Annotated in this window: 49 protein-coding genes and 1 pseudogene (1 of these 50 only partly in view); 13 read left to right on the top strand and 37 right to left on the bottom strand. The window is 58.8% G+C overall.

The features are described 5' to 3' along the window. From rfbB to mtnA, 12 genes and pseudogenes are all read right to left on the bottom strand, one after another. Positions 1 to 354: the 5' portion of a dTDP-glucose 4,6-dehydratase gene (rfbB, locus tag AB4N43_RS25245; protein WP_460154229.1), read on the bottom strand. It extends 723 nt beyond the left edge of the window; the window shows 354 of its 1,077 coding nt (coding positions 1–354); it begins with the start codon at positions 352 to 354; the stop codon falls past the left edge of the window. Positions 355 to 583: 229 nt separating this feature from the next. After that, on the bottom strand, positions 584 to 823 hold the full coding sequence (locus AB4N43_RS25240; protein WP_059182369.1) for a LapA family protein: 240 nt from the start codon (positions 821 to 823) through the stop codon (positions 584 to 586). An 11-nt stretch (positions 824 to 834) separates the two neighbouring features. Beyond that, complete coding sequence (gene ihfB, locus AB4N43_RS25235; protein WP_059182368.1) at positions 835 to 1,143, bottom strand: integration host factor subunit beta; 309 nt, start codon at positions 1,141 to 1,143, stop codon at positions 835 to 837. Positions 1,144 to 1,289: 146 nt separating this feature from the next. Continuing rightward, positions 1,290 to 1,568, bottom strand: a complete 279-nt coding sequence (locus AB4N43_RS25230) for a hypothetical protein (RefSeq protein ID WP_027924114.1) — start codon at positions 1,566 to 1,568, stop codon at positions 1,290 to 1,292. 214 nt (positions 1,569 to 1,782) lie between these two features. Then, positions 1,783 to 3,474, bottom strand: coding sequence for a 30S ribosomal protein S1 (rpsA, locus tag AB4N43_RS25225; protein ID WP_027924113.1), 1,692 nt, complete (start codon positions 3,472 to 3,474; stop codon positions 1,783 to 1,785). 120 nt (positions 3,475 to 3,594) lie between these two features. After that, positions 3,595 to 4,284: a (d)CMP kinase gene (gene cmk / locus AB4N43_RS25220; RefSeq protein ID WP_027924112.1), complete on the bottom strand. Its 690-nt coding sequence runs from the start codon at positions 4,282 to 4,284 to the stop codon at positions 3,595 to 3,597. After that, positions 4,281 to 6,488, bottom strand: coding sequence for a bifunctional prephenate dehydrogenase/3-phosphoshikimate 1-carboxyvinyltransferase (locus AB4N43_RS25215; RefSeq protein WP_059182367.1), 2,208 nt, complete (start codon positions 6,486 to 6,488; stop codon positions 4,281 to 4,283). Before AB4N43_RS25215 ends, cmk begins: the two co-directional genes overlap by 4 nt. 28 nt (positions 6,489 to 6,516) lie before the next feature. Beyond that, on the bottom strand, positions 6,517 to 7,629 hold the full coding sequence (gene hisC, locus AB4N43_RS25210; RefSeq protein WP_027924110.1) for a histidinol-phosphate transaminase: 1,113 nt from the start codon (positions 7,627 to 7,629) through the stop codon (positions 6,517 to 6,519). A 10-nt stretch (positions 7,630 to 7,639) separates the two neighbouring features. After that, positions 7,640 to 8,734, bottom strand: coding sequence for a prephenate dehydratase (gene pheA, locus AB4N43_RS25205; protein ID WP_007899727.1), 1,095 nt, complete (start codon positions 8,732 to 8,734; stop codon positions 7,640 to 7,642). Further along, positions 8,734 to 9,819 (bottom strand): 3-phosphoserine/phosphohydroxythreonine transaminase, encoded by a 1,086-nt coding sequence (gene serC / locus AB4N43_RS25200; protein ID WP_027924109.1) that lies wholly within the window; start codon positions 9,817 to 9,819, stop codon positions 8,734 to 8,736. Before serC ends, pheA begins: the two co-directional genes overlap by 1 nt. A 265-nt stretch (positions 9,820 to 10,084) precedes the next feature. Then, positions 10,085 to 12,740: pseudogene (gyrA, locus tag AB4N43_RS25195) on the bottom strand (DNA gyrase subunit A). A gap of 445 nt (positions 12,741 to 13,185) precedes the next feature. Continuing rightward, positions 13,186 to 14,262, bottom strand: coding sequence for an S-methyl-5-thioribose-1-phosphate isomerase (mtnA, locus tag AB4N43_RS25190; protein WP_027924107.1), 1,077 nt, complete (start codon positions 14,260 to 14,262; stop codon positions 13,186 to 13,188). 108 nt (positions 14,263 to 14,370) lie between these two features. Between mtnA and AB4N43_RS25185 the strand changes: the two genes are divergently transcribed. The 5 genes from AB4N43_RS25185 (at position 14,371) to AB4N43_RS25165 (ending at position 19,369) form a co-directional block, all read left to right on the top strand. Then, positions 14,371 to 15,705, top strand: coding sequence for a TRZ/ATZ family hydrolase (locus AB4N43_RS25185; protein WP_027924106.1), 1,335 nt, complete (start codon positions 14,371 to 14,373; stop codon positions 15,703 to 15,705). A 58-nt stretch (positions 15,706 to 15,763) separates the two neighbouring features. After that, the gene (gene ubiG, locus AB4N43_RS25180; RefSeq protein WP_007945809.1) at positions 15,764 to 16,462 is read left to right on the top strand and encodes a bifunctional 2-polyprenyl-6-hydroxyphenol methylase/3-demethylubiquinol 3-O-methyltransferase UbiG; all 699 of its coding nucleotides are present in this window, start codon (positions 15,764 to 15,766) and stop codon (positions 16,460 to 16,462) included. Positions 16,463 to 16,466: 4 nt separating this feature from the next. After that, entirely contained in the window at positions 16,467 to 17,138 is a 672-nt protein-coding gene (gene mupP / locus AB4N43_RS25175; RefSeq protein WP_027924105.1) for an N-acetylmuramic acid 6-phosphate phosphatase MupP, read from the top strand. Positions 17,139 to 17,329: 191 nt separating this feature from the next. Next, a complete protein-coding gene (locus AB4N43_RS25170) occupies positions 17,330 to 18,070 on the top strand; it encodes a YciK family oxidoreductase (RefSeq protein WP_008031809.1) in 741 nt (246 codons plus the stop codon). 372 nt (positions 18,071 to 18,442) lie between these two features. Then, a complete protein-coding gene (locus AB4N43_RS25165; RefSeq protein WP_059182366.1) occupies positions 18,443 to 19,369 on the top strand; it encodes a GGDEF domain-containing protein in 927 nt (308 codons plus the stop codon). Positions 19,370 to 19,510: 141 nt separating this feature from the next. On the opposite strand, the gene AB4N43_RS25160 is transcribed toward AB4N43_RS25165, so the two are convergent. The 7 genes from AB4N43_RS25160 to AB4N43_RS25130 form a co-directional block, all read right to left on the bottom strand. Further along, a complete protein-coding gene (locus tag AB4N43_RS25160) occupies positions 19,511 to 20,272 on the bottom strand; it encodes a TenA family transcriptional regulator (RefSeq protein ID WP_228758893.1) in 762 nt (253 codons plus the stop codon). 78 nt (positions 20,273 to 20,350) lie between these two features. Further along, a complete protein-coding gene (locus AB4N43_RS25155) occupies positions 20,351 to 22,810 on the bottom strand; it encodes an EAL domain-containing protein (protein ID WP_059182365.1) in 2,460 nt (819 codons plus the stop codon). A gap of 180 nt (positions 22,811 to 22,990) precedes the next feature. After that, positions 22,991 to 24,808, bottom strand: coding sequence for an ABC transporter ATP-binding protein (locus AB4N43_RS25150; RefSeq protein WP_027924101.1), 1,818 nt, complete (start codon positions 24,806 to 24,808; stop codon positions 22,991 to 22,993). Next, positions 24,801 to 25,442 (bottom strand): DsbA family protein, encoded by a 642-nt coding sequence (locus AB4N43_RS25145; protein WP_027924100.1) that lies wholly within the window; start codon positions 25,440 to 25,442, stop codon positions 24,801 to 24,803. The genes AB4N43_RS25150 and AB4N43_RS25145 overlap by 8 nt, the downstream gene beginning before the upstream one ends. 3 nt (positions 25,443 to 25,445) lie before the next feature. Further along, the gene (trhO, locus tag AB4N43_RS25140; RefSeq protein ID WP_027924099.1) at positions 25,446 to 26,387 is read right to left on the bottom strand and encodes an oxygen-dependent tRNA uridine(34) hydroxylase TrhO; all 942 of its coding nucleotides are present in this window, start codon (positions 26,385 to 26,387) and stop codon (positions 25,446 to 25,448) included. A 172-nt stretch (positions 26,388 to 26,559) separates the two neighbouring features. Further along, positions 26,560 to 26,856 carry a BolA family protein gene (locus AB4N43_RS25135; RefSeq protein WP_027924098.1) on the bottom strand — a complete coding sequence of 99 codons (297 nt, stop codon included), beginning with the start codon at positions 26,854 to 26,856 and terminating at the stop codon, positions 26,560 to 26,562. A gap of 12 nt (positions 26,857 to 26,868) precedes the next feature. Further along, positions 26,869 to 27,396: a DUF2059 domain-containing protein gene (locus AB4N43_RS25130; protein WP_027924097.1), complete on the bottom strand. Its 528-nt coding sequence runs from the start codon at positions 27,394 to 27,396 to the stop codon at positions 26,869 to 26,871. A 193-nt stretch (positions 27,397 to 27,589) separates the two neighbouring features. Between AB4N43_RS25130 and AB4N43_RS25125 the strand changes: the two genes are divergently transcribed. Beyond that, positions 27,590 to 28,984, top strand: coding sequence for a class II fumarate hydratase (locus AB4N43_RS25125; RefSeq protein ID WP_027924096.1), 1,395 nt, complete (start codon positions 27,590 to 27,592; stop codon positions 28,982 to 28,984). A gap of 105 nt (positions 28,985 to 29,089) precedes the next feature. Here AB4N43_RS25125 and AB4N43_RS25120 read toward each other — a convergent pair whose 3' ends face one another. Beyond that, entirely contained in the window at positions 29,090 to 30,049 is a 960-nt protein-coding gene (locus AB4N43_RS25120; RefSeq protein ID WP_027924095.1) for a DMT family transporter, read from the bottom strand. A 182-nt stretch (positions 30,050 to 30,231) separates the two neighbouring features. On the opposite strand from AB4N43_RS25120, the gene AB4N43_RS25115 reads away from it, so the two are divergent. Next, on the top strand, positions 30,232 to 30,426 hold the full coding sequence (locus tag AB4N43_RS25115; RefSeq protein ID WP_460152106.1) for a DUF6316 family protein: 195 nt from the start codon (positions 30,232 to 30,234) through the stop codon (positions 30,424 to 30,426). 111 nt (positions 30,427 to 30,537) lie between these two features. On the opposite strand, the gene AB4N43_RS25110 is transcribed toward AB4N43_RS25115, so the two are convergent. Together AB4N43_RS25110 and pap are read right to left on the bottom strand one after the other, a co-directional pair. After that, entirely contained in the window at positions 30,538 to 31,722 is a 1,185-nt protein-coding gene (locus tag AB4N43_RS25110; RefSeq protein ID WP_059182362.1) for a thiolase family protein, read from the bottom strand. Between the two features lie 102 nt (positions 31,723 to 31,824). Further along, positions 31,825 to 33,339: a polyphosphate:AMP phosphotransferase gene (gene pap / locus AB4N43_RS25105; protein ID WP_027924092.1), complete on the bottom strand. Its 1,515-nt coding sequence runs from the start codon at positions 33,337 to 33,339 to the stop codon at positions 31,825 to 31,827. Positions 33,340 to 33,637: 298 nt separating this feature from the next. On the opposite strand from pap, the gene mnmC reads away from it, so the two are divergent. Next, positions 33,638 to 35,617: a bifunctional tRNA (5-methylaminomethyl-2-thiouridine)(34)-methyltransferase MnmD/FAD-dependent 5-carboxymethylaminomethyl-2-thiouridine(34) oxidoreductase MnmC gene (gene mnmC / locus AB4N43_RS25100; protein WP_460152104.1), complete on the top strand. Its 1,980-nt coding sequence runs from the start codon at positions 33,638 to 33,640 to the stop codon at positions 35,615 to 35,617. Between the two features lie 6 nt (positions 35,618 to 35,623). On the opposite strand, the gene AB4N43_RS25095 is transcribed toward mnmC, so the two are convergent. Both AB4N43_RS25095 and AB4N43_RS25090 read right to left on the bottom strand, forming a co-directional pair. After that, on the bottom strand, positions 35,624 to 37,177 hold the full coding sequence (locus AB4N43_RS25095) for an NEL-type E3 ubiquitin ligase domain-containing protein (RefSeq protein ID WP_460152103.1): 1,554 nt from the start codon (positions 37,175 to 37,177) through the stop codon (positions 35,624 to 35,626). Between the two features lie 200 nt (positions 37,178 to 37,377). After that, the gene (locus AB4N43_RS25090) at positions 37,378 to 40,425 is read right to left on the bottom strand and encodes a dermonecrotic toxin domain-containing protein (RefSeq protein ID WP_460152102.1); all 3,048 of its coding nucleotides are present in this window, start codon (positions 40,423 to 40,425) and stop codon (positions 37,378 to 37,380) included. A 296-nt stretch (positions 40,426 to 40,721) separates the two neighbouring features. Between AB4N43_RS25090 and AB4N43_RS25085 the strand changes: the two genes are divergently transcribed. The 4 genes from AB4N43_RS25085 (at position 40,722) to AB4N43_RS25070 (ending at position 45,920) form a co-directional block, all read left to right on the top strand. Beyond that, complete coding sequence (locus tag AB4N43_RS25085; RefSeq protein ID WP_059182359.1) at positions 40,722 to 42,494, top strand: N-acetylglutaminylglutamine amidotransferase; 1,773 nt, start codon at positions 40,722 to 40,724, stop codon at positions 42,492 to 42,494. A gap of 3 nt (positions 42,495 to 42,497) precedes the next feature. Further along, positions 42,498 to 44,243 carry an N-acetylglutaminylglutamine synthetase gene (gene ngg, locus AB4N43_RS25080; protein ID WP_027924088.1) on the top strand — a complete coding sequence of 582 codons (1,746 nt, stop codon included), beginning with the start codon at positions 42,498 to 42,500 and terminating at the stop codon, positions 44,241 to 44,243. A 141-nt stretch (positions 44,244 to 44,384) separates the two neighbouring features. Beyond that, a complete protein-coding gene (locus AB4N43_RS25075) occupies positions 44,385 to 45,575 on the top strand; it encodes an osmoprotectant NAGGN system M42 family peptidase (protein WP_027924087.1) in 1,191 nt (396 codons plus the stop codon). Between the two features lie 117 nt (positions 45,576 to 45,692). Next, positions 45,693 to 45,920: a YheU family protein gene (locus AB4N43_RS25070; RefSeq protein WP_007945785.1), complete on the top strand. Its 228-nt coding sequence runs from the start codon at positions 45,693 to 45,695 to the stop codon at positions 45,918 to 45,920. Between the two features lie 5 nt (positions 45,921 to 45,925). On the opposite strand, the gene csrA is transcribed toward AB4N43_RS25070, so the two are convergent. The 3 genes from csrA to AB4N43_RS25055 all read right to left on the bottom strand — a co-directional run bounded on the left by csrA (position 45,926) and on the right by AB4N43_RS25055 (position 47,477). Beyond that, on the bottom strand, positions 45,926 to 46,111 hold the full coding sequence (gene csrA / locus AB4N43_RS25065; protein WP_027924086.1) for a carbon storage regulator CsrA: 186 nt from the start codon (positions 46,109 to 46,111) through the stop codon (positions 45,926 to 45,928). Positions 46,112 to 46,264: 153 nt separating this feature from the next. After that, positions 46,265 to 46,597 carry a YnfA family protein gene (locus tag AB4N43_RS25060; protein ID WP_059182356.1) on the bottom strand — a complete coding sequence of 111 codons (333 nt, stop codon included), beginning with the start codon at positions 46,595 to 46,597 and terminating at the stop codon, positions 46,265 to 46,267. A 64-nt stretch (positions 46,598 to 46,661) separates the two neighbouring features. Next, the gene (locus tag AB4N43_RS25055; RefSeq protein WP_027924084.1) at positions 46,662 to 47,477 is read right to left on the bottom strand and encodes an SDR family oxidoreductase; all 816 of its coding nucleotides are present in this window, start codon (positions 47,475 to 47,477) and stop codon (positions 46,662 to 46,664) included. 283 nt (positions 47,478 to 47,760) lie between these two features. On the opposite strand from AB4N43_RS25055, the gene AB4N43_RS25050 reads away from it, so the two are divergent. After that, positions 47,761 to 47,919, top strand: coding sequence for a DUF3309 family protein (locus tag AB4N43_RS25050; protein WP_172825980.1), 159 nt, complete (start codon positions 47,761 to 47,763; stop codon positions 47,917 to 47,919). 70 nt (positions 47,920 to 47,989) lie between these two features. On the opposite strand, the gene AB4N43_RS25045 is transcribed toward AB4N43_RS25050, so the two are convergent. The 10 genes from AB4N43_RS25045 to AB4N43_RS25000 all read right to left on the bottom strand — a co-directional run bounded on the left by AB4N43_RS25045 (position 47,990) and on the right by AB4N43_RS25000 (position 57,454). Next, entirely contained in the window at positions 47,990 to 50,083 is a 2,094-nt protein-coding gene (locus AB4N43_RS25045; protein ID WP_059182355.1) for an LTA synthase family protein, read from the bottom strand. 284 nt (positions 50,084 to 50,367) lie between these two features. Continuing rightward, on the bottom strand, positions 50,368 to 50,973 hold the full coding sequence (locus tag AB4N43_RS25040; RefSeq protein ID WP_027924082.1) for an START domain-containing protein: 606 nt from the start codon (positions 50,971 to 50,973) through the stop codon (positions 50,368 to 50,370). A 41-nt stretch (positions 50,974 to 51,014) separates the two neighbouring features. Further along, entirely contained in the window at positions 51,015 to 51,269 is a 255-nt protein-coding gene (locus AB4N43_RS25035) for a YkgJ family cysteine cluster protein (protein WP_027924081.1), read from the bottom strand. A 164-nt stretch (positions 51,270 to 51,433) separates the two neighbouring features. Then, complete coding sequence (locus AB4N43_RS25030) at positions 51,434 to 51,907, bottom strand: hypothetical protein (RefSeq protein WP_027924080.1); 474 nt, start codon at positions 51,905 to 51,907, stop codon at positions 51,434 to 51,436. 89 nt (positions 51,908 to 51,996) lie between these two features. Continuing rightward, positions 51,997 to 53,436, bottom strand: a complete 1,440-nt coding sequence (locus AB4N43_RS25025; RefSeq protein ID WP_027924079.1) for an aminotransferase-like domain-containing protein — start codon at positions 53,434 to 53,436, stop codon at positions 51,997 to 51,999. Between the two features lie 248 nt (positions 53,437 to 53,684). Next, positions 53,685 to 54,497, bottom strand: a complete 813-nt coding sequence (locus AB4N43_RS25020; protein ID WP_059182354.1) for an OmpA family protein — start codon at positions 54,495 to 54,497, stop codon at positions 53,685 to 53,687. Further along, complete coding sequence (locus AB4N43_RS25015) at positions 54,494 to 54,850, bottom strand: DUF4398 domain-containing protein (protein WP_027924077.1); 357 nt, start codon at positions 54,848 to 54,850, stop codon at positions 54,494 to 54,496. The genes AB4N43_RS25020 and AB4N43_RS25015 overlap by 4 nt, the downstream gene beginning before the upstream one ends. 9 nt (positions 54,851 to 54,859) lie before the next feature. Then, complete coding sequence (locus AB4N43_RS25010; RefSeq protein ID WP_027924076.1) at positions 54,860 to 55,693, bottom strand: substrate-binding periplasmic protein; 834 nt, start codon at positions 55,691 to 55,693, stop codon at positions 54,860 to 54,862. Between the two features lie 81 nt (positions 55,694 to 55,774). After that, on the bottom strand, positions 55,775 to 56,704 hold the full coding sequence (locus tag AB4N43_RS25005; RefSeq protein ID WP_027924075.1) for an electron transfer flavoprotein subunit alpha/FixB family protein: 930 nt from the start codon (positions 56,702 to 56,704) through the stop codon (positions 55,775 to 55,777). Beyond that, positions 56,705 to 57,454, bottom strand: a complete 750-nt coding sequence (locus tag AB4N43_RS25000) for an electron transfer flavoprotein subunit beta/FixA family protein (protein ID WP_007945693.1) — start codon at positions 57,452 to 57,454, stop codon at positions 56,705 to 56,707. Between the last annotated feature and the right edge of the window lie 217 nt (positions 57,455 to 57,671).

Genomic DNA, 57,671 nt, shown 5'->3' with positions numbered 1-57,671 from the left:
CAGTGCAACCCAGTAGTGGCGTGCGGCTTCCAGCAGGGTGTAAGTGCCGATGATGTTCGTCTGGATAAATTCCGATGGCCCCGAAATCGAGCGGTCAACGTGCGACTCTGCGGCCAAGTGCATGATGGCATCTGGTTGGTGTTCACGCAGAACGCGGTCGACTTGATCACGATCGCAGATGTCGACGCGCTCGAACACATAGCGTTCGTTCTGGCTAACTTCGGCCAATGACTCGAGGTTACCGGCGTAAGTCAGCTTATCGACGTTAACCACGGAGTCGGCAGTATTGGAGATGATATGACGGATGACTGCCGAGCCGATGAACCCGGCGCCGCCGGTTACTAGAATTTTCACGCGAAAACACACCCTTTGAGTTACTGACAGGGCCGTCAACCGAGCGCTGCCTAATCCATGAATGCAAAAGCCGTCTTCTAAGCTGAGGCTTCTGACAGTGTCAGTCTGTACCGATGCAGGACAGTGCCATTATCGGACAAGCGCAGCATTTTACAGCTTAATGACGCTTTTACTAATGGATATAGACAAGCTGTGAAGCGAATTCTTGATGCGCCTGAGGTTTTCGTGATCAGACAAGACGCTTGCGGGAAGATCTGGACGCCCGCCCCAGAAACCACCCTAGAATAGGCCCAATCAGCATACCAAACAGCAGCGCAAGAACCATGACCAGCGATACTGGCATTTGCGGAACTGACCAGCCGAGGAACAGCAATGAAACCGACTGCTGATTTTCAAGCATGAAAGCCAGAACTGCCAAAATCAGCAACAGGACAACTATTGCGAGTAGTACGCGCTTGAGGTTACGCATGCGCCGATCCTTTATTCATGAAGGCCAAAACCCTCCTCCTCTTCCTCATTGACCCGATCGCGCAACTCCTTCCCCGGCTTGAAATGCGGAACGAACTTACCGTCGAGGCTGACGGACTGGCCGGTTTTTGGATTGCGACCTACGCGTGGTGCACGGTAATGCAGTGAGAAGCTGCCAAACCCACGGATCTCGATACGATCCCCTGTGGCGAGGCATTGGGACATTTGCTCAAGCATGGTCTTGATGGCCAGCTCCACATCCTTGGATGAGAGCAGCCCTTGATGGGTGACAATTCGTTCGATCAACTCCGACTTCGTCATATTTTTCCCTTCTTTTTCAAGCAGCTAGGAAAAGCGCTTCAAAGGTTTTAGCATGCTCGAAAGAATTTGAACAGCCCGAGTTTTCACATATATTTTCAAGCCCCGGGGATGCCATATAAACCCCGGCTCCCCGATATAGCCCTCACTCAGCGACAGATAACCAACATGGTCCGCGTCAGGTAGCCCGCCGGATTGAAACCAAAAGGGAATTCATCCTCGTCCTTGGCGTCATCAGACCTTGCGACGACCTTATACCCTGCCGCCTTACACTCCCTATCCGCACGCTTGCGACACTTTTCCCACCCGGACCCCAGCCCGGAACAGTCAATCTCAATACCACTGACCCCGCGCACGACATGAGTCTTGGCATTAGTGGTACAACCCGCCAATGTCAGTACTGCTATTACGACAATGAGCTTGTTCATTCACTTCCTTATGCCGGGCGGCTTGCCCGACTGTCGTTCACTTCAGGCTAAAGGTTAGCTGCAAACAAACGATTGATCCGATTAAAGAAAGAGACAACTTATCGGGGATATTGGTTTCACAATCCTTGCAGCCAAAAAGCATCGGCGAGACCACCAAATCGCAGGCACAAAAAAGGGCGACCGAAGTCGCCCTTTTTCTATGGTCTGACAGAACTTAGTTCTGTTTTTCCATTTGTGCACGCAACAGGTCGCCCAGAGTGGTAGGACCAGCAGCGACGTCAGCAGCAGGCTTGTCTTTCAAGCTCTGGATTGCTTCTTTCTCTTCAGCATCGTCTTTCGACTTGATGGAGAGCTGGATTACACGGCTCTTGCGGTCAACGCTGATGATCTTGGCTTCTACTTCCTGGCCTTCTTTCAGAACGTTGCGCGCGTCTTCAACGCGGTCACGGCTGATTTCGGAGGCTTTCAGAGTCGCTTCGATATCGTCGGCCAGAGTGATGATGGCGCCTTTAGCGTCAACTTCTTTCACGATGCCTTTAACGATTGCGCCTTTGTCGTTCTCTTGAACGTACTCGGAGAACGGATCGCTTTCCAGTTGCTTGATACCCAGGGAGATACGCTCGCGCTCTGGGTCAACCGACAGGATAACGGTGTCCAGCTCGTCGCCCTTCTTGAAGCGGCGAACGGCTTCTTCGCCCACTTCGTTCCAGGAGATGTCGGACAGGTGAACCAGACCGTCGATGCCACCGTCCAGACCAATGAAGATACCGAAATCGGTGATCGACTTGATGGTGCCGGAGATTTTATCGCCCTTGTTGAACTGGCCAGAGAAATCTTCCCATGGGTTAGATTTGCACTGCTTGATGCCGAGGGAGATACGACGACGCTCTTCGTCGATGTCCAGAACCATAACTTCCACTTCGTCGCCGACTTGTACGACTTTCGAAGGGTGGATGTTCTTGTTGGTCCAGTCCATTTCGGAAACGTGTACCAGGCCTTCAACGCCTTCTTCCAGCTCAGCGAAGCAGCCGTAGTCGGTCAGGTTGGTTACACGAGCGGTAACGCGAGTGCTTTCTGGGTAACGGGCTTTAATAGCAACCCATGGATCTTCGCCCAGTTGCTTCAGGCCCAGGGAAACACGATTGCGTTCGCGATCGTACTTCAGAACCTTGACATCGATCTCGTCGCCAACGTTGACGATTTCGGAAGGATGCTTGATACGCTTCCAAGCCATGTCGGTAATGTGCAGCAGGCCATCGACGCCACCCAGATCGACGAATGCGCCGTAATCGGTGAGGTTTTTGACGATACCTTTGACTTGCTGACCTTCCTGCAGGGATTCCAGCAGAGCTTCACGCTCGGCGGAGTTCTCGGCTTCGAGGACGCTGCGACGGGAAACGACAACGTTGTTGCGTTTCTGGTCGAGTTTGATGACCTTGAATTCCAGCTCTTTGCCTTCCAGGTGCGTAGTATCGCGCACAGGGCGGACGTCAACCAGAGAACCTGGCAGGAACGCACGGATGCCGTTAACGTCGACAGTGAAGCCGCCTTTAACCTTACCGTTGATAACGCCCTTGACCACTTCTTCGGCTGCGAAGGCTGCTTCCAGAACAATCCAGCATTCAGCGCGCTTGGCTTTTTCACGGGACAGCTTGGTTTCACCAAAGCCGTCTTCAACCGAGTCCAGAGCAACGTGAACTTCGTCACCGACGTTGATGTTCAGTTCGCCAGCGTCGTTGTAGAACTGCTCAAGCGGGATGAGTGCTTCAGACTTCAGGCCAGCGTGAACGGTTACCCAGCGAGCTTGGTAATCGATATCAACGATAACACCGGTGATGATGGAGCCTGCCTGAAGGTTCAGGGTTTTTAGGCTTTCTTCAAAGAGTTCCGCAAAGCTTTCGCTCATTTTAATTCCTGTTGATGAGGGCGAAGACTACGCCCATCTCCACACCCCAGACGGTATGGGTTAGTTTCATTTAAAAGAAGCCACCGCAGGACTATGACTGGTCCCCCGCGGCCTTCTTGGTCACCCGGCGATATCGCGAATGGCGATCTCGCTCATGATGCGTTCCAGCACCTGATCAATGGACAATTCCGTGGAATCCAGCTGTATGGCGTCAGCCGCCGGTTTGAGCGGGGCTACCGCTCGCTGGGTGTCACGCTCATCGCGGACACGTATCTCATCTAGCAGACTCGACAGACTAACACCATCGACTTTGCCCTTCAACTGCAAGTATCGACGGCGCGCACGCTCCTCGGCACTGGCAGTGAGGAATATCTTCAAGGGCGCGTCCGGAAAAACCACCGTGCCCATATCCCGGCCATCGGCTACCAGCCCCGGCATTTCCTGGAAAGCACGCTGGCGCTGCAGCAGCGCCTCGCGTACGGCGGGCAATGCCGCAACCTGGGATGCACCGGCGCCGACACTTTCAGTACGAATCACATCACTGACTTCGTCGCCTTCCAGAATGATTCGCTGCAGTTGACCGTCCGTCGCAGCGATGAACTGCACGTCCAGATGTGCCGCGAGCGCCTTCAGCAATTCTTCATTGGTCAGATCAACACCATGATTGTGCGCAGCGAACGCCAGCAAACGGTACAGCGCACCGGAATCCAGCAGATTCCAGCCCAGACGTTTCGCCAGAATCCCGGCGATCGTGCCTTTACCGGAACCGCTCGGGCCATCGATGGTAATGACTGGCGACTTGTTGATCACGACTGAGCCTCTTCAGCAACCCGGATACCGACCTGCGCGCACAGCGTAAGGAAGTTCGGGAACGACGTCGCGACGTTGGCGCAATCGTGGATGCGGATCGGTGCAGTCGCGCGCAGCGATGCCACGCTGAACGCCATGGCAATCCGGTGATCGCCATGACCATGCACTTCGCCACCGCCGATCTGGCCGCCGTCAATGATGATGCCATCCGGGGTCGGCTCGCATTTGACGCCCAGCGCCAGCAAGCCATCGGCCATGACCTGGATCCGGTCCGACTCTTTGACCCGCAGCTCTTCGGCACCACGCAACACCGTGCGCCCTTCGGCACAGGCCGCGGCCACGAACAGCACCGGGAATTCGTCGATGGCCAGTGGAACCAGAGCCTCGGGAATCTCGATACCTTTAAGTTTAGCTGCACGTACGCGCAAGTCCGCGACCGGTTCGCCGCCGACTTCACGCTGGTTTTCCAGGGTGATATCGCCGCCCATCAGGCGCAGGATGTCGATCACGCCGGTACGGGTCGGATTGATGCCGACGTGTTCGAGCACCAGCTCAGAACCTTCAGCGATCGATGCGGCCACCAGGAAGAACGCGGAGGACGAGATGTCGCCCGGCACTTCGATGTGGGTCGCGGTCAGCTTGTGCCCGGACTCGACCGATGCAGTCGCACCGCTGACACTGACCGGATAACCAAAACCTTGCAACATGCGCTCGGTGTGGTCGCGCGTCGGGGCAGGCTCGGTAACGGTGGTCTTGCCTTCAGCGTACAGACCCGCCAGCAGCAGGCAGGATTTAACCTGGGCACTGGCCATTGGCATGGTGTAGGTCAAGCCCTTGAGCGTGTGGCCGCCACGAATGATCATCGGTGGACGACCTTCAGCAGCGGTCTCGATCACGGCGCCCATTTCACGCAGCGGATTGGCCACGCGATTCATCGGGCGTTTGGACAGCGAAGCGTCACCGGTCAGGGTGCTGTCGAAGTTCTGCGCAGCCAACAGGCCAGACAGCAGACGCATCGAAGTACCGGAGTTACCCAGATAGATCGGGCCGGGTGCCGGCTTCAAGCCATGCAGGCCGACACCGTGGATGGTCACACGACCATGATGCGGACCTTCGATCACAACACCCATGTCACGGAAGGCTTGCAGGGTCGCCAGAGCGTCTTCGCCCTCGAGGAAGCCTTCGACTTCGGTGACGCCTTCGGCCAGGGAGCCAAGCATGATCGAACGGTGGGAAATCGATTTATCGCCCGGTACACGAATCCGCCCAGTCAGGCGGCCACCAGGTTGTGCCAGGAAAATCAGGTCGTTGGAGTTCATAGCGTCCACATAGGCCCGGCGGGCCAGGATTTTACTGAAATGCTCGCGGGCAACCCGGGCGCGCGTGAACACGCCCAACAATTGGTGCCCATCCCCTGCATCGACCGCGTCGCGCAAGGCGTCGAGGTCGCTGCGAAATGTATCGAGTGTGCGCAGGACAGCTTCGCGGTTAGCGAGGAAGATGTCGTGCCACATGACCGGATCGCTTCCCGCGATTCTTGTGAAATCGCGGAAACCGCCGGCAGCGTAACGGAAGATCTCAAGGTTTTCATTGCGCTTGGCCAACGAATCGACCAAACCGAACGCCAACAGGTGCGGCAAATGACTGGTCGCCGCCAACACTTCATCGTGGCGCTCGACCTGCATGTGTTCGACATCGGCGCCCAATTCGCGCCACAGACGGTCGACCACTGCCAGCGCGGCCGGATCGGTTTGATCCAGCGGCGTCAGAATCACTTTATGACGACGGAACAGCTCGGCGTTGGAGGCTTCCACCCCGCTCTGCTCGGAACCGGCAATCGGATGCCCCGGCACAAAGCGCGACGGCAGGCCGCCAAACGCTTCGGTTGCCGCACGGACGACATTGCCTTTGGCGCTACCGACGTCGGTCAGAATCGCCGATCCGAGATCCATTGCCGCCAAGCGTGCCAGCATCTTTTCCATGGCCAGGATCGGAATGGCCAGTTGAATCACGTCAGCGCCCTGGCAAGCAGCGGCCAGGTCTTCTTCACAGCGATCCACCACGCCCAACTCGACCGCCAGCTTGCGCGACTGCGGATCCAGGTCAACCCCGACCACTTCGCGGCACAGGCCGCTTTCACGCATGCCCTTGGCGAACGAACCACCGATCAATCCCAGACCGACCACCACCAGGCGACCGATCATAGGTGCAGCAGATTGCAGCGCAGTGACATCAACCACGAGCCAGAACCTTGGTCAGCGCCTCTAGGAAGCGGCTGTTTTCCGCTGGCAAACCGATCGTGACACGCAGGTGGTTCGGCATGCCGTAGTTGGCCACCGGACGCACGATCACGCCTTCGCGCAACAGCCCCTGGAACACCGGTGCAGCCACGCGACCGAGATCGACGCAGATGAAGTTGCCCTTGGACGGGATCCAACTCAGCCCCAACTCACGAAAACCGGCTTCCAGTTGCAGCATGCCGGACTCGTTCAGGCGACGGCTTTGCGCCAGGTAGTCGACGTCTTGCAGCGCAGCGCATGCAGCGGCCAAGGCCAGACTGTTAACGTTGAACGGCTGACGCACACGGTTCAGGACGTCCGCGACCACGGCGGTGGACAAGCCATAGCCGACCCGCAATGCCGCCAGGCCATAGGCCTTGGAGAACGTACGAGAAACCAGCAGGTTCGGATAAGCCGCCAGATAATCCAGGCCATCCGGCAAGTCGCTGCCCTCGGCGTATTCGATGTAGGCCTCGTCCAGCACGACCAGCACATGCGCCGGAACATCCTGCAGGAATTCGTCCAGTGCCTCGGCATCGAACCAGGTTCCGGTCGGGTTGTTCGGGTTGGCAATGAAGACCACGCGAGTGTCGGCATCGATCGCCGCCAGCATGCCCGACAGGTCATGCCCCCAGTCTTTGGCCGGAATCACTTTGGCCTGGGCACCGACGGCCTGGGTCACGATCGGATAGACCGCAAACGCATGCTCACTGAACACGGCATTGAGGCCCGGCGCCAGATAGGCACGCGCGACCAGCTCCAGAATGTCGTTGGAGCCATTGCCCAGCGTCACTTGATTCAGTTCGACGCGGCACTGCTCGGCCAACAGGGTCTTGAGCGCAAAACCATTGCCGTCTGGATAACGGGTCAGCTCGGCCAGCGCATTCTGAATCGCCGTCAGCGCCTTGGGACTCGCGCCCAACGGGTTTTCATTACTGGCCAGTTTGACGATGCTCGCCGGATCAAGGTCCAGCTCGCGCGCCAGTTCGTCCACAGGCTTGCCCGGGACGTACGGCGAAAGTTGTTGCACGCCCGGCTGTGCCAGGGCGAGGAAGTCATCACTCATTTGCTACCCCTTAGAGAACTGCTTTCGGGTAGGAACCCAGCACTTTGAGTGCCACTGCTTCCTGACTGATCTTTTCCAGCACACCTTTGACCAATGGATCGCGATGGTGGCCGACGAAGTCGATGAAGAACACGTAGGTCCATTTACCGCTGCGCGACGGACGCGTCTCGATGCGCGTCAGGTCGATACCGTTGTCGTGGAACGGCACCAGCAACTCGTGAAGCGCGCCCGGTTTGTTGCTCATGGAGACGATGATCGAGGTCTTGTCGTCGCCGGTCGGCGGCACTTCCTGGCTGCCGATCATCAGGAATCGCGTGGAGTTATCCGGGCGATCCTCGATTTTCTCGGCCAGACGGGTCAACCCGTACAGACCAGCGGCCATGTCGCCGGCAATCGCCGCCGAGTTCCACTCACCTTTAACCCGCTTGGCCGCTTCGGCGTTGCTGGACACCGCCACGCGCTCGACATTCGGGTAGTGTGCGTCCAGCCACTTGCGGCACTGGGCCAGCGATTGGGCATGGGAATAGATGCGACTGATGCTGTCGGTCTTGGTGTTTTCACCGACCAACAGGTGGTGGTGAATACGCAGCTCGACTTCGCCACAGATCACCATGTCGTGTTCGAGGAAGCTGTCCAGCGTGTGGTTGACCGCGCCCTCGGTGGAGTTCTCCACCGGGACCACGCCAAAGTTCACCGCACCGGCCGCCACTTCGCGGAACACTTCGTCGATCGCCGCCATCGGCTTGCTGATCACCGCGTGGCCGAAGTGCTTCATGGCTGCGGCTTGGGTGAAGGTGCCTTCAGGGCCGAGGTAAGCCACTTTCAGCGGCTGCTCGAGCGCCAGGCACGAAGACATGATTTCGCGGAACAACCGCGCCATCTCTTCATTGCCCAGTGGCCCCTGGTTACGCTCCATCACGCGTTTGAGCACCTGGGCTTCACGCTCAGGACGATAGAACACCGGCACTTCGCCTTCGGCCAGCGAGGCCATCTTTACTCGCGCAACTTCCTGGGCGCAGCGTGCGCGCTCACTGATCAGCTCCAGGACTTTTTCGTCCAGGGCATCAATGCGCAGGCGCAGTGCCTTGAGTTCTTGCTCAGACATTAGCCGTGTTCCTTCTCGAACTCTGCCATGTACGAAACCAGTGCGTTGACCGCAACGATGTCGACGGCGTTATAGATGGAGGCGCGCATGCCGCCTACGGAACGGTGGCCCTTGAGATTCAACAGGCCACGCTCGTCGGCACCGGCCAGGAACGGCTTGTCCAGACGGTCGTCAGCCAGACGGAACGGTACGTTCATCCACGAGCGATCCGGCTTGTTGATCGGGTTGCTGTACAAGCCGCTGGCGTCGATGAAGTCATACAACGTGCGCTGCTTCACTTCATTGAGCTTGCCGATGGCCTCAACACCACCCTGCTCTTTCAGCCACTCGAACACCAGGCCGGACAAGTACCAGGCCAGGGTTGGCGGGGTGTTGTACATCGAGCCGTTATCGGCCGCGACCTTGTAGTTGAGCATGGTCGGGCACAGGGAACGGGCGTGACCCAGCAGGTCTTCACGAACGATGTTGACCACGATGCCGCTCGGGCCGATGTTTTTCTGGGCGCCGGCGTAGATCATGCCGAAGCGCGAAACATCGACTGGACGCGACAGGATGTCCGAGGACATGTCGGCCACCAGCGGAACATCACCAGTTTGCGGAATCCACTGGAATTCCAGGCCGCCGATGGTTTCGTTCGGCGCGTAGTGAACGTAGGCCGCGTCTTTCGACAGGTTCCATTCGTTCTGACCGGGAATAGCAAAATAGTCGTAAGGCTTGGCAGTCGCGGCGACATTCACATTGCCGTAGCGCGAAGCTTCTTCGATGGCTTTCTGCGACCAGATACCGGTGTCGATATAGTCGGCAGTACCGTTTTCCGGCAACAGGTTCAGAGGAATCTGAGCAAATTGCTGGCTGGCGCCGCCTTGCAGAAACAGCACTTTATAGTTCGAAGGGATATTCAGCAGATCACGCAGATCCTGCTCGGCCTTGGTGGCAATGGACACGAACTCATCACTACGATGGCTCATTTCCATGACCGACAGGCCCTTGCCGTGCCAGTCAAGGAGTTCACCCTGAGCGCGCTGCAGGACAGCTTCGGGAAGTGCCGCAGGACCGGCACAGAAGTTATAGGCTCTCTTGCTCACATCCAATCTCGCTCTGATTTGGTGGTAATCACGCAATAAATCACAACATCAATCGACACAGAGTCCCTGCTGAAGCACAGCTTTTGTAGGAGTGAGCCTGCTCGCGAATGCATCACCGCGATGTGTCAGACATACCGCGGCGCCTGTATCGTCGGAACGCCGCCCGGAGCTGACTCACTCCTACAAGGGACTCCATAGGTGTCGATATTTTCATACGGGACAAACAACAAGGGGGCGAATTCTCATCCGCCCCCTGTTTGTTCGCTTACTCTTGTGGCTCTTCGTCAGCGGCGGCATCGAGTTGCTGATCATCAACAACGTCGTCGATCACGACTTCGCCGATGAACTCTGCACCCTCTTCACCTTCCAGCTCTTCACCTTCGACTTCCGATGGCTCCTGAACCCGCTCCAGACCGACCAGCGTTTCATCGCTGGCCAGCTTGATCAGGGTCACGCCCTGGGTGTTACGACCGAGGCTGGACACTTCGTCGACACGGGTACGAACCAGGGTGCCCTGGTCGGAAATCAGCATGATTTCCTCACCATCGAGCACCTGGACCGCGCCGACCAGTCGGCCGTTACGGTCGTTGCTGACCATGGCGATAACGCCCTGACCGCCACGTTTGTATTCAGGGAACTCAGTGATCGCCGTACGCTTGCCGAAACCACGCGCCGAAGCGGTCAGGATCTGGCTGCCTTCTTCCGGGATCAGCATGGAAATCAGCTTCTGGCCTTCCGGCAGACGCATGCCACGAACACCGCGAGCGGTACGGCCCATGGCGCGAACGTCGGTTTCCTTGAAGCGAGTGACCTTGCCGCCGTCGGAGAACAGCATGACTTCGCGCTCGCCATCGGTGATGGCGGCAGAAATCAGTACGTCACCTTCGTCCAGCTCCAGCGCGATCAGACCCACGCTGCGTTGACGGCTGAAGGATTCCAGCGGGGTCTTCTTCACGGTGCCTTTGGCGGTCGCCATGAAGATGAAGTGACCTTCGGTGTATTCCTCGACCGGCAGCATGGTGGTGATGTATTCATCACTGTCCAGCGGCAGCAGGTTGACCAGCGGACGACCACGAGCAGCGCGGGACGCTTCTGGAATTTCGTAGGTTTTCAGCCAGTACACTTTGCCCTTGCTGGAGAACAGCAGCAGCGTGGTGTGGCTGTTGGCGACCAGCAGGTGAGCGATGTAGTCCTCATCTTTAACGCCGGTCGCCGATTTGCCTTTACCGCCACGACGCTGAGCCTGGTACGCAGCCAATGGCTGGGTCTTGGCATAGCCACCGTGGGAGATGGTCACGACGCGCTCTTCTTCCGGGATCATGTCACCCAGGGTCAGGTCGAGACGGGCATCGAGGATCTCGGTGCGACGCACATCACCGTACTCGGCGCGGATCACTTCCAGTTCTTCGCGGATCACTTCCATCAGGCGCGTGGCGCTGCTGAGGATGCGGATCAGCTCGCCGATCTGGTTGAGGATCTCTTGATACTCGGCCAGCAGTTTTTCGTGTTCCAGACCGGTCAGACGGTGCAGACGCAGCTCCAGAATGGCTTGCGCCTGTTCTGGCGACAGGAAGTACTTGCCGTCGCGCAGACCGTATTGCGGGTCCAGGGTCTCCAGGGCGGCAAGAATCGGCACCAGCGCGTTCAACCATGGCCACTACGGCGGAGGATTCCCAGGCTGTGCTGATCAGCGCTTCCTTGGCTTCCGACGGCGTTGGCGAGGCCTTGATCAGGGCGATGACCGGGTCGATGTTCGACAGGGCAACCGCTTGACCTTCCAGGATGTGACCGCGTTCGCGGGCTTTACGCAGTTCGAACACAGTACGACGGGTAACGACTTCGCGACGGTGACGAACGAAGGCTTCCAGCAGGTCCTTGAGGTTCAGGATCCGTGGGCGGCCGTCGATCAGCGCGACGATGTTGATACCGAACACCGCTTGCAACTGGGTCTGGGCGTAGAGGTTGTTGAGGATCACCTCTGGCACTTCGCCGCGACGCAATTCGATCACAACGCGCATACCGTCCTTGTCGGACTCGTCGCGCAGCTCGGTGATGCCTTCAAGCTTCTTCTCTTTCACCAGCTCGGCGATCTTTTCGATCAGACGGGCTTTGTTGAGCTGGTAAGGGAGTTCGGTAATGACGATCTGCTGACGGCCACCGACCTTGTCGATGTCTTCGATCGTCGAGCGGGCACGCATGTAAATGCGGCCGCGACCGGTGCGGTAGGCTTCGATGATGCCGGCGCGACCGTTGATGATCGCGGCGGTCGGGAAGTCCGGACCGGGGATGTATTGCATCAGCTCATCGATGGTCAACTCAGGGTTGTCGATGAGGGCCAGGCAACCGTCGATGACTTCACCGAGGTTGTGCGGCGGAATGTTGGTCGCCATGCCCACGGCGATACCGCTGGAGCCGTTGACCAGCAGGTTGGGAATACGGGTCGGCATGACCGCCGGGATCATTTCGGTGCCGTCGTAGTTCGGCACCCAGTCCACGGTTTCTTTATGCAGGTCAGCCAGCAGCTCGTGCGCCAGCTTGGTCATGCGCACTTCGGTGTATCGCATGGCCGCGGCGTTGTCGCCGTCCACCGAACCGAAGTTGCCTTGACCGTCTACCAGCAGGTAGCGCAGCGAGAACGGCTGTGCCATGCGGACGATGGTGTCATACACCGCGGTATCACCGTGCGGGTGATACTTACCGATGACGTCACCGACAACACGGGCAGATTTCTTGTACGGCTTGTTGAAGTCGTTGCCCAGCTCGCTCATCGCGAACAGCACACGCCGGTGCACGGGCTTCAAGCCATCGCGCGCATCCGGCAGGGCCCGCCCGACAATTACGCTCATTGCGTAGTCGAGGTAGGACTGCTTCAGCTCGTCTTCGATATTGACCGGGAGGATTTCTTTGGCCAGTTCGCCCATGAGAAGCTCGATTCCTTTTTCTGGTGAAACTTCGTCACATCCATATGGGACGAACGAAGCTCGCCGCTGCAGGCTGAGTGCCATACACCGACTTACGACAAATCAACAAGATTAACCATGGATTTGCGCAGTAAAGACAACCCCGTGGGACTGCCTCGGAAAACGCCGGATGTTATCACAAGAGCCGCCACGCACCTATCCCCCAGACGCGCATGGAGCATAGTAAGTTGACCGGTGACAGGCTTGAGGGAGACGAGAGGGGCTTAGAGCTGCACCGAATCAAAAAATCATGCCTGATTCATGCTGATTCATTGACTTTGATGACCTCTTCGCGGGCAAGCCCGCTCCCACAGGGATCTCTGCATGCCCGAGATCTCCCGAACGATGCAGATCCCTGCGGGAGCAGACTTGCCCGCGAAAGCGATGTTTCAGGCGCTAGACATTATTAATGCAAGCGCTTACGGCACATCAACAGCGCCATCTTCGCCGTATCCGGGCGCTCGACAATGCCCTTTTCGGTAACGATCACGTCGATCAAGTCCGCCGGGGTCACGTCGAACACCGGGTTGAACGCATCGACATCCGCCCCGATCCGCTTGCCCCCGACCTCCAGCAATTCACGACCATCGCGTTCTTCGATAGGAATTTCATCGCCACTGGCCAGGTTCATGTCGATGGTCGAACTCGGCGCCACCACCATGAAGCGCACGCCGTGGTGCATGGCGTTGACCGCCAGCTGATAAGTGCCAATCTTGTTCGCCACATCGCCATTGGCAGTGATGCGGTCGGCGCCGACGATTACCCAGGTCACGCCTTTGGTTTTCATGATGTGCGCGGCGGCGGAGTCGGCATTCAGGGTCACGGGAATGCCTTCATTGGCCAGCTCCCATGCGGTCAGACGCGAACCTTGCAGCCACGGCCGGGTTTCATCGGCGTAAACCCGCTCGACCATACCCTCGATAAAGGCCCCGCGAATCACGCCCAGCGCCGTGCCGAAGCCGCCGGTGGCCAGTGCGCCAGTGTTGCAGTGGGTCAGGATTGCCTGAGCATTACCCTGGTGCTTGCGAATCAAGTCCACACCCAGCTGGGCCATGGTCAGATTGGCTTCGCGATCACTTTCATGAATGGCGAGAGCCTCGGCCTCCAGGGCCGCCAGAGGGTCTGCGTCTTCCTTGAGACGATCCAGGCGGTCGCGCATGCGACTCAGGGCCCAGAACAGATTCACCGCGGTTGGACGGGAATCGGCCAGTACCGCGTAATCCTCTTCCCACGCAGCCTGCCAGTCACCGCCCTCGGCAATCCGGGCGCGGGCCGACAGCACCATGGCATACGCCGCACTGATGCCAATCGCCGGCGCACCGCGCACCACCATCGAACGAATGGCCTCGGCCACACCGGCTGCACTGGTGTAGGCAATCCAGGTTTCTTCGAAGGGCAAAACACGCTGATCCAGCAGGTACAGGGCGCCATCACGCCAATCGATGGCCTTCACTTTCTCCGCAGCCAACAGTCGATCGCGCATCCCACACCCCGCACTCAAGCACAAAAGCCGCCGATTATAGCGATCCCCCCGCGAAGACGCTCGGGTATACTTCGCCATCCTTTACAAAAGCACTGGAACCGACCCTCGATGCCGAACACTGCCGCTGCGCTCGACCTGTTATTGCTGCCGACCTGGCTGGTACCCGTCGAACCCGCTGGCGTTGTCCTCAAAGAGCATGGCCTGGGCATCCGTGACGGACGCATCGTATTTATCGGCCCACGCTCGACTGCGTTGAAGCTTAACGCAACTGAAGTGCGCGAGTTGCCGGACATGCTGCTCAGCCCCGGCCTGATCAATGCCCACGGTCACGCCGCCATGACGCTGTTTCGTGGCCTGGCCGATGACCTGCCGCTGATGACCTGGCTGGAAAACCACATCTGGCCCGCCGAAGCCAAATGGGCCGATGAAGCCTTCGTACGGGATGGCACGGACCTGGCCATCGCCGAGCAGATCAAAGGTGGCATCACCTGCTTCTCTGACATGTATTTCTTCCCGAAGGTTGCCAGCGAGCGCGTGCACAACAGCGGTATACGCGCGCAAATCGCCATTCCGATCCTCGATTTCCCGATCCCGGGCGCCAGCACGGCGGACGAAGCCATTCGTCAGGGCGTGGAATTGTTTGGCGATCTCAAGCACCACGAGCGCATCAAAATCACCTTCGGCCCCCATGCGCCTTACACCGTGAGCGATGAAAACCTGGAGAAAATCCGGGTGATTGCCGAAGAGCTGGACGCCTCGATCCACATGCACGTCCATGAAACCGCCTTCGAAGTGCAGCAATCGGTCGAGCAGCGCGGTGAACGCCCGCTGGCTCGCCTTGGCCGCCTGGGCTTGCTCGGGCCGCGCTTCCAGGCCGTTCACATGACCCAGATCAGCGATGAAGACCTGGTGATGCTGGTAGAAAGCAACACCAACGTGATTCATTGCCCGGAATCCAACCTCAAGCTGGCCAGCGGATTTTGCCCGGTCGAGCGCTTGTGGCAGGCCGGCGTCAATGTGGCCGTCGGCACCGACGGCGCCGCCAGTAACAATGACCTGGACCTGTTGGGCGAAACCCGCACCGCTGCGTTGCTGGCCAAGGCCGTCGCCGGCTCGGCCACCGCGCTGGATGCTCATCGCGCCTTGCGCATGGCCACGCTCAATGGCGCCCGTGCGCTGGGGATCGAGGCTGAAACCGGCTCGCTGGAAATCGGCAAAGCGGCAGACATCGTCGCGTTTGACCTCTCCGGCCTGGCGCAGCAACCGGTCTACGACCCGGTTTCGCAACTGATCTACGCCACCGGCCGGGACTGCGTGAAACACCTGTGGGTCGCGGGCAAGCAGCTGCTTGATGACCGACGCCTGACCCGCCTCGATGAAGAACAGTTATGCGCCACCGCCAAGGCTTGGGGCCAGCGCATCAGTGGCCGCACCGAATCGTAAGATCCCCGGACCAGAAAACCGGGGCAACAGGATTTTTCAAGTTTTAGAGGACTGAACCATGAGCAACGTCGACTACGCCGAAATCGCCAAATTCGAAGCCCTGGCCCATCGCTGGTGGGACCGTGAAAGCGAGTTCAAGCCGCTTCACGACATCAACCCGCTGCGGGTCAACTGGATTGACGAACGCGTCAACCTGGCCGGCAAGAAGGTGCTGGACGTCGGTTGCGGCGGCGGAATCCTGAGCGAGGCCATGGCCCAGCGCGGCGCCACCGTCATGGGCATCGACATGGGCGAAGCACCGCTCGCGGTCGCGCAGTTGCATCAGCTGGAGTCGGGCGTGAACGTCGAGTACCGGCAGATCACCGCCGAAGGCCTCGCCGAGGAAATGCCCGAGCAGTTCGACGTTGTTACCTGCCTGGAAATGCTCGAGCACGTGCCGGATCCGTCGTCGGTCATTCGCGCCTGCTTCCGCATGGTCAAGCCGGGAGGCCAGGTGTTCTTCTCCACCATCAACCGCAACCCGAAAGCGTACCTGTTCGCCATCGTCGGCGCTGAATACATCATGAAGCTGCTGCCGCGCGGCACGCACGATTTCAAGAAGTTCATCCGCCCTTCCGAGCTCGGCGCCTGGAGCCGCATGGCTGGCCTGACCGTCAAGGACATCATCGGCCTGACGTACAACCCGCTGACCAAGCACTACAAACTGGCGGCCGACGTGGACGTCAACTACATGATCCAGACCCTGCGCGAGGAGTAAGCCGATGCGTATCAGAGCAGTCCTTTTTGACATGGACGGCACGCTGCTCGACACCGCGCCGGACTTTATTGCCATCTGCCAGGCAATGCGCGCCGATCGCGGCTTGCCGTCAATGAATGACAAGCACATCCGTGACGAGATTTCCGGCGGCGCCAAGGCGATGGTCGCCGTGACCTTCTCGATGGACCCGGAGTCGCCAGGCTTTGAAGAGCTGCGACTCGAATTCCTCGAGCGCTATCTCGCCGGATGCGCGGTGCATAGCAAGCTCTTCGACGGCATGGGCGAATTGCTGGCCGACATCGAGCAGTCCAGCCTGATCTGGGGCGTGGTGACCAACAAGCCGCTGCGTTTCGCCGAGCCGATCATGCAGCAACTGGGGCTGGCCGAGCGTTCCGCGCTGCTGATCTGCCCGGACCACGTGAAGAACAGCAAGCCAGACCCGGAGCCGCTGATTCTGGCATGCAAGATGCTCGACCTGGACCCGGCCAGCGTGTTGTTTGTCGGCGATGACCTGCGCGATATCGAATCGGGCCGCGATGCCGGCACCAAGACCGCTGCGGTGACCTACGGCTACATTCACCCCGACGACAACCCGCGTCACTGGGGTGCGGACGTGGTGGTTGATCACCCGCTGGAGTTGCGCAAGGTGCTCGATAGCGCTTTATGCAGTTGCTAAGTAGAGCGGCTTTTTGTGGCGAGGGAGCTTGCTCCCGCTGGGGGGCGAAGCGACCCCTCTAGCTATCACCGCACTCTGTCAGGCACACCGCATCTGCAGGTTTCACGACTGCTGCGCAGCCGAGCGGGAGCAAGCTCCCTCGCCACAGGTTCGGTGTTCGCCTTATTGTTGAATTGTGTTGAGGTTTTCTTATGTTTGATTATTCCGCTCGCCCCGAATTGCTCAAGGACCGGGTCATTCTGGTCACCGGTGCCGGCCGCGGCATCGGCGCGGCGGCTGCGAAAACCTACGCAGCCCATGGCGCCACTGTCCTGCTGCTGGGCAAGACCGAAGCCAACCTGACTCAGGTGTATGACGAAATCGAAGCAGCCGGGCATCCACAGCCGGCGGTGATCCCGTTCAACCTGGAGACCGCCCTGCCCCACCAGTACGATGAACTGGCGGCGATGATCGAGACCGAATTCGGCCATCTCGACGGCTTGCTGCACAACGCATCGATCATCGGCCCCCGCACGCCGATCGAACAACTGTCCGGCGAAAACTTCATGCGCGTCATGCAAGTCAACGTCAACGCCATGTTCATGCTCACCAGCACCCTGCTGCCACTGCTCAAATTGTCGCAAGACGCCTCGGTGGTATTTACCTCCAGCAGTGTCGGCCGCAAGGGCCGCGCGTACTGGGGCGCTTATGGCGTGTCCAAATTTGCCACCGAAGGCCTGATGCAAACCCTGGCCGACGAAGTGGACACCGTGGCCCCGGTCCGCTCCAACAGCATCAACCCGGGCGCCACGCGCACCAGCATGCGGGCCCAGGCTTACCCTGGGGAAAACCCGCTCAACAACCCGACCCCGGAGGAGATCATGCCGGTCTACCTCTACCTGATGGGACCGGACAGCACTGGCATCAACGGCCAGGCGTTCAACGCCCAGTAACACCGTGCGTCGCTTTTGTGCCGTGCCGATTTTCCGGCGCGGCACTCAAAGTGAGTCGTAACTACCCCCCTCCCAGTCAAACAACCGCCACCCCTTTTCGTTAAAAAAACTCAAAATCAAACTCAACTCTATGTTTTTTATAGCTTTATATTCGAATGAACCGAATGGCACGACTTTCGCTCTAAATTTGCTCAGACACGCAGTGTGAAAGCAGACAGGCGGGCTCCCAAGTCGATAGGTTACTAATCTTCGGCAAAGCAGACTAAACTTGCGCCAACTGTCCCACGGGACTGATGGACCAGTATGACGCGCAGCCTGAAGCCGCTCTCACCCAGCCTGTAAGACAGCTTTACCGCTTAGGGGCTCAGCCATATGAAATCACCTTCCCAGACCAACGCAATTGACTTCGATAGCGCCAAATTGCAACGCCTGGGATTTGGTCAGCAACCTCCTCTTCTGGAACGCCCCGTCAGCCTTGCGCTATTGCGCCAGCAACTGGGTCAGCAGTTGCAAACCAGCCTCGAGCCACAACGCATTCTCGGACTTTTCTTCCGCGAAGTTCAGCGCCTGGTACCACTGGATGCCTTGAACTATCGGCATCAGGCCAGTGACTTGCGCCTGGAGTTCGGTCAGCGCGGCCATCACTCGGTCAGTTACAGCCTCAGCCATGAAGGCGAGCAGTTGGGTGAACTGGTCTTCCGCCGCAATCAGCGATTCAGCGAGCTTGATCAAGGCAATCTGGAGTCGTTGCTGTCGGCACTGCTGTTCCCGATGCGCAATGCCCTGCTTTACCGGGCGGCGACGCAAAGCGCATTGCGTGACCCATTGACCGATACTGGCAACCGCATCGCCATGGATCAGACCCTGGAACGCGAAATCGAGATGTCGCGACGCCACTTGATGCCTCTGTCCCTGCTGATGCTGGACATCGACCACTTCAAAAACGTTAACGACAGTTATGGCCACAACGCCGGCGATGACGTACTCAAGGCCGTCGCCACGGCGATCAAAAACCAGTTGCGCAATGTCGACATGGTATTCCGGTTTGGCGGCGAAGAGTTTCTGATCCTGCTGTCCAACACCACTCGAGAAGCTGCCGCCATGGTCGGCGAACGGCTGCGGGCAGCAGCTCAGGCTCAGGACTATCGGGCGGATGGCAATGCAGTAGAACTGACCGTCAGCCTCGGATGTTCGACCCTGCTGCCGGGTGAGTCTGCCGAGAGCTTGTTGCGACGGGCTGACAGTGCGTTGTATGTCGCCAAGCGCGAGGGGCGCAACCGGTTGACGATGGCGGGTTGAGCTCTAAACAACACTACAAACCAATGTGGGAGCGAGCTTGCTCGCGATAGCTTTCTAACATTCAGCATCTTTATTGAATGTTTAGCAGCCATCGCGAGCAAGCTCGCTCCCACATTTGGTTTGTAGTGTCTTTAAACCCGTTTAGCTTTCCGCCAGCGCCATGCGCTCACGCGCCACCGGTGCTTTTTCCGAATGCTCCAGCTGCATGCAGCGCTCCAGAAACAGGTGCATGTAGTCGTAGCTCTTGCAGATGGCCTGACGCAGTTCCACTTGCAATGACTTGCTCGGGTTCATGCCCGCCAGGGTGCAGATGATTTCCAGTGCCTCCCACGGATGGGCATCGTCGTACTGGGCGTGCATCTTCAACCACTTCATCGCCCGTTTGCGATCCTCTTCCGGAAACGCCGCCGCATAGACACCACTGGAGCAAACCAGCGCCGACCACTCACCGGTTGCGCCTTCAATGGCGTAGTTGGTCGCGGCGATGGCGACGATCAGCGAATCCGCCGAACTGGTGTGCCAGCACCAATGGCTCAAGGCATGAAGTTCAGGGGGCACCTGCTGCGCCTGCAAATCTTCAAGGCTGACGCCGTGCGCCCGACTCCAGTGCACCCAGTAATCGGCATGGTTCAATTCCACGCGAATATTGCGCATCAGCCAGCGACGCGCCATGTCTTCGCCAGGATGGCGGGCAAAGCGGGTCTTGGTCAGGTTTTGTGCCATGTATAACGCGAACTGTTCAACGACCGGCCAGCCACCGATGAGGTACTGACGCATGGTTTTTGCGCTGAGTTTGTTATCTCGCATGCGCTGATACAGTTCGTGTTCGACAACCCGGCGCTTACTCTCGCTGCAATCCTTGATGAGCTGTTGCGCCCAGGCAGGATAACTTGCAGCTTCCATGAGTGGTCCGGTTCGGTTGAATGTGTCGATCACTGTCGGGCTCCTTTTGATTGTGATTGTTCGGATCAGCAAGAGATTTCAACGGAACGTGCCCGGGGCCTTGAACAACAAAGGCTGAGGCCGGGCAGGACGACTTTGCAAACTATCGCAGGTAAACAGATGCGGGCGTTCAATCACATACCCTTGAGCGAAATCGACCCCGATTTCCAGCAATGCCTGCTCGATCTGGGGTGACTCTACAAACTCGGCAATCGTGCGCTTACCCATGACATGGCCGATGTGGTTGATCACTTCGACCATGGCGCGGTTAATCGGGTCGTCCAGCATGTCCTTTACGAAACTCCCGTCGATCTTCAAGAAGTCTACAGGCAAATGTTTCAAGTAAGCGAACGAGGACATTCCGGCGCAAAAGTCATCTAACGAGAAGTGACAACCTAAACCCTTGAGCTCATTGATAAATCTGATTGCACTACCCAAATTGGAAATAGCACTGGTTTCAGTGATTTCAAAACAAATCATTTCAGGCGGAATGGAATAGTTAACAAACTGTTCACGCAGGAAGTCCAGAAACGCCTCATCTCCGATAGTAGTACCTGACAGATTAATCGCACACATGGCTAACGGACCTTTACGCGCCTCCGATATACATTGGGCAATGACCTTGAAGACGTTCTCCACGACCCAGCGATCGAGTGCAGTCATCAAGCCATAACGCTCCGCCGCCGGAATAAAACTGTCCGGCAGGATCATGCGGCCGGCTTCGTCATGCAGGCGCAACAGAATTTCGATATGCCCGCCCCCGCGCTCGGTATGCCCTAGCGGTGCGATTTCCTGGGAGTACAGGCAAAAGCGATCCTCTTCCAGCGCCATATGCAGACGCTGGACCCAGGCCATCTCGCCAAAGCGCAGCGACAGTTCCGAGTCATCGGCGTGATAGACCTGAACTCGATTGCGCCCCTTTTCCTTGGCCATGTAACACGCCATGTCCGCAGCACGCAGCGAGGCTTCAAGGGAAGTTGGCGTTTGCGCCAGATGAACCAGCCCGATGCTCACCGTCGTCACGAAGGGCCGGCCTTTCCAGACAAAGTGCAGGTTCTGGACGGTCTGGCGCAGGTTCTCGGCAATCTTGTCGGCCGCTTCCGGCGCGCAATTTTCCAACAAGATGCCGAATTCGTCGCCACCGAGGCGGGCCAGGGTGTCGCCTTCGCGCAAGCCCGACTGCAACAGCGCGCAGATATGCCGCAGCAACTCGTCGCCCGCCGCATGGCCACAGGTGTCGTTGACCAGTTTGAATTGATCCAGATCGAGAAACATCAGGGCATGACGCCCGGAATGCCGCGTCAGGTTGTGCAGTGCCTGCTCCAGCCGAAACTCGAACTCTCGGCGGTTGGCGAGCCCGGTCAAGGCGTCATGAGTCGCCTGCCAGGACAGATTGGCAATGTATTGGCGCTCCTGCGTCATGTCATGCAACACCAGCACGGTGCCGCTGACCTTGCCCGCATTGCGAATCGGCGAGCCAACCAGCGTCACCGACACCGTGCTGCCATCCAGGCGCTGAATCAGCTTTGAATGTTCGCTGCCCCCGCTGAGCTGACCGCTCAGAATATGTTCGATCAACGTGAAACCATCAGCCTGGGCGTTTTCATCCAGCAAGTTGAACAGTGCCGCCAAAGGCAGACCCGTCGCCTGTTCGGCTTTCCAGTGGGTCAGCGCCTCGGCGGCGGGGTTCATGTAGGCAATAGCGCCTTCGACATCCGTGGTAATGACCCCGTCGCCAATGGATTGCAGGGTGATCTGCGCCCGGTCTTTCTCCAGTTGCAGCGCCTCAGCGAACTCATGGCGCTGCCTGAGCAACTTGTGGGTACGCAGCAACGCCAGCGCGATCAGGCCCAGCGCCGTGGCGAGATTGGTCACCAGCAGCAACCGGAGAATCAGGCGCGAGCCTTCGCCCAACGCATCGCTGAACGCTTTGGCAGCGGGCGTCACTGCATCGTTGATGGCGAATATCCGATCCTTCCAGCGCCAGATATCGGCGGTGGTGGCCTGACCTTCGGTAATGCGCTGGTGCATCTCTTGCGCCACGTCATTGAGTTGCAGCAGGTACGCGTCGCCCACCGTCCAGCGGTCAATGGCTTTTTCAAGGTAGGTGAAATGGCGGAAATTGAGGTAGAGCCAGATCAGGCTTGAAACGTCGTCGGGGTGGTTACCCCCCTTGAGGATAGCCACTCGCGCAGCTTCGATATCGGGCGGCTGGAGATCCAGCGCCACACGCAATTCGTGGCCACCCTGAGGAACGGCAATGGCGTTCTGGTATTTGCGGAAAATCGCCTCGTCGCGATTGTCCGCGTAGAGGTTGAGGTAATAGATGGCGTCCTTTTGGCCCTTTGACCAAAGGCTTTCACCGGCAACGTAGCCGCGAACCGCCGACAGAACGTACAGGCTGACGCCACCCAACAGGGCCTGAAACAGCACGACGGCAATAAATGGCCAGACGATGCCCAACAACCGTGGCGTTCCGAGAGTCCGGGTTTGATTCATGAGGTCCCTTGTTTTAGCACTGCCAGATCATCATCCCAACGTGATCGCTATAGCTAGACTAGGGTGCGTTCTCGATCCCGGCAAGCGAGAAGCCTGCCAGGACGGGCAAGTCCTTGATTATTCGCCGGGATGTTCCCGGCGACGCATGAAGCGCAATAGAAAAGGGACTGTACGTCGACGCTAAAGTTGCTGCAAATGACCATAAAGCTTCGCGTACAAACCACCATCAGCTATCAATTGTTGATGGTCACCATCCTCGGCAATCTGTCCGCCATCGAACACCAGCACCCGATCAGCCTGTTTCACCGCGGACAACCGGTGCGCAATGATCAGCGTGGTGCGGTGGCTCAGAAACCGCGACAAGGCCTGATGCAGGTTGTATTCGGTGGCAGCGTCCAGCGCCGAGGTGGCCTCGTCGAGAATCACCACTTTGGGTTCGGCCAGTATCATCCGCGCAATCGCCAGGCGTTGGCGCTGGCCGCCGGACAAACGCACGCCGGAGCGCCCGACGACGCTGTCCAGGCCATTGGGTAGCTCTCGAACCGTGTGGTGCAGTTGGGCAATTTCCAGTGCCTGCCAGCAGGCATCGTCGCTGCGTACACGGCCCATCGTCAGGTTGGCGCGGATGGTGTCGTTGAACAGCGCCGGATGTTGCAGGACCACGGCGACGTTTTCGCGCACGGTGTCCAGGCCGATCTCCTGCTGGGTCGAACCACCGAAGCGGATGGTCCCGGCCAACGGCGTGTACAACCCCAGCAACAGTTGCACCAGCGTACTTTTGCCACCGCCACTGGCGCCGACAATCGCGACTTTTTCACCGGGGGCGATGGACAGGTCCATCTTGTTCAACACCCACTCATCACCATAACCGAAGCTCAGCCCCTGCACTTCAATACCCACCGTGTCGCGGCCCTGGAACGGGTCGACCCCACCGGGATAATGCGGCTCATCTGCCCTGGCCAACAGCTCGTTGATCCGCGACAGCGCACCGCCGGCGGCGTAATAGGCGTACTGCAAATTCAGCAATTGCTCCACCGGGCCGATCATGAACCACAGGTAGCTGAATACCGCCAACATCTGGCCGATGGACAGGTCGGAGAACAGCACGGTGAGCATCGCCGCCGCGCGAAAAATATCGATACCGAACTGGAAAAGCAGGCCGCTCGCACGGTTCGAGGCATCGGTTTTCCATTGCGAGCTGATCGCGTAATCGCGCACTTCCCGGGCCCGCAGGCCAAGGCGACCGAGGAAGAACCCCTGGCGGTTGCCAGCACGCACTTCCTGAATCGAGTCGAGGGTTTCGGTCAGTGCCTGGGTGAAGCGCGAGGTGCTGTCGTTTTCGAGTTTTTTCAGGTGTTTGACCCGCTTGCCCAACTGCACCGTGGCGTAAATCACCAACGGATTGAACAGCATGATCAGCAGCGCCAGCTTCCAGTGCATCCAGATCAGAATGCTCGCGGTGCCGACCAGCGTCAGCATCGCCACCAGAAACCGGCTGAGGGTTTCGCCGACGAATTTGTCCAGCGTGTCCAGGTCGGTGACCAGGTGCGTGGTCACCGTGCCGCTGCCCAGGCTTTCGTATTCGCCCAGTGAAATGCGCTTGAGCCGCTCGATCAGGCGGGTACGAATGCGATACACAATGTCCTTGGCCAGCGCCGCAAACAATTTCGCCTGGATCACGTTGAACAACAAGGCGCCGCAGCGCAGCAACAAGGTCACGAACAACATCAGGCCGATGTAGCCGGCCGCTTTCTGCCAGCCTTCGGGCAAGGCGTGGTTCATCACCTTCAACGCGGCGTCACCGTGGCCCAGCAACACTTCGTCCACCAGCAACGGCAGCAGTAACGGAATCGGCACGCTGCACAAGGTCGCCAACACGGCGACGCCATTGGCGATCCAAAGGGATTTTTTATGGTGCAAGGCCAGTCGGCGGATTTCGGCCCAGCTCAGCCGATCGACACACGCGGGAGCCGGGACGCCATCAGGACCATCATGCACAGACAGAGTGCTCCAGCCAGCGGCCGAGCAACGGGGACAATTCACTCAGGGGCTGATAGCCATTGGTCAGCAACGCCAATTGACCTTTGCGCTCAGCCAGCAAGGTAGGGAAACCGGCGATGCCCAGGTCCTGGACCCAGGTGAAATCGGCCGCCGTGGCGGCGTGCATATCGGCACTGTCAAACAAGGCGGCGAATTCGATGCGCGGCAGACCGGCCTGCTCGGCCAATTCCACCAGCACACTGGCGTGGGTGACGTCGCGCCCTTCGACGTAGAACGCGTGCTGGATCAGGCCTAACAGTTTCCATGCGCAATCCGGCGCCAGGGCACGTGCGGTCACCAACGCCCGGCAGGCAGGCTCGGTGTCATACACAAAGCCGTCCGGCAACGCGCCTTCTGTCTTGAACGGTTGGCCGGTGGCTTCGGTGACCGCCTGCCAATGTTCAAGAATGTAACGTCGGGTAGTCGGCTCCAGCGCCGCACCACTGCCGGTGCGCAAACCACCGACAATCAGATGCACCTCTACGCCCGCCGCACGCGCCTGTTCGACCAAGGCAGTGGCCACTGGCGCAAAACCCCAGCACCAGGAACACATCGGATCCATCACATAGAGCAGACGGCGGCGCGCAGACATGATTCAAGCCTCGGAAGGGGTTTGCTTGTAGTTGTAGCCGATCGGGTGAGGCAAGTTGCGCGCCTTGGCCAGTTCGATCTGCTTCTGCCGATCAATGGCACTGCGTCGGGTCTTCTCGCTCAGCGTATCCCAGCAATGCGGGCAGCTGATGCCGGCGACGTAATGCTCGGAGGCGCGGTCTTCAACGCTGATCGGCGTACGGCAGGCATGACATTGATCGTAGTCGCCTTCGCTGAGGTCATGCCGCACGGTCACGCGGTTGTCGAACACGAAGCAGTCGCCCTGCCATTTGGTTTCTTCCTGCGGCACCTCTTCGAGGTACTTCAGGATGCCGCCCTTGAGGTGATAGACCTCATCAAAGCCTTCGCTGAGCATATAGCTCGACGCCTTCTCGCAGCGAATGCCACCGGTGCAGAACATCGCCACCTTCTTGTGCACGGCCGGGTCGAAGTTGGCTTTGATGTAGTCAGGAAATTCGCGAAAACTGGTGGTTTTGGGGTCGATGGCGCCTTCGAAGGTACCGATCGAGACTTCGTAATCGTTACGGGTGTCGATCAACAACACTTCCGGATCGCTGATCAGCGCATTCCAGTCCTGTGGATCCACGTAGGTGCCGACCTTTTTGTTCGGATCCACGCCTTCAACGCCGAGGGTGACGATTTCTTTCTTGAGCTTGACCTTGGTGCGGTAGAACGGCTGATCGTCGCAGTACGACTCTTTGTGATCGATGTCGTCCATGCGTGGGTCGTTCTTGAGCCAGGCCATCAGCCCGTCAATGCCTTCGCGGCTGCCGGACACGGTGCCGTTGATGCCTTCTTCGGCAATCAGCAGCGTGCCTTTGATGCCGTTGTCGACCATCGCTTGCAGCAGTGGCTCGCGCAAGGCGACGTAATCTTCCAGGGTGACGAACTTATACAGTGCCGCCACGACAATCTGTTGTGTCATGGGTATTTCTCCAGGTGGCTACCCTCGCAAAGGGTGAACCGGATAAAAAAAACGCGCCGGGTGAGCGGCGCGTTGCAGATTTTAGCAAGAAAGCAGCTTCGAGCGGTAAGCTTCAAGCGGCAAGTTGAAGCAGGTCGCCGTGATCTTGCAGCTTGCAGCTTGAAGCTGCTTTTTACTGCTTTCCTCCAGCACAGGTCGGCGAGGCCGGAGCCGCGCCGATCTGTGCCCATTCCTCAGGCGTGTAGGTATGCAGCGCCAACGCATGAAACTCGCCCATCAGCTCGCCGAGCGTGCCGTAGACTTTTTGATGACGCTTGACCCGGTTCAGCCCTTCGAACTGCTGGCTGACCACCACGGCCTTGAAGTGAGTCTGCAACCCACGACTGTGCATGTGGCTTTCATCCAGCACTTGCAGATGCTGCGGCTGTAACAGGCCCAGCGTTGATTCGATGCGTTGTTGCATGGTCATACCGAACTCCGCTTAAGGCTTTTTCTTGGCTGCTGGAGCCGCGGCGCCTTTCGGGTCCAGCTCGGCAGTCATGTCAGCCAACAGTTTGTTGACCACAGGTACCGCGCTTTCCAGCTTGGCTTGAGTCATCTGGGCCGATTGCTGAGTCAGCTGCGGCATTTTTTCCAGGACTTTCTTGCCCAGCGGCGACTGGTAGAACGCTACCAGGTCTTTGAGTTCGGACTCGGTGAAGTTGGTGGTGTAGAGCTTGACCATGTCCGGCTTCAGCTTGTTCCAGCCAATGGCTTGGTCCAGCGCGGCGTTGGCTTTGGCTTGATACGTTTCCAGCAAGGCTTTTTTCGATTCAGGGGCTTTGGTCTGTTCAAAGCGCTGAGCGAACATTTGCTGTACTTGCATGTACACCGGAGTGCCCAATTTGTCAGCGTGCGCCAGAGTCAGGAAAGCTTCGGCACTGGCGTTGTGGCTGGCGGTATCGGCAAAAACTGGGCCGCTGGCGCAAACCAGTGCAACCGCGGTACAGATGGCACGAAGACGAGTCATCGAGTTTCCTTTTCTAGCAGGCGAGGTAAAACCCCAAGGGCGTCCATTCTGCGCCTAAAAAAGTGTGTCGCTCAACCCCAAGCCTTGTCAGGCCTGAATTAGAGGGGTTGAAGAGGCAAAAAACCTTCAGATGGAACCACGGCCGGCGATCACGGCCTAAACTGCGCTATCAGCCCTACAGGAGTGTGCATTGATGAGCCGTATCGAAACCGACAGCCTTGGCCAGGTGGAAGTCCCGGATGAAGCTTACTGGGGCGCTCAGACGCAACGCTCGCTGATTAACTTCGCCATCGGCAACGAAAAGATGCCGCTGGCGGTGCTGCACGCCTTGGCATTGATCAAGAAAGCGGCGGCGCGGGTCAACGACCGTAACGGTGATGTGCCCGCCGACATCGCCCGGCTGATCGAACAGGCCGCCGACGAAGTGCTCGATGGCAGCCATGACGACCAGTTCCCGCTGGTGGTCTGGCAGACCGGCAGCGGCACTCAAAGCAACATGAACGTCAACGAAGTGATCGCCGGCCGCGCCAACGAACTGGCCGGCAACCCGCGCGGCGGCAAGTCGCCGGTGCACCCCAACGATCACGTCAACCGCTCGCAAAGCTCCAATGACTGCTTCCCCACCGCCATGCACATCGCGGCGGCCCAAGCCGTGCAACAGCATTTGCTACCGGCCATCAGTGAACTGTCGGGCGGGTTGGCCGAGTTGGCGGCGCGCCACATGAAACTGGTCAAGACCGGCCGAACGCACATGATGGACGCCACGCCGATCACTTTCGGCCAGGAAATCTCGGCGTTTATCGCGCAACTGGATTACGCCGAACGGGCGATCCGCAGCGCACTGCCAGCCGTGTGTGAACTGGCCCAGGGCGGCACCGCCGTTGGCACCGGGCTGAACTCGCCCCACGGTTTTGGCGAAGCGATTGCTTCCGAGCTGGCGGCCCTTTCCGGCCTGCCCTTCATCACCGCACCGAACAAATTCGCGGCGCTGGCCGGTCACGAACCGCTGACGACTCTTTCGGGGGCGTTGAAGACCCTGGCGGTGACCCTGATGAAAATCGCCAACGACTTGCGCCTGCTGGGCTCCGGCCCCCGCGCCGGTCTGGCCGAGGTTAAATTGCCGGCCAATGAACCGGGCAGCTCGATCATGCCGGGAAAGGTCAATCCGACGCAGTGCGAAGCGCTGTCGATGCTGGCCTGTCAGGTGTTGGGCAATGACGTCGCCATCGGCTTCGCGGCGAGTCAGGGCCATCTGCAATTGAACGTGTTCAAACCGGTGATCATCCACAACCTGCTGCAATCGATCCGCCTGCTGGGGGATGGCTGCAGCAACTTCCAGCAGCACTGCATCGCCGGGCTTGAGCCGGACGCAGAGAAAATGGCTGAACACCTGGAGCGTGGGTTAATGCTGGTGACAGCACTGAATCCGCACATCGGTTATGACAAATCGGCGGAGATTGCCAAGAAGGCGTATGCCGAAGGGCTGACCTTGCGGGAAGCGGCATTGCAGCTGGGGTATCTGACGGATGAGCAGTTTGAGGCCTGGGTAAGGCCGGAGAATATGCTGGAGGCTGGGGCCAAAGGTTAAGTTTTACAGTGTCAGTTAGATTGCTATCGCGAGCAAGCTCACTCCTACAGAGGGATCGCCATTTCCTGTGGGAGCGTGGCTTGCCCGCGATGAACGATGACGCGGTTAACCTGCTGCCATCCGGACCTTACGAGCCTTGAGCCCCGCCATCAACGAAGGCCCCAACGCCACTAACGCCGACCCCAACACCACCAGCACCGCCCCGCCATACCCCAGACCGTTGATCGTCTCGGCATGCACATAATCGGGCCACAACCACGCGGCCACGGCCACCGCGACAAACGTCACCAACGGCGTGATCGCCAGCGTCGCACTCACTCGTGAAGCTTCCCAATGGGCCAGCGCTTCGGCAAACGCGCCATAGGCAATCAGCGTATTCATGCAGCACGCCAGCAGCAGCCAGCCTTGCAGCGGGCTCAATTGCAGCGCTTCAAGCGGATGCACCCACGGTGTCAGCAACAACGCGCAGAACAGGTAGATCACCATCATCACCTGCAACGAATTCCACACCGTCAGTAATTGCTTCTGCCCCAAGGCATAGAAAGTCCACACCGTGGACGCCAACAACACCAGCAGCACGCCCGTGGTGTATTCGGTCAACGAAGTGAGCAACTCGGCCAGGCGCTGATTGAAGAACAGGGCGAAACCGATCAGCAGCACCAACAGGCCAATCCCCTGCCCCACGCTGAAACGCTCCTTGAACACAAACAGACTGGCGATCAGCAACATGATCGGGCCCATCTGCACCACCAGTTGCGCGGTGCCGGGGCTGAGCAGGTTCAGGCCCATCAGGTACAGCACGTAGTTGCCGACCAGACCGAGCACCGCCATCAACACCAGCCAGCCACCTCGCGGGCCGAGGACTTTGCGCGTTGGCAAACGTTTGGTCGCGGCCAGATACACAAACAGGCAACCACCGGACACAATCAGGCGAAACCAGGTGACAGTCACCGGGTCCATCACCAACAGCACTTGCTTGAGCTTGATCGGCAGGATTCCCCACAACAGCGCAGTCAACAGGGCCAGAAACAGACCGTAAACCCAGCGACCGGATGAAATGTGCATGCGAACCCCAACAGCCTGATGGCGAGAAACACCATTCTAGGCGCAGCGGCGTCTGGCACACAGGGACAGTTGGCGAGTGGACGCGAATGAAACTGTGCAGGTCGCAGCGGCCGTCGATCAGTTGACCGGGCACAGTCGGAGGTTCGTGCATAAGCTCACGGTATTTCCCTCAGGAGATCGCCATGTACGGCATGCGCGCCAAGGACAACGCCCCCGCGACGCACTTTCGCAGTGACCGGTTGTGTCGTGTGAATGGGGAACTGTATTTCAGTACTCGGGAAAATACGCTCGAAGGGCCGTTTGATAATGCCGAGGCGGCGGCGCGGGAGATTCAGGCGTATATCGAGCGGATGCAGATTTTAAGTGCCCGCCGTTAGACCGAGGCGCTGCCTTCGCGAGCAGACTCACTCCTGCAATTGAAATGCGATCAACTGTAGGAGTGAGCCTGCTCGCGATAGCGACTGATCAGGCGACACCGTTTTGCGAATTTAACGCACCGCCTCAAACAACCCCGTCGCGCCCATCCCGCCACCCACGCACATGGTGACGACGCCATAACGCAAATTGCGTCGCTGCAACTCCCGCACAAGATGCCCGACCTGACGCGAACCGGTCATGCCGAACGGATGCCCGATGGAAATCGAGCCGCCATTGACGTTGTACTTCTCGTGATCGATCTCCAGCCGATTACGGCTGTACAGGCACTGCGAAGCAAACGCTTCGTTGAGTTCCCACAGATCAATGTCGGCCAACTGCAAGCCCTTGGCCTTGAGCAACTTCGGCACCGAGAACACCGGACCAATGCCCATTTCATCCGGTTCACACCCGGCAACCGTGAAACCACGGAAGAACGCCTTGGGCTTCAAGCCCAGTTCCAGGGCTTTTTCCAGGCTCATCACCAGCGTCATCGACGCGCCGTCGGACAGTTGCGACGAGTTGCCTGCCGTGACCGAGCCGTCTTCGGCAAACACCGGTTTCAAACCGGCCAGGCTTTCCAGCGTGGTGTCCGGGCGGTTGCAGTCGTCGCGATCGACGATGCCATCGAGGATTTGAATTTGCCCGGTGGCCTTGTCTTCGACCCGGTACTTCACCGCCATTGGCACGATTTCATCATCGAACAGACCGGCGGCCTGAGCCTTTGCCGTGCGCTGCTGACTTTGCAACGCATACAGATCCTGCGCTTCGCGGCTGACGTTGTAGCGACGCGCGACGATTTCGGCGGTCTGGCCCATCGGGAAATAGATGCCAGGCACCTGCTCTTTCAGCAGCGGGTTGATCAGGTTGTCGGTGTTGACGCTTTTCATGGTCAGGCTGATGGACTCGACGCCACCGGCAACGATGATGTCGCTGCAACCCGACGCAATCTGGTTGGCGGCGATGGCAATCGCCTGCAAGCCCGAGGAGCAAAAGCGGTTGAGGGTCATGCCGGCGGTGCCGATGCCCAGACGCGACAACACGGCCACGTTGCGCCCGATGTTGTAGCCCTGCGCGCCTTCGTTGGAGCCCGCACCGACAATGCAATCCTCGACGCTGGCCGGATCGATGCCGGTACGCGCCAACAAGGCATCGACACAATGGGCCGCCATGTCGTCCGGACGGGTCTGGTTGAACTTGCCGCGAAAGGATTTGGCCAGGCCGGTCCGCACGCTGTCGACGATCACCACTTCACGCATGGCATACCTCATTGTTGTTGTCGGTTGAGAGTGGACCGAGCATAAGTCCACCTCATAACCGACCGCGACAATCATTCACCCCGCGTATGCGTAACCATCGCCTCAGTTCTTGTGCTGCCTGGCCTTCTTGTCGGACTTTTCGAACGCGTCCTCCAATGCCCGATTGATCGTGCGCAGGACTTTGACCCGCGCCCAGCGCTTGTCATTGGCTTCCACCAGGGTCCAGAGCGAGATTTCGGTGCTGGTGCGATCGACCATGTCGCCGACGGCGGCGCGGTAAGCGTCCCATTTTTCGCGATTGCGCCAATCGTCTTCGGTGATCTTGAAACGCTTGAAGGGAATTTCTTCCCGCGCCTGAAAACGCTCCAGTTGGGTCTGCTTGTCGATGGCCAACCAGAACTTGACGACGATGATGCCCGAATCGGAAATCTGCTCTTCGAAGTCGTTGATCTCACTGTAGGCCCGCAGCCAGTCTGCTGGCGGACAGAGCTCTTCGATGCGCTCCACCAGCACCCGCCCATACCAGGACCGATCAAATACCGTGAACTTGCCCTTGGCCGGCAGGTGGCGCCAGAACCGCCACAGATAGGGCTGTGCCCGCTCCTCTTCAGTGGGTGCGCCAATTGGCACGATGCTGTACTGACGCGGATCGAGCGCCGCCGCGACTCGCCGGATCGCCCCGCCCTTGCCCGCCGCATCATTGCCTTCGAACACCGCCACCAACGCGTGCTGACGCATGCGTTTATCGCGCATCAGACCGGAGAACCGCGCCTGCTCGGTAATCAGCTGTTCTTCGTAATCTTCCTTGTCCAGCTGCTGGGTCAAGTCGAGGCTGTCGAGCAGGTTGATCTGATCGATATGGATCGGCAGCGGCGCGGCGTTGACCTTGTCGGGATGGACCTTGGGTCGCTTGAGCGCATTTTGCAGGCCTTCGAGCAGGATCTTGCCCACCGCCAGGCTGCGATAGTGGGGGTCCGCCCCTTCAATCACATGCCACGGCGCGTAGTCGCGACTGGTGCGACGCAATACACGCTCGCCGTACTTCACGAATTTGTCGTAGGTCCGGGATTGCTGCCAGTCCAGCGGACTGATGCGCCAGCTGTGCAGCGGATCGTCGGCCAGGGCCTTGAGGCGTGCCTTCATTTGCTTTTTGGAGAGGTGGAACCAGAACTTGACGATCAGCGCACCTTCGTCGCAGAGCATTTTTTCAAAGCGCTCGGACTGGTTGATCGACTGATCGAGCACGGCATCCTTGAACAGGCCATGGACCCGGCCTTGCAGCATCTGGCTGTACCAGTTGCCAAAGAAAACCCCCATGCGGCCCTTGGCCGGCAACATCCGCCAGTAACGCCAGGCCGGTGGCCGCGCCAGCTCTTCGTCGGTCTGCTGGTCGAAGGTGCGGACTTCAATCAGGCGCGGGTCCATCCATTCGTTGAGCAGCTTGACCGTCTCGCCCTTGCCGGCGCCTTCGATGCCATTGATCAGGATGATCACCGGGAAACGTTGCTGCTGCTGAAGATCGAATTGCGCTTCCAGCAAGGCTTCGCGCAGCGCCGGCACCTCGGCGTCATAGGTTTCTTTGTCGATGGCGTGACCGATTTCGGCGGATTCAAACATGGACGGCTCCCTTTCCTGATTGAGCAAGACTAGCGGATTGACCTCCCTTGCGGGGGAGAAATCCCTCACCTCACTGCCGGAACAGTTTCGTGTAGCAGCTGCCGAAGGCTGCGTTCGACTGCGTAGCGGTCGTGAAACCTGAACTCGTTATTTACCTGAAAAAACCCATGGCTCGATTTTGCGACCGCTGCGCGGCCGAACGCAGCCTTCGGCAGCGGCTACAAGTCTCCCGTGCCATAGATCAAGCATCCCCCCGGCGATCGGCTAGAATGGCGGCCTTGCCGTTGCCGAGCCTGCCATGAAACCTGTATTGCCTCACGCCCAACTCGACTGGGACGACCAGGGTCGCCCGTATTCGCGAGTGTTCGATGACGTGTATTTTTCGGACAAATCCGGTCTTGAAGAAACCCGTTACGTGTTCCTCGAACAAAACAATTTGCGTGAGCGATTTGCGGCGTTAGCGGACGGTGGCCGCTTGGTCATTGGCGAGACCGGCTTCGGCACCGGGTTGAATTTTTTGTGTGCCTGGCAATTGTTTGAGCAACACGCGGTGGCGGGTGCGCGACTGCACTTTGTCAGCGTCGAAAAGTACCCGTTGAACGCACCCGATTTGCAACGAGCCCTGGCGTTATGGCCGGAACTCAAACCGTTCGCCGATCAACTGCTCGCGCAATACGTGGCAATCCATCAAGGCTTCCAGCGTCTGGTCCTGGACAACGGCCGGATCACCCTGACGCTGCTGATCGGCGATGCACTGGAGCAGTTGCCGCAACTGGACGCGCAGATTGACGCCTGGTTTCTCGACGGTTTCGCCCCGGCGAAAAATCCCGACATGTGGACCGCCGAACTGTTTGCCGAACTGGCACGGCTCGCAGCGCCAGGCTCGACCATCAGCACATTCACCAGCACCGGTTGGGTGCGCCGTTTGCTGAATGCGGCGGGCTTCAAGATGAAGCGCACGCCTGGCATCGGCCACAAATGGGAAATCCTGCGGGGCGTGTTTCTCGGTTGGCCTGAAGACAGCGCCGCACCCGTTACGGCAAAACCCTGGTTTGCTCGCCCGACACCGCTGGACGGCGAACGTCATGCGCTGGTGATCGGTGCCGGACTGGCCGGCTGCGCCACGGCCGCGAGTCTCGCTGCACGGGGTTGGCAGGTCAGCTTGCTGGAGCGTCACGACGCGCTCGCGCAAGAAGCCTCGGGCAATCCACAAGGCGTTTTGTACCTTAAGCTGTCGGCCCATGGCACGGCTTTGTCACAATTGATTGTCAGCGGTTTTGGCCACACCCGTCGGTTGCTGGAGCATTTGCAGCGCGGTGTCGACTGGGACGATTGCGGTGTACTGCAATTGGCCTTCAGTACCAAGGAAGCGGAACGTCAGGCGCAGTTGGCGGCAGCGTTTCCCGAAGACCTGCTGCACCTGCTTGATCGCGAAACAGCCGAGCGTCGCGCCGGTGTCGCGCTGCAATCGGGCGGCCTGTTTTACCCCGAAGGCGGTTGGGTGCATCCACCCGCCCTGTGCCACTGGCAAGCCGGGCATCCGAACATCCGGATTCTGACCCATCGTGATGTGCTGGAGCTACGCCGTGTCGACGGGCAATGGCAAGCGTGGGATGGCACATCATTGCTGGCCGATGCTCCCGTGGTGGTGCTTGCCGGCGCCGCCGAGATCAAGCGCTTTCCCTACAGCAGCGAGCTGCCGCTCAAACGAATTCGCGGGCAGATCACCCGCCTGCACCAGACACCTGAAAGCCAAAGCCTGAGCACCGTCGTGTGCGCCGAAGGGTATGTCGCTCCGGCACGTTTGGGTGAGCACACCCTCGGCGCGAGTTTCGATTTCAATAACGATGACCTGACCCCCACAGCTGCCGAGCATGCCGGCAATCTGCACATGCTCGAAGAAATCTCGATGGACCTGGTCGCGCGCCTCGGTGCAGACACCTTGCAACCAGAAGCACTTGAAGGGCGCGCAGCGTTTCGCTGCACCAGCCCGGATTACTTGCCGATTGTCGGCCCCTTGGCCGACAGCCAGGCATTTGCCGACGCCTACATCGCCCTGAGCAAGGATGCCCGGCAAACTCCGGACACCCCTTGCCCATGGCTGGACGGTTTGTACGTCAACAGCGGTCACGGTTCACGGGGGCTGATTACTGCGCCGTTGTCGGGCGAGTTGCTGGCAGCGTGGCTGGATGACGAGCCGCTGCCATTACCCAGAGCCGTGGCTGAAGCCTGTCATCCAAACCGCTTTGCCTTGCGGCGTTTGATCCGGGGTCAGTGAAACCGCTCAACCGTCCGCCAGAGAGCAAGTGCCCAGCTCCACCATTTTCATGACGTCCTCGGTCAAGCGCTCGAAAACGGCATTCTCCGCCGTTTCTTTTTCGGTCTTGATCACCGACACCTGACTGAGATAATCGGCCGTCGTCAGGCTCTCGGCCTTATCGAATACCGCTTGCAACTTTGCCGGATACGTCCCGCTGACCGATGCGAATCGTCCAGAGTAATGGCGACTCAGGTAATCCGTCCAAAACGGCTGACGGATCAAAAACCGTTTCAACTGCGGTGACAGCTCTGCGCTTTTAATTTTGCGTTCCGCAATGTCGAGATCGGTCTGCTTCACACCGCTCAAAGACGCATAGCGCATGTGTGTGGGTTGTCCCGGCAAGTCCAGAGTGTTGGCCAACCCGGTTCGATAGGCGAGGCTGACTTCCAGCGGATCAGCCTTGAGGTCCTGCCTGATGTGGCTTTGAGCGAGCTTCTCCAGTTCCTCAAGCCGAAATAGACCTCGCCCAAGCTTCAACAAACCTGCTGCCGTAGAACGCAAACTCCCGACGGGATTGATCGCCTTGTCCACTTCCGTGGCCACTTCCAGATGACTGAAGTTCATTGCCGCCGAATCCGTGCAGTTGATTGGATTGGCAGCCAGTTCGAACACCTGCTCGCGCAGCAACGTATTGGCCTGGGCGGCGTCCAGAACGCTCCAGACTCGTCGGGTCATGTCCTCGCGCACATATTCGGCATCCGCGGTGTCTCCCAGTTCGGCCAGTAATCGAAACAGACCATCAGATGCCGGGACGTCCTTGAATGCCGTCCATGTTGCAGCCCGCGCGGGCGACACCCACTCCTCTGGCAACCAGAGTTCTCGCGCCTGTTGCTCGTTCAAGCGGGCAATGTCGTCTTCGAGATACCCCATGCCGACGCCGACCCGTTCACGAAATCGCCCAAGGCGGGACTGGCTATCGTCCGATAGAGGGTTATGCCGCAAGTTGAGTGTTTCGCTCAACCGCCGGGTGCTGCTGAACAACCAGTCCGGCAGGTCCTTGATCTCATTGTCGCGCAGATCAACTCGCTCCAGATTGGGTAAGCGCGCGAGGTTTTTCGGTAATTCAGTAGCCCGGGTGTCGCGCAGTGACAGGTAACGCAAATCAAACAGCCGGCCAACATCCAGCGTTGCGCCGAGTCGGCGGTTTCCAGTCAGGTTGAGGGTTTCAAGCGTTCGCATACCGTTCAACTTCTTCAAGGTCTGCTCGGTCAATTGCAAATCGTTGTTCGCCAGGCTGAGGTGTTTGAGCGTCGACATCTGCGAAAGAATTTCCGGCAGCAATGTCAGTTTGTTGGCATCCAGCACCAGGGATTCAAGGTTTCTGAACGCCTTGAGGAAGTACGCCACATCGTTATCCAGCTCCATGTCCTTGAGCGACAGGTATTGCACGTGATCAAAGGTGACCTCGGGTGGCAAGATCGGGAGCTTGCCAACGCGCATCTTGTCCAGACTCAAACCCGGTACCGAAGTCGCTTTTTCATTGCGCATGAAAAACAGACGACGCCAGCTGTTTTCCATGATGTCGGACACTTGCAAGCGACTCTGGCGCCACTCGCTGGGGTTCTCGGTCGGTGACCTCGGATCGATCTCCTCTGCGCGCCAGGCGCGGAGCGTACTTCGCAGCTTTTTCAACGCCTGCTGTCGACTTCTGACCTCCTTCGCTCGCACCAAGTGGTCGCTACCCAGTCCCTCAAGCAATGCCCGGGCCTGAGCGTCGGTCAGCAGCGGGTAAAGCTTTCTGACCTTGCGAACCAGCGCTCGAGGGTGAGTCGTTCCGGGCACCGGTTCATCGGCTTGCAGGCACTCGCCGGACGAAGGCGGATCTTCAATTGAGGCACCTGATAACACTCGCTCGGCGATGGCTCTACTCTCAACGCCCTTGCCCAGCAGATCGACACGCAATTGCCGCGCATCGTTGTCCCCGATTCCGGCGACGCCCATGGCCGTGCGTTGCTCCGGGGAAGCGCGCGCAAGATCGCGCTGTAGAGGCTGTTGGCCCCCAAAGCGGCGCCAAGCGATTTCCCATCGCTGCCGAACGCTTCGTGTCCGCTGGCAGTGCTGATGATGACGCGTTTGAGCGCAGCGTTCTCGTTGCCCACGCTGGCCGACAAGGTACCGGTGGTAGAACCCTCTCGGAGTTCAATCCGCACATCTTTGCTCCAGCCACCCAGGCGGGAAAGCAACGGTATGGCCAGCTTCCGCGTGTCGGCCTCCGCAATTTCGGGTAACGAAAACCCGGCCAGCGCCCGGTCCAGACGGATATCGGCCAACACTTGCCGGACGTTTTGCGCCAACCCCATGGGAATCCGCCCTGTTGCTCGCAAGCCAAGGCGTTCGGCACTGCTAGAGGCGGCGATCAACTCCTGCGCCAGACCGGCGGGAAGTTCGGAAAAGACGCTGCGTACTTTTTGCACATCGCTGACGATGCTCTGGTCATGCCGTTGATACAGGTGCTTGAAGACGGATCTGCGATCAGCCTTCACCGCCGCTCCGATTTTCCTCGCAAGCAATCCGCTCTCTGTACCTTTGACGATGGGCTTGCCCAGCAATGCATCGACCTCACTCTGATACAGCCCGGCCACCACCGTATCCAGCAAATCGCCCCTGGCCAACTGCGCCTCGGTCACTACGATACTCAACTCTTCGTCCGGGACCAACGTCGTTGGCGGGTACATCGCGGTGATCTTGCGCTCGTTATCGAGCACTTCAATATAACGGTCTGCTGGCCAACCCGGCAGGGATGGCAAGGTATGCAGTTGCTCCAGGGCATACTCGGCACGTCGTGTATCACCTTTCTCCAGGTCTGCAATGAAATCGGTCAGCCGCTGCTCGAGACGAAAACGCGCGACGCTATCCTTGAACCGCGCAGGCAACCCTCTGTTTTTGTCAGCCAGATGATGCAGTCGAGCGAACGGGGTGTCGGTGATTTTCCGTATATCTTCCAGCCGCCACTCATCGAGTTCGGCCAACCGCGGATCGATGCGTTTCAAGGCATAGACACCGCTGCTCCATGCTTCGGGTTGTTCATGAGCAAAGCGCCAACCGCCCTCACCGATTTGCTCGACAACCGGTGAAAAAGCGCCGCGGCGGGCAGGATGGCTGACTCGCCATGCGTCCAGAACCTGATCGAAGGTAATCTCATAATTCGCATCGTCGATCCTGATGAAACGCTGGGGACCGACGTGATAGATGCCCTCGGCATCAGCGGTGCCCCCCACTGGCGGCGTTCGTCGGTAGGGCGCCCCGTCCGACAACCAGAGCCGGGGTTTGCCTGCCGAATTCTTTACGGCGGTGAACCGACTGAAAAATTCCGGATGCTGCTCGACAGTCCTCCTGACCAGTGAACCGATGGCTTTGGTGCCCGCCGCAAATGCCGCCATCATGGCAATGTTTTCTGCAACGTTGAGCAGGTGGGCCATTGCCCCGGCCTTGTCGCCATGGCGCCAATCTTCAATACCGTCGTAGACCTCGCCCAACAGTTGTCCAACCGCAAGCCCCATCATCAATTGCCCCAGCACCGGAACAAATAACCCGGCGATGTTGGCGATCAGCAGGCCTGCTTCTTCGTATGCTTCCAGACGTTTCTGACGCGAAACGGCGTCAACATCCGCCGTCGGCACAGCCAGGATCAATGCATCACTCTGCATCTTCGTGACATGGCTCTGGTAAAGGAAATTGAACAGCGTCACCAGAATGGGAGACGCCTGCAGGTTCATTGCCTTCTTTTGTGTGACAGAGGTGTAGAAATTGGTTTTGTTGCTTTCATCGATGTAGCTGGCGAAAAAATCCGCGTAGGCACGATCCTTCAGCTGTCGGTACAAATAATACTCGAACAGGGCGAAGGTGCTGTATTCGTATAACGGCCGGGTTGGCTCGTTCGGCATGTACACGACACACCCGTCGATCGGATGATCCGTTAGCGCTCGTTTTGAGAAGATGACCACTCCCCAGACACAGGTTCCGAACAACTCCAGCCCTTGCGTATGAACCGGTAAATCCTCGTAGAGAATGGCCTTCACGCCCGCAGCGTCGCCTGCGCCGCTGTTCAACTCCAGGCTTTGCAACATCTGAAACGCCGAGTCACCAATGTCGCCTTTCAATAGCGCCGTATGAGCGTCCACCTTGAGCGCACTCAATTTCAGCCGGCGGATGTCCAGCCCTACCGCGGCAGGTTTGAAGGTGGTCTCGAAATGAGTCTGGTAGCGCTTCCCCAAATCCAGATCGCGACACACTTTGGCAAATACCATGGGCGTCAACCGGCGCAAACCCTCTGGCGTTGAAACCAGACGTACAATCGCGCCTGGAGGGAAGCCATTCTCAGCCGTTTCGTCCTCGGTGAAGTTATGCATTGCAGCCTGTAACAAGCTGCGTTGGGCGATCACTTGCTGTTTGGCTACATCATCGGTCGCGGTGGAACCGGGGCAACCGCAATCGAATCCCGGTAGCTCGACGGCGTCTTTTTCAACGTCGAACGCCACAGCGAATTGCGTCGTCAGCGCTTCCGTCAATTCAGTGCGACAGAACTCGTACAGCGGCTTGAGCGCATCAAGTGTCGGCTGAACCTTGAGTTGACAGACCTGCAGCTCACGCATGGCGCTGGCAAGCGCGGCGATCTGCTCGGGTGTGGCGTCGGTCAGCCACTTGGGCAAGGTCTTTTGAAGCGTTTCGGCACTGTCCAGATCGCCAGTCATGTCGATCAAAGCCGATAGCTGATCTGAATCCGTGAATGGCTTGACAGCCGGGTTGACGGGGTCCTTGTCTGACATTCGCAATGTTCCTTATTGCAAGCGGGAGAGTCCCTAAAGTAGCCCCTTCAATCGTCAATGAATAACCAGAAAACCTCGTGTATTCAGTTGCTTAAGCAGCAGCATTTTCAATGCGTCGCATCAATATGTACCGCACACCTCCAGCTCTTTTCGGGTAAGGCCGTCCGGTTCACTGCGGCGGCTTATTACTTATCGATCTAAAACTCCCACGGTCCCACCGGGTCAGTTTCTGAGTACCCGCCGTTTTGGCCGGGTATCGATTGACCCTCCCCAACGGAAAAACCGGTAAGGATTTTATGTGCGGATTAGCTGGCGAGTTACGCTTTGATCATCAACCTGCGGACCTCGCGGCCGTTGAACGAATCACCCATCACCTGGCCCCTCGCGGCCCCGATGCGTGGGGTTTCCATGCCCAAGGGCCGATTGCGCTTGGTCATCGTCGGCTGAAAATCATGGACCTGTCGGACGGTTCGGCGCAGCCGATGGTCGACAATCAATTGGGCTTGTCCCTGGCCTTCAACGGCGCGATCTACAACTTTCCGGAATTGCGCACCGAGCTCGAAAGCCTTGGTTATGCCTTCTATTCCGGCGGTGACACCGAAGTACTGCTCAAGGGCTATCACGCCTGGGGCGAAGCCTTGCTCCCCAAGCTCAACGGCATGTTTGCCTTCGCTATCTGGGAGCGCGATGCCCAGCGCCTGTTCATCGCCCGCGACCGTCTCGGCGTCAAGCCGCTGTACCTGTCGCGCACCGGCCAGCGCCTGCGCTTTGCCTCGGCACTGCCGGCGTTGCTCAAGGGTGGCGACATCAGCCCGATACTCGACCCGGTGGCGCTCAATCATTACCTGAACTTCCACGCCGTGGTCCCGGCACCGCGCACCTTGCTGGCCGGCATTGAAAAACTGCCGCCAGCCACCTGGATGCGCATCGAAGCCGATGGCCGCACCGAGCAGAAAACCTGGTGGACCCTGCCCTACGGCCCTCGCGCCGACGAAATGAACCTGACCCTGGAAGACTGGCGCGACCGGGTGCTCGACAGCACCCGAGATGCGGTGGCGATTCGTCAACGGGCGGCGGTCGATGTCGGCGTACTGCTATCGGGCGGCGTCGACTCGAGTTTGCTGGTCGGGCTGTTGCGTGAAGTCGGCGTGGAAAACCTGTCGACCTTCTCCATCGGTTTTCAGGATGCCGGCGGCGAACGCGGCGACGAGTTCCAGTATTCGGACCTGATCGCCAAGCACTACGGCACTCAGCACCATCAATTGCGCATCGACGAAAAAGAGATCATCGAGCAACTGCCTGCTGCGTTCCGCGCCATGAGCGAGCCGATGGTCAGTCATGACTGCATCGCTTTTTATCTGCTGTCCCGCGAAGTGGCCAAACATTGCAAAGTGGTCCAGAGCGGCCAGGGCGCGGACGAGTTGTTCGCCGGGTATCACTGGTATCCGCAAGTCGACGGCGCCGCCGATCCGTACGCCGCCTATCGCGAGGCATTTTTCGACCGCAGCTATGACGATTACGCCGCCACGGTGCAGCCGAAATGGCTGACAGCGAATGACGCCGCCGGTGACTTCGTGAAGGAACATTTCGCACAGCCCGGCGCCGATGCGGCGGTGGACAAAGCCCTGCGTCTGGACAGCACGGTGATGCTGGTGGACGACCCGGTCAAACGCGTCGACAACATGACCATGGCCTGGGGCCTGGAAGCACGCACGCCGTTTCTCGACTATCGACTGGTGGAGTTGTCGGCCCGTGTGCCGGGCAAATTCAAACTGCCGGACGGCGGCAAGCAAGTGCTCAAGGAAGCGGCGCGCCTGGTGATTCCGGGTGAAGTCATCGACCGCAAGAAGGGTTACTTCCCGGTGCCCGGCCTCAAGCATTTGCAGGGCGATACGCTGAACTGGGTGCGCGAACTGCTGCTCGATCCGAGTCAGGATCGCGGTCTGTTCAACCCGGCGATGCTCGACCGTTTGCTGACTGACCCGCAGGGTCAATTGACTCCGCTGCGCGGCTCCAAGCTGTGGCAACTGGCGGCCCTGAACCTGTGGCTCAGCGAGCAAGGAATCTGATCGATGAAACCCCACGCCACGGCTTATAGCCAACGCTTGTTGCGCGGCCAGACACCGTCTTATGAACGCTTGCAGGCGCGTCTCGCCGAAGACGGCAGCGAACTGAGTGCGGAACCGATTGCCGTGCATTGCGGCTGGGGCCGGTTGCTGATCGGGCACACTTTCCCCGATCCTGCCAGCCTCGCCCAGGAGTTGCTCAATGAGCAACCGGGCGAGCGCGACATTGCTTTATACGTTGCCGCGCCGCAGCAGATTCTGGGGCTGGAGCCGGCGCAACTTTTTCTCGACCCGTCCGACACCTTGCGTTTGTGGTTCAGCGATTACCGTCAAGCCACTCGTGTGTTTCGCGGCTTCCGCATTCGCCGGGCACAAAGCGATGCGGATTGGCAGGCGATCAATCAGTTGTATCAGGCGCGCGGCATGTTGCCGATCGATGCAAACCTGCTGACCCCGCGACACTTGGGCGGACCGGTGTATTGGCTGGCCGAGGACGAAGACAGCGGCGCGATCATCGGCAGTGTCATGGGCCTCAATCACCACAAGGCATTCAACGATCCGGAAAACGGCAGCAGCTTGTGGTGCCTGGCGGTCGATCCGCATTGTTCGCGGCCGGGCGTCGGTGAGGTGTTGGTGCGGCATTTGATCGAACACTTCATGAGCCGTGGGCTGAGTTACCTGGACTTATCGGTTCTACATGACAACCGACAAGCAAAAAGCCTTTACGCCAAGCTCGGTTTTCGCAACCTCTCGACCTTTGCGATCAAGCGCAAGAACGGCATCAATCAGCCGCTGTTCCTTGGGCCTGGTCCGGAGGCGGACTTCAATCCGTATGCGCGGATCATTGTCGAGGAAGCCCTTCGCCGCGGCATTGATGTGCAGGTCGATGACGCCGATGCCGGCCTGTTCACCCTCAGCCATGGCGGGCGCCGGGTGCGTTGCCGCGAATCGTTGAGCGATCTGACCAGCGCCATCAGCATGACCTTGTGCCAGGACAAGAGCCTGACCCACAAAGCGCTCAAGGCCGCAGGTTTGAACCTGCCTTCGCAACAACTGGCCGGCAACGCCGATGACAACCTGGCATTTCTCGATGAGCACGCGCGGGTGGTGGTCAAGCCGCTGAATGGCGAACAAGGCCAGGGCGTTGCCGTGGACCTGCGAACCATTGAAGACGTGCAGCAAGCCATCGAAGCCGCCCGCACGTTCGACAGTCGAGTGCTGCTGGAAAGCTTTCACGAAGGCCTGGACCTGCGGATTCTGGTGATCGGGTTTGAGGTGGTGGCGGCGGCGATTCGGCGACCGGCGGAGGTGGTTGGCGACGGTCAGCATTCCATCGGCGCATTGATCGAAGCCCAGAGTCGACGGCGACAGGCAGCCACCTGTGGCGAGAGCAAAATCCCGCTCGATCATGAGACCCAGCGCACGTTGCACGCCGCGGGTTACGACTACAACAGCATTCTGCCGGCGGGTGAGCATTTGTTCGTACGGCGTACAGCGAATCTTCATACGGGCGGGGTGCTGGAGGACGTCACGGCGATTCTGCATCCGACCTTGGTGGATGCGGCGGTGCGGGCGGCGCGGGCGCTGGATATCCCGATGGTCGGGCTCGACTTGATGGTGCCGGCGGCCGATCAGCCGGAGTATGTGTTTATCGAAGCCAATGAGCGCGCCGGTCTGGCCAACCATGAACCGCAGCCCACGGCTGAGCGGTTTGTGGATTTGTTGTTTCCGCATAGTCAGCCGGCGGTCTAGCTCCTTCTTGATCGTTCCCACGCTCTACGTGGGGATGCCTCATCGGACGCTTCGCGTCCGCCCTTGGGACGCAAAGCGTCCCTCGCTGCATTCCCACGCAGAGCATGGGAACGATCAGCTCTTCACTCATCAGGAGTTTCCATGACCACTAAAATCCCTGAACCGGATCTCAACTACCTGCAAAAAGTCCTGCTGGAAATGCTCGCCATTCCCAGCCCCACCGGGTTCACCGACACCATCGTGCGCTATGTCGCCGAGCGCCTTGAAGAATTGGGCATCCCCTTCGAAATGACCCGTCGCGGGACTATCCGCGCCACCCTCAAAGGCAAGAAAAACAGCCCCGACCGTGCGGTGTCCGCGCACCTGGACACCATCGGCGCGGCGGTTCGCGCCGTGAAAGACAACGGACGCCTGACTCTGGCACCGGTCGGTTGCTGGTCCAGTCGTTTTGCCGAAGGCAGCCGGGTCAGCCTGTTTACCGACAACGGTGTGATTCGCGGCAGCGTGTTGCCGCTGATGGCTTCCGGGCACGCCTTCAACACCGCCGTGGACGAAATGCCGATCAGTTGGGATCACGTCGAACTGCGCCTCGATGCCTATTGCGCCACCCGCGCCGACTGCGACTCGCTGGGGATCAGCGTCGGTGACTTCGTGGCCTTCGACCCCTTGCCGGAGTTCACTGAAAGCGGTCACATCAGCGCCCGTCACCTGGACGACAAGGCCGGCGTTGCGGCGTTGCTCGCGGCGCTGAAAGCCATCGTCGACAGTGGCGAGGAGTTGATGATCGACTGCCATCCGCTGTTCACCATCACCGAAGAAACCGGCAGTGGCGCGGCGGCCGCGCTACCGTGGGATGTCAGTGAATTCGTCGGTATCGACATTGCGCCGGTCGCGCCCGGCCAGCATTCCAGCGAACACGCGGTGAGCGTGGCGATGCAGGATTCCGGCGGGCCTTATGACTATCACTTGTCGCGGCATCTACTGCGCCTGGCCAGTGACAACGACTTGCCCGTGCGCCGCGACCTGTTCCGTTATTACTTCAGCGATGCGCATTCGGCGGTGACGGCTGGACACGACATCCGCACCGCCCTGCTCGCCTTTGGTTGCGACGCCACGCACGGTTATGAGCGTACGCACATCGACAGCCTGGCGGCGTTGAGTCGCTTGCTCGGTGCCTACATTCTGAGCCCGCCGGTGTTTGCCAGTGACGCGCAACCAGCGAAGGGGTCGCTGGACCGGTTCAGTCATCAGATCGAACATGAGACGCAGATGGAAAGTGATACGCGGGTGCCTTCGGTGGACAGCCTTGTCGGGCAGCGCTCCGATAACTGATCCCGACATTTGTATTGCCTGCTCGCGAGGGGACAGGCCTGGCAACACATCAGCCCGAGGCTAGCCGCGACCGATCATTCGCCGTAGCATCCCGACATTGTTTTAGCCGAGGTGCCTATGCTGATTCCCTACGACCAACTTGAAGTCGACACCCTCACCCGCCTGATCGAGGATTTCGTGACCCGTGACGGTACGGATAATGGCGATGACACACCGCTGGAGACCCGTGTATTGCGGGTTCGCCAGGCATTGACCAAAGGTCAGGCACTGATCGTGTTCGATCCGGAAAGCGAGCAGTGCCAGTTGATGCTCAAGCACGATGTACCCAAGCACCTGTTCGACTGAACGGCTCAGCGCCCCTTGGTCTTGGCCAGTTTGACCTGGATGCGCTCATAGACCTCGGCGCGATGCACATTGACGTTCTGCGGCGCCTCGACGCCAAAACGCACGCTGTTGCCGCTGACGTTGAGGATACGCACTGAAATGTCATCACCGATGGAAATCATCTCGCCCACAACGCGACTGAGTACAAGCATGGTATTGGTCCTTGAAGATTGCCGGCCCTTGAAGATGCCCGGCGTTTAGCGGGTCTTCAATGCGATGGCGGCAAATCAGTCCAGCCCTACAGCTCTGGAAGAACCCTCCTGACGGAAGCGTCCGACAAATTGCTTTAATGCAGGACCGATCCTTCAGGATGCGGAAAAGCGCGGGCCAAACAGAATGACGCTCGCGCCGATCACGCACAGCGCTACGCCGATCCAGTCCGAGCCCAGCGGTCGAATCCGCTCGACCACGGCCAGCCAACCAATCGAGGCAATGATGTAGATCCCACCGTAGGCCGCATAGGCGCGCCCGGCGTAGGTGGCTTCGACTCGGGTCAGTAGCAGCGCGAACAAGGTCAGGCTGAGCAACGCAGGCAGCACCCACAAGACGCTTTTGCCTTGGCGCAGCCACATCCAGAACGCGAAGCAGCCGGCGATTTCGAAGAGCGCCGCGAGGAAAAACCACAGGTAATTGAGCATGCAGGTGTCTCGTTAGAGTGACCGATGGCGGCCACCCTAACGACGCGGTTGCCTACGGGCAAGATCAGCCTGCGCTTTGTTTGGCCTTGGCGCGCATTTTGTCGGCCATGAGGGTCATTTCGTTGTAGAGCAGTTGCGGGTTTTTCTGCTTGATCGCCCAGGCCATGCGGCCCTGCTCGTGCGGCAGGATCATGAACTCGCCGGCAGCCACCTGGTTGTATATGTAGTCGGCAATGTCGGTGGCGGTAATCGGCGAACTTTCCAGCAGTTTGCCGACCTGGGCTTTCATCGCCGGAGTCGGGCCACGGAAAGAGTCGAGCAGGTTAGTCTGGAAGAACGACGGGCAAACCACATGCACGCCCACTTCCTGTTGCGCCAGTTCGATCAACAGGCTCTCGGACAACGCCACCACGCCGGCCTTGGCCACGTTGTAGTTACTCATGGCCGGGCCTTGCATCAGGGCAGCCATCGACGCGATGTTGATGATCTTGCCTTTGCTTTTCTCCAGCAGCGGCAGGAACGCCTTGCAGCCCTTGACCACCCCCATCAGGTTTATCGCGATCTGCCAGTCCCAGTCTTCCAGCGACAGTTCACTGAAGAAGCCGCCGGACGCGACACCGGCGTTGTTAACGATGACATCGATGCCGCCGAGCTTCTCTTCGCAGGCCTGGGCGAATGCGGTCAGCTGGCTGTAATCGCGTACATCGCAACGCTGGATAAAGCCATCGCCACCGGCGTCGCGAACCAGCTTCAAGGTTTCTTGCAGGCCGGGTTCGCTGACATCCGACAAGGCCAGTTGCCAGCCTTCACGCGCCCAGCGCAGCGCGATTTCGCGACCCAGGCCCGAGCCCGCGCCAGTGATCATCATGCGATTTTGCATAGCAAACAGCCTTGTGGTTCCGGGAAAGATGCGCTGAGTGTAGCGAAGGTCCTTGCCCGACCCACGCTCCATCAGATTGCTGAATGGCCCGAACAAACCGTGGGCGCGTGTGGTTCAACTAATCCTGGAAAAAACGAAATAAACAGGCCTTCGAAAAACATTAAAAAAACATGGAATTTTCCGACTCACGCACCAGTCGGACGTTGTAAGCAGCTTGAATTAATAACCTTCCAGCTGACCGTTAAAAGACAGGTCAATCCAGAACACTTCCAACAAGGAAATAATAGACATGGGCACAATTCTGATCGTTATTCTGATCCTCTTGCTGATCGGTGGTCTGCCGGTTTTCCCACACTCCAGAAGTTGGGGTTATGGCCCGTCGGGTATCATCGGCGTCGTCCTGGTAGTGCTGTTGATTCTGCTCTTGCTTGGCAGGATCTAACGGATATAACGAATTAACGGACAAAAAAAGAGGCCCTTGAAAAAGGGCCTCTTTTTGTTGCGCCGAAAACTTAGTCCGGCTTGCCGTCCACAACACCCGCGGTGTTGTCGAGCAGGCTCTTGGTCGCGGTTTGCAGGAACGACTCAAGCTTGAGCTTCAACTCGGCAGTGCGTGGATCGTTCGGCACGATCTCGGCATGCGGCTTCGCGCCCAGTTCATAGCGGTACATCTTTGGCTCCATTTCCTTCTCTTTCGGCAACACCAGAATCTGGTCAGCCGTGAGAATGGCCGTGGTCTGTTCGCTGCCTGACGGCTTGATCACACCAAAACCGGTGTCGCCTTCCGGCAGGTTGAGCAGGTCGCGCCCCCAGCACTGATGGCGCACTTCGCCACCGATACGCCCCATGATGGTCGGCACGATGTCGATCTGAGTGCCCACGGTGTGGTCACGCTGGCCGAACTTTTCCTGGATACCCGGTGCAATCATCAGCATCGGCACGTTGAAACGACCCAGGTCCATTTCGGTGATTTGCTGCTCGTTACCGAAACCGTGGTCACCCACGATCACAAACAGGGTTTCCTTGAAGTACGGCTCTTTACGCGCTTTCTCGAAGAACTGACCCAACGCCCAGTCGGAGTAACGCATGGCGGTCAGGTGTTCGTTGAGGCTGCCGCGATCGGTCACGCGCTCGACCGGCAATGGCGTCGGCAAGGCGTACGGCGTGTGGTTGGACAGCGTCTGCAGCAGGGCATAGAACGGCTTGCCGTTTTCCCGGGCCTTGAGCTCTACCAGGCCACGGTCGAACATGTCCTGGTCGGACACGCCCCAGGTCGGATCGGAGAACACCGGGTTGACGAAGTCGTTACGACCGATGAAGTTGGTCATGCCCTGGTTGCTGAAGAAGCCCGACTGGTTATCCCAGGCGAAATCACCGTTGTAGACGTACACGTCGTCGTATTTTCGGGCGCTGAGCAACTGTGGCAGGCCGGACAGTTTGTGGCTGCCTTCCGGGGTCTGCATCAGGTATTCGAAACCCGGCAGGTTCGGGAAGCACGCCATGGTGGCGAACATGCCCTGGTGGGTATGGGTGCCGTTGGAGAAGAAGCGGTCGAACAGCAGGCCTTCCTTCGACAGTTTGTCGAGGTACGGCGTGATGTTGCCCGGGCCGCCCAACGCGCCGACCGAGTGACCGGCCATGCTTTCCATCAGGATCACGACCACGTTCTTGATCGGCAGGGTCTTGTCGGCCGGTGGTGTGTAGTCACGACGCACGGCGGCGGTTTCAGCATCCACCAGTTTTTCGTCTTTCATCACCAACATGTCACGCACGGTCTGCTGAGCCAGAGGCTGCGGCAGTGTGGCTTTCCAGATGTTGTCGCGATCTTCGGAGATCCGGCTCTTGGCCGCCGCGATCAGCGACAGCGTGCCGTTGAGGCCCAACTGGTTGGCGAAGTTCGAGTCGGTGGTGTAGACGTCACCCCAACGCAGCGGCGGTCCCTGGCGCAGGGTGCCCCGAGCGGCGACCACGCAGACCAGCAGACAGACCACGAACACGACGCCTCGCGCATACCAGGGGGCGATCTGACGCGTGCCGATGCTGCCGCCACTGAACGGGCCACGAGGCCGGGTCGCACGGTCGGCGCCCTTGAACGCCAGGGTCAGGATCAATGTGCCAAAGGCCCACGCCAGCAGATAGCGAACCACCGGGAAACCGTACCAGAGCATGCTCATCACGGTTTTCGGGTCTTCCTTCACGTACTGGAAGACCAGGCCATTGAGGCGCTGGTGGAACTCGCGGTAGAAGTCCATCTCCATCAGGCCGAGGAACAGCGCAATGCTCGACGCAATGGTCAGCCAGAACCGGAAGAACCCACGAGCAGCCATCGCCCGCGCGCTGAACAGTGCCAGCAACAGCGGAACGCTGAGGTAAACCACCAGGCGCAGGTCGAAACGCAGGCCGTTGGCGAACGCTTCAAGGAAAGTCGAAGCCGGGGTGTCGAGGATCATCGAGCGGTTGTAGACCAGCAGCGCAACACGCAGCAGGCTGAACATGACCATCATGATCAAGGCACATAGCAGCGTGTAGGCCAGATGCGATTTGACGGTCGGTTGCAGCAGGCGACTAGAAGCTCGCTGCTGATTCAGGGCGTCCGGGTTTGCCATGTCGTTTAAGGACCCATTGGAAGTTGAAGTTTCAAAAAATACAGCGGCGCCCTGCCCTCTATTGACCATTGCTTGGCCCCGGGGCTTGCGCGATGCGCAAATGTTGCACCATCACCCGCCTCATTGCCATTGATTACTGTTTGGCTGACAGATGCGGGCGGATTGTCTTGGAGGCTTTGTGAAAATTTTGTGCAACGCATATCCGGAAACACAATAAAGCCGCGCACGGCTGAAAACGCAAACGCCCCGAACCAGTCGGGGCGTTTTGCTGAACGACGCTGTAATTACTTCTCGGCGCGTTCTTTCAGGGCTTTCAGGGTATTGAATGGTGCATCGACCACGAACTTGTTGGCAATCATCGATGGCACGCTGCCGCCTGGCTCGGTGTGCACCTGATAGGTCACTTCGACCTGGTCACCCTTGGGCACGAACTTCCAGAACCCGTCGACTTTGGCGACGCGCACGAAACCTTTTTCTTCCGGAATGTATTTCGGTACACCTTCGAGCTTGCGGGTCATGCTTCCATCGGCGCCTTCAACGGTGGTGATGTGCAGCACCGAATCACGTGCCGTGACGGGCCACGGGGTATTGAATTGGGTATAGGTCCAGCTCTGGTCGCCTTCGTGCTTGAGCGACTTCTGCATTTTGCAGTCGTGAATCCAGGCACAGGCACCGGACGCGTCTTCTTGCAGAGCGCGCAGTTTGGCGACGGTGGTCTTCATCAAAGTGACGCCCTGATAGGCCTTGTAGTCCGAACCCGGTACTTCGGCCAGAGAGATCTTGATGCCGTCTTCGTTCTTGGCGACCTTCCAGTCTTCGGCCTGGGCAGCCGTAGCAGCCAGAACCGCAGTCAATCCACACAACACAGCGATACGATGCAGTGAACCCATGGTTTTATTCCTTATTGTTGAAGTTCCGTTGGTTGAACACATCACGCCGCCGTCATTTGCTCCCACCATCCCAGCAATTTGATCGCCTCGTCACTGCTACTGCCGCAGACTTCGATATCGGCTTCAAAAGCCGAACAGACTGCGGGGCGTTCGGGTTTGCCGAAGATGCTGCACAAGTTATCGACCGAAAGTTGCACGCAACGTTCGCCAGCGGCTTTGCCATGGGGCATACCGGGAATCGGTGAACTGATGGAAGGGGCAATGCAACAGGCGCCACAGCCTTCACGGCATTTCATGACGACGAGCTCCTCACGAGGTGTGATGTGTAAAAGGACAGGGCACAGAGTAACCGCTAAAACAGTTGTTTAAAATTACCCGGACCGGGGTTTTTTCATTCAAATCCGTGTGACTGACCAGTCTCCGACAAAGCGTCTGGCCAGCGGCTCACGGATGGGACGATTTACTGCTTGAACTCGAAATCCAAGGCCGCGCCTTCGACGTCCCGACGCTCTTCATTGCGCAGCTGCAATTGCATTTCGTTACTGAGCAGCCGACCGTTGAGCTGAAACGGGCTACTGCCGGACTTTTCACCAAACATTTGTGGCAGCAGCGCATCGTGACTGGGCAGCGGCACGGTGCCGATCGGTTTCAGTTCCTGGGCCATTTGCGGTGGCAGTCTCAAGTCAAGTTTGACGGGAGGCAGTTGGGTTTTCACCACTTCACTGGGCGCCTTCGACTTGGCGGCAATGGGTGGACGCTTTTTCACCACCGCCGTTGGCTTTTTCACCGTCGTGGCCTTTTTCGCAGGCAGCGGTTTTTTTGCGGTTGCGCTGGCGGCAGGTTTTTCCTGGGCAGCCGCTGCCATGACGCCTTCAGCGTGAACGGTCATCAACAGGCAAAGAAACAGGCAGACGGCAGGAAAAATCGGTTTCATGAACCCAACAGCAGTAACGGCAGAGGGCCATATGCTCGCCTGTTGCGCGCCACATGACAAGCTCCGCCGAGAACCTCCCTCCCGACTGCTCAGAAGCCGCCGGCCGTCTCCTGGCAAAGTTGCGTCGCCAGCATCCCCAACGTCATCAAGGCCCGTTCGGCTTCACGGTTCCAGGGTATGCCGCAGTTCAGCCGGATGCAGTGATTGAACTGTTCGGTGTTACTGAAGATAAGCCCCGGCGCAATACTGATGCCCTGCTGCAACGCCCGTACGTGCAATTCCTGGGTGTTGACCCGCCCCGGCAAACTGACCCACAAGATGAAGCCGCCGGTCGGCCGGGTCATCTGCGTGCCTTCAGGGAAGTATTGCTGAACGGCGAGCTGGAAGGCGCTGAGGTTCTTGCGGTATTCCTGGCGGATGTAGCGCAAATGTCGGTCGTAGCCGCCGTTTTCCAGATACGCCGCAATGCCCATTTGCGTAACACTGCACGCCGAATGGGTACTGAACGTCTGCAGGCGCTGGATTTCCTGCTGGTATTTGCCGGCAATCATCCAGCCGATCCGCACGCCCGGCGACAGGGTTTTGGAGAAGCTTGAACAATAGATGACCCGATCCAGCCGATCATAGGCCTTGAGTGATTTGGTACGCCCCTGCTCGAACATCAGTTCGCCGTAAATATCGTCTTCGACAATCTGGATGTCGAAATCAGACGCCAGGCGCAGCAATTGTTTCTGCCGCTCCTCGGGCATGGTCCCACCCAAGGGATTGCTCAGTCGCGTGGTCAGCACCAGCGCCTTGATCGACCATTGGTTGGCCGCCAGTTGCAGTGCTTCCAGGCTCATACCGGTGGCAGGATCACTCGGGATTTCGATCACTTTGAGGCCGAGCAAGTCGGCCAGTTGCAGCAGACCGTAATACGTCGGCGATTCGGCGGCGATCAGGTCGCCCGGCCGGGTCAATACCCGCAGTGACATCTGCAACGCGTCGACGCAGCCGTGGGTGATGACCACTTCGGAAGGATCGACTACCACGCCGGCATCGCGCATACGGATCGCCACTTGTCGGCGCAACGGTTCAAAACCGGGGCTGAACATGTAGCTGAAGGCTCGCGGGCTATGGAAACGAGTGACTTTGGCCAATTGCTGATGCAGCGCCCGCACCGGCAGGTAATCGACACTGGGCACTGCGGCACCCAACGGAAAAACACCCTCGCGGCGGGATTCGACCAACACTTGTTGAATGATGCTGCTGCGCGTGACCAGGCCAGGACGCTCGACCCGGGCGATGTCCGGCGTCGGCGCAGTCAGGGCCGGCGTCTGGTGAACGTAGTAGCCCGACTGCGGCCGGGCGCGGATCAGCCCTTGATCTTCAAGATTGGCATACGCCTGCAACACCGTCGCATGGCTGACGTTGAGCTGCGAGCTCATCTTGCGCACCGAAGGCACGCGCTCCCCCGGTTGATAGACACCACGGCGGATGTCTTCGGCCAGTTGTTGAGCAATACGTTGGTAGAGCAAGAGATTGGTCATGACGCAGCACTCGATTTCACGGGCATTTTATTCTTGTGTGAAACAATACCGGAACAGTTTAGAAGTGTACTGGGACAGTTGCCACAATAGTCGACCGTACAGTGCAGTGTCAGCAAAATCTGTACTGCTTTTTGCGATCAACCCTGCAAAAAGCAGACGAAAAAAAACCCGGCTCTGTCTGGCAGGCCGGGTTTGCTACAAGATTTCGGGGGTAATTCGCTTTCGCGAACCTACCTTTCCAAAGATGCTTAGCGGGCGGCGCCGAGCTGGCCTTTTTCGTCGGAGAACACAATTTCCACCCGACGGTTCTGCGCACGGCCACGCTCGGAAGCGTTTACGTCCACCGGGTATTCATCGCCGTAGCCTTCAACTTGAATGCGTTTGTCGTCGATGCCCAAATCCATCAGGACGTCAGCCACCGATTGCGCACGGTCACGGGACAGCTTGAGGTTGTCCTGCTTGCCGCCGGTGCTGTCGGTATAGCCTTCGATCCGCACCACGCGTTTCGGATTGAGCTGCAGGAACTGAACAATCTTCAGCACCACACGGTTGGCCGAATTTTTCAGCTCGGCTTCACCGGTATCGAACAGCACATCGCCCAAGGTCATCACCAGGCCACGATCCGTCTGGGTGGTCGCCAGCGCGACAATCTGCTCTTCAAGCCACTTGCCCTGTTGCTGAACGCTGAGCAATTTGGATTCGCGCAGTGCCAGTTGCAGACGCTGACGCTCCAGTTCGAGCTTCGCCGCGCGCTCTTCGTTGAGCACCAGATTGGTGTGCTCCCGGGCAATTTCGCTGTAGCGCTGGCTCAGGTAGGCGTAATGCACCACGTCCGAACCGCTGCCCCAATAGCTGGACAGACGATCGGCGCGGGCCAGCGACTCACCGGCGCGGATCACGTCCTTGGGCGCGATGCGCAGCACATTGGAGTCTTCCTTGACCTTCTGGAAGTCGGCGCCCGCTTCTTGCAAAGCGGCGTCACTGTGCTGGCCAGCGCAGCCATACAGGCTGGTGCAGCCGACGAGGATCAAGCTGGCGAGCGCTTTCGACTTCAGGCTCATTGGGCATCTCCCAGTTGCTTGCGCAGACGGGTGATACGGGTATTGAGCACGTTCAATTGCTCCTCGCTCTTGAGGGTCAACACCTTGGCTTCGGCCAGGCGCGCGTCCAGTTCGGCCTGCTCGGCCCGCATGCGCGCATGTTTGTAGGACTGCTCGGTCATATTGCTTTGGGCACGGGCGAATTTTTCTTCGGCCAGTTTCATTTCCGGCATGTCGTCGGCGGTGGCGCCCACGGCTTTTGCCTGGACGAGTGCCTGTTCGGTCAGGCGAATCTGTTCATTCGGCGCCGGATCGGCTGCACAACCCGCCAGAGCCAGAACGGCCAGGGCAGCGAAAAGAGGTCGAATACTCACTAAGAATCCCTACTGTTTTGGGGTACTGACAGGTTGTTGCTGCTGCTGTTGCTGCGCTTTCCAACGCTCGATATTGCGTTGCAACGCGGTGTCCGTCAGTCCTGAGGCGGGCAATTCTGTCATCTTTTTGGCCAGCTGTCCGCGCAACCACGGATCGTTGCAGGCGGAGTTATGGGAAACCGCGAGGTACAGACCGGGTTTGTCGATTGGCTCGGCACGGGGGACCAGGTCATTGGCCATGCTCAGCGCCTGCGCGGCCGCCATGCCGGAGTAGCGTCCGGCGAGTACAAATTCCACCTCGCCCAAGAGTAATTTCTGAAAGGCCTGGGTCAGGTTGGGCGTACGGGTGAGGGTCAATTGCTGATCGGCAAAAGTGCCGAAATCCGGGGTCATTCGAGACTTTTCCGACAATGCGCCGGGATGGCCGTGGAGGTCCTGGGCCTGGTTGTAGATCAATGCCGAGTCTTTGCGAGTCCAGACGAGGTAATCGTTTTCCAGCAACGGCGGATGAATGTAATCCAGGGTTTCCAGTTCGCTCACGGTCAACGTTGCATCGGCCAACATGTCCATGCGCCCGCTGCGTACTTCGTCCAGCGCCTGGGCGCGTTTGCCGGCATACAGCAACTCGACCTTGATGCCCAACTCCCCCGCCACTTGCTGCAACAGGTCAGCACTGGCACCGATCAGCTTTTTAGGGTTTTGCGGGTCTTGCCACAAATACGGTGGTGCATCCGGGCTGCCGGTCACAATCAGTCGATCGCACTTGCCCGCCGCATTGGACAAGGTCGGCAACATCGTCAGGCCCAGCAATAACGACCAGCCACACACGCGACGCAGATCCATGGCAACACTCTCCCACTCAACTCCGGAACAAAAAAAAAGCCCGACCAAAAGGTCGGGCTCTTTATAAGTCAGGCCGCTGGATTAGACCAGCTTCTCGAACTCGGGGATTGCTTCGAACAGGTCTGCCACCAGGCCATAATCGGCCACCTGGAAGATCGGCGCTTCTTCGTCCTTGTTGATCGCAACGATCACTTTGGAGTCTTTCATGCCGGCCAGGTGCTGGATCGCGCCGGAGATACCGACCGCGATGTACAGCTGTGGAGCAACGATCTTGCCGGTCTGACCGACCTGCATGTCGTTGGGTACGAAACCTGCGTCGACCGCGGCGCGGGAAGCACCGACAGCAGCGCCCAGCTTGTCAGCCAGGGCGTACAGGTGTTTGAAGTTGTCGCCGTTCTGCATGCCACGACCGCCGGAAACGACGATTTTGGCAGCGGTCAGTTCCGGACGATCGGACTTGGCCAGCTCTTCGCCAACGAAGCTGGAGATCGCAGCATCGTGAGCAGCAGCAACGGACTCAACCGCAGCCGAACCGCCTTCAGCAGCAACCGGGTCGAAACCGGTGGCACGCACGGTGATGACTTTCACCGAAGCGTTGGACTGAACGGTCGCGATGGCGTTACCGGCGTAGATCGGGCGCTTGAAGGTGTCAGCGCTTTCGACCGAGATGATCTCGGAGATCTGGTCAACGTCCAGCGCAGCGGCAACGCGCGGCAGGATGTTTTTGCCGTTGGAAGTCGCGGCAGCCAGGATGTGGCTGTAGCCCTTGCCCAACTCTGCAACCAGAGGCGCTACGTTTTCCGGCAGTTGGTGAGCATAGGCAGCGTTGTCAGCTACCAATACTTTGCTCACGCCAGCGATTTTCGCAGCAGCTTCAGCCACGGCGCCAACGCCCTGGCCTGCAACCAGAACGTGGATGTCACCACCGATTTTAGCAGCGGCAGCCACGGTGTTCAGTGTGGCCGGGGCCACTACTTTGTTGTCGTGTTCAGCAATAACCAAGATAGTCATTTAGATTACCTTCGCTTCGTTTTTCAGTTTCTCGACCAGTTCAGCCACCGACTTGACCTTGATACCCGCGCTGCGTGCAGCAGGCGCTTCGACTTTCACGGTCTTGTTGGTGGAGGCGGTGGAAACGCCCAAAGCGTCCGGAGTCAGCACTTCGAGAGGCTTCTTCTTGGCTTTCATGATGTTTGGCAGGGACGCGTAGCGCGGCTCGTTCAAACGCAGGTCGGTGGTGACGATGGCCGGCAGTTTCAGGGAAACTGTCTGCGCGCCGCCGTCGACTTCGCGAGTCACGGCAACGCTGTCGCCGCTGATTTCGACTTTCGACGCGAACGTGCCCTGACCGTAGCCGCTCAATGCAGCGAGCATCTGGCCAGTCTGGTTGTTGTCGCTGTCGATGGCTTGTTTGCCAAGGATCACCAGCTGCGGCTGTTCCTTGTCGACAACGGCCTTCAGCAGTTTGGCAACGGCCAGAGAAGTCAGGTCTTCGGCGGATTCGACGAGGATGGCGCGGTCGGCACCCAGAGCCAGCGCGGTGCGCAGTTGCTCTTGAGCGGTGGACGGGCCGACGGAGACGACGACGATTTCAGTCGCAACGCCTTTCTCTTTCAGGCGTACGGCTTCTTCCACGGCGATCTCGCAGAACGGGTTCATCGACATCTTGACGTTGGCAAGATCGACGCCGGAATTGTCCGCCTTGACGCGGACCTTGACGTTGTAATCCACAACGCGTTTGACAGCTACAAGAACCTTCATGGATTCCTCGTTACTCTCCGGTGAAAAGAAAGTCGCCTAGGCGAACCTGGCGGTTGATGCTCATCGGGCGCAAGGGCACCTCTAAAAACGCCGGCAAACGTGTCAAGTGACCATCGCTCATGAAGTGCATGACCGTTCGTCAGTGGTGACCAACGAGTCATTCAATATCGCGACGTGTAAACTGCGAGCCAAACCTGAGCTGCGCATCACTTGCCAC

It is taken from the genome of Pseudomonas sp. S2_B07 (assembly GCF_054668435.1).
Note: the sequence above shows the minus strand (reverse complement) of the source record. Positions and strands in the feature narration are given on the sequence as shown.

Bases quoted from the DNA above. Each gene is read 5' to 3' on its own strand.
- AB4N43_RS25240 (WP_059182369.1), bottom strand. From the start codon at position 823: ATGCGTAACCTCAAGCGCGTACTACTCGCAATAGTTGTCCTGTTGCTG.
- ihfB (WP_059182368.1), bottom strand. From the start codon at position 1,143: ATGACGAAGTCGGAGTTGATCGAACGAATTGTCACCCATCAAGGGCTG.
- AB4N43_RS25230 (WP_027924114.1), bottom strand. From the start codon at position 1,568: ATGAACAAGCTCATTGTCGTAATAGCAGTACTGACATTGGCGGGTTGT.
- rpsA (WP_027924113.1), bottom strand. From the start codon at position 3,474: ATGAGCGAAAGCTTTGCGGAACTCTTTGAAGAAAGCCTAAAAACCCTG.
- AB4N43_RS25215 (WP_059182367.1), bottom strand. From the start codon at position 6,488: ATGATCGGTCGCCTGGTGGTGGTCGGTCTGGGATTGATCGGTGGTTCG.
- hisC (WP_027924110.1), bottom strand. From the start codon at position 7,629: ATGAGTGATGACTTCCTCGCCCTGGCACAGCCGGGCGTGCAACAACTT.
- pheA (WP_007899727.1), bottom strand. From the start codon at position 8,734: ATGTCTGAGCAAGAACTCAAGGCACTGCGCCTGCGCATTGATGCCCTG.
- mtnA (WP_027924107.1), bottom strand. From the start codon at position 14,262: ATGCGCGATCGACTGTTGGCTGCGGAGAAAGTGAAGGCCATCGATTGG.
- AB4N43_RS25185 (WP_027924106.1), top strand. From the start codon at position 14,371: ATGCCGAACACTGCCGCTGCGCTCGACCTGTTATTGCTGCCGACCTGG.
- ubiG (WP_007945809.1), top strand. From the start codon at position 15,764: ATGAGCAACGTCGACTACGCCGAAATCGCCAAATTCGAAGCCCTGGCC.
- mupP (WP_027924105.1), top strand. From the start codon at position 16,467: ATGCGTATCAGAGCAGTCCTTTTTGACATGGACGGCACGCTGCTCGAC.
- AB4N43_RS25170 (WP_008031809.1), top strand. From the start codon at position 17,330: ATGTTTGATTATTCCGCTCGCCCCGAATTGCTCAAGGACCGGGTCATT.
- AB4N43_RS25165 (WP_059182366.1), top strand. From the start codon at position 18,443: ATGAAATCACCTTCCCAGACCAACGCAATTGACTTCGATAGCGCCAAA.
- AB4N43_RS25160 (WP_228758893.1), bottom strand. From the start codon at position 20,272: ATGGAAGCTGCAAGTTATCCTGCCTGGGCGCAACAGCTCATCAAGGAT.
- AB4N43_RS25155 (WP_059182365.1), bottom strand. From the start codon at position 22,810: ATGAATCAAACCCGGACTCTCGGAACGCCACGGTTGTTGGGCATCGTC.
- AB4N43_RS25145 (WP_027924100.1), bottom strand. From the start codon at position 25,442: ATGTCTGCGCGCCGCCGTCTGCTCTATGTGATGGATCCGATGTGTTCC.
- trhO (WP_027924099.1), bottom strand. From the start codon at position 26,387: ATGACACAACAGATTGTCGTGGCGGCACTGTATAAGTTCGTCACCCTG.
- AB4N43_RS25135 (WP_027924098.1), bottom strand. From the start codon at position 26,856: ATGACCATGCAACAACGCATCGAATCAACGCTGGGCCTGTTACAGCCG.
- AB4N43_RS25130 (WP_027924097.1), bottom strand. From the start codon at position 27,396: ATGACTCGTCTTCGTGCCATCTGTACCGCGGTTGCACTGGTTTGCGCC.
- AB4N43_RS25125 (WP_027924096.1), top strand. From the start codon at position 27,590: ATGAGCCGTATCGAAACCGACAGCCTTGGCCAGGTGGAAGTCCCGGAT.
- AB4N43_RS25120 (WP_027924095.1), bottom strand. From the start codon at position 30,049: ATGCACATTTCATCCGGTCGCTGGGTTTACGGTCTGTTTCTGGCCCTG.
- AB4N43_RS25115 (WP_460152106.1), top strand. From the start codon at position 30,232: ATGTACGGCATGCGCGCCAAGGACAACGCCCCCGCGACGCACTTTCGC.
- AB4N43_RS25110 (WP_059182362.1), bottom strand. From the start codon at position 31,722: ATGCGTGAAGTGGTGATCGTCGACAGCGTGCGGACCGGCCTGGCCAAA.
- pap (WP_027924092.1), bottom strand. From the start codon at position 33,339: ATGTTTGAATCCGCCGAAATCGGTCACGCCATCGACAAAGAAACCTAT.
- mnmC (WP_460152104.1), top strand. From the start codon at position 33,638: ATGAAACCTGTATTGCCTCACGCCCAACTCGACTGGGACGACCAGGGT.
- AB4N43_RS25095 (WP_460152103.1), bottom strand. From the start codon at position 37,177: ATGGAAAACAGCTGGCGTCGTCTGTTTTTCATGCGCAATGAAAAAGCG.
- AB4N43_RS25090 (WP_460152102.1), bottom strand. From the start codon at position 40,425: ATGTCAGACAAGGACCCCGTCAACCCGGCTGTCAAGCCATTCACGGAT.
- AB4N43_RS25085 (WP_059182359.1), top strand. From the start codon at position 40,722: ATGTGCGGATTAGCTGGCGAGTTACGCTTTGATCATCAACCTGCGGAC.
- ngg (WP_027924088.1), top strand. From the start codon at position 42,498: ATGAAACCCCACGCCACGGCTTATAGCCAACGCTTGTTGCGCGGCCAG.
- AB4N43_RS25075 (WP_027924087.1), top strand. From the start codon at position 44,385: ATGACCACTAAAATCCCTGAACCGGATCTCAACTACCTGCAAAAAGTC.
- AB4N43_RS25070 (WP_007945785.1), top strand. From the start codon at position 45,693: ATGCTGATTCCCTACGACCAACTTGAAGTCGACACCCTCACCCGCCTG.
- csrA (WP_027924086.1), bottom strand. From the start codon at position 46,111: ATGCTTGTACTCAGTCGCGTTGTGGGCGAGATGATTTCCATCGGTGAT.
- AB4N43_RS25060 (WP_059182356.1), bottom strand. From the start codon at position 46,597: ATGCTCAATTACCTGTGGTTTTTCCTCGCGGCGCTCTTCGAAATCGCC.
- AB4N43_RS25055 (WP_027924084.1), bottom strand. From the start codon at position 47,477: ATGCAAAATCGCATGATGATCACTGGCGCGGGCTCGGGCCTGGGTCGC.
- AB4N43_RS25045 (WP_059182355.1), bottom strand. From the start codon at position 50,083: ATGGCAAACCCGGACGCCCTGAATCAGCAGCGAGCTTCTAGTCGCCTG.
- AB4N43_RS25040 (WP_027924082.1), bottom strand. From the start codon at position 50,973: ATGGGTTCACTGCATCGTATCGCTGTGTTGTGTGGATTGACTGCGGTT.
- AB4N43_RS25035 (WP_027924081.1), bottom strand. From the start codon at position 51,269: ATGAAATGCCGTGAAGGCTGTGGCGCCTGTTGCATTGCCCCTTCCATC.
- AB4N43_RS25030 (WP_027924080.1), bottom strand. From the start codon at position 51,907: ATGAAACCGATTTTTCCTGCCGTCTGCCTGTTTCTTTGCCTGTTGATG.
- AB4N43_RS25025 (WP_027924079.1), bottom strand. From the start codon at position 53,436: ATGACCAATCTCTTGCTCTACCAACGTATTGCTCAACAACTGGCCGAA.
- AB4N43_RS25020 (WP_059182354.1), bottom strand. From the start codon at position 54,497: ATGAGCCTGAAGTCGAAAGCGCTCGCCAGCTTGATCCTCGTCGGCTGC.
- AB4N43_RS25010 (WP_027924076.1), bottom strand. From the start codon at position 55,693: ATGGATCTGCGTCGCGTGTGTGGCTGGTCGTTATTGCTGGGCCTGACG.
- AB4N43_RS25005 (WP_027924075.1), bottom strand. From the start codon at position 56,704: ATGACTATCTTGGTTATTGCTGAACACGACAACAAAGTAGTGGCCCCG.
- AB4N43_RS25000 (WP_007945693.1), bottom strand. From the start codon at position 57,454: ATGAAGGTTCTTGTAGCTGTCAAACGCGTTGTGGATTACAACGTCAAG.